The organism is Halovibrio sp. HP20-59, assembly GCF_033052795.2.
Taxonomy (GTDB): domain Bacteria; phylum Pseudomonadota; class Gammaproteobacteria; order Pseudomonadales; family Halomonadaceae; genus Vreelandella.
The window spans coordinates 1-57,671 of the sequence record NZ_JAWJUW020000002.1 but is presented as its reverse complement, the minus strand read 5'-3'; the positions used below and the strand labels follow the sequence as shown (position 1 = coordinate 57,671).

52 protein-coding genes and 2 pseudogenes (1 of these 54 running past the window's edge) are annotated in these 57,671 nt (G+C 54.3%); 22 read left to right on the top strand and 32 right to left on the bottom strand.

The window, feature by feature from the left end; genetic code table 11:
- A protein-coding gene (locus tag RZA33_RS02445) for an AmpG family muropeptide MFS transporter (RefSeq protein ID WP_317506262.1) crosses the window boundary here: on the top strand, positions 1–921 show its 3' portion. The gene continues 441 nt to the left of window position 1, outside the view; 921 of the gene's 1,362 nt are visible here — the last part of the coding sequence; its start codon lies beyond the left edge, outside the window; it ends in the stop codon at positions 919–921.
- A gap of 39 nt (positions 922–960) precedes the next feature.
- Here RZA33_RS02445 and RZA33_RS02440 read toward each other — a convergent pair whose 3' ends face one another.
- Positions 961–2,784 carry an SEC-C metal-binding domain-containing protein gene (locus RZA33_RS02440; RefSeq protein ID WP_317506261.1) on the bottom strand — a complete coding sequence of 608 codons (1,824 nt, stop codon included), beginning with the start codon at positions 2,782–2,784 and terminating at the stop codon, positions 961–963.
- A gap of 156 nt (positions 2,785–2,940) precedes the next feature.
- On the opposite strand from RZA33_RS02440, the gene RZA33_RS02435 reads away from it, so the two are divergent.
- Complete coding sequence (locus tag RZA33_RS02435) at positions 2,941–3,534, top strand: GNAT family N-acetyltransferase (protein WP_317506260.1); 594 nt, start codon at positions 2,941–2,943, stop codon at positions 3,532–3,534.
- Here RZA33_RS02435 and RZA33_RS02430 read toward each other — a convergent pair.
- Entirely contained in the window at positions 3,531–4,778 is a 1,248-nt protein-coding gene (locus RZA33_RS02430) for an AarF/ABC1/UbiB kinase family protein (RefSeq protein WP_317506259.1), read from the bottom strand. The two genes, RZA33_RS02435 and RZA33_RS02430, sit on opposite strands and share 4 nt — an antisense overlap.
- A 228-nt stretch (positions 4,779–5,006) precedes the next feature.
- Here RZA33_RS02430 and RZA33_RS02425 point away from each other — a divergent pair, with 228 nt between their 5' ends.
- On the top strand, positions 5,007–6,932 hold the full coding sequence (locus RZA33_RS02425) for a DNA topoisomerase III (RefSeq protein WP_317506258.1): 1,926 nt from the start codon (positions 5,007–5,009) through the stop codon (positions 6,930–6,932).
- Positions 6,933–7,138: 206 nt separating this feature from the next.
- Here the strand turns inward: RZA33_RS02425 and RZA33_RS02420 are convergent, their stop codons facing one another.
- Positions 7,139–7,561, bottom strand: coding sequence for a cation:proton antiporter (locus RZA33_RS02420; RefSeq protein ID WP_317506257.1), 423 nt, complete (start codon positions 7,559–7,561; stop codon positions 7,139–7,141).
- A 26-nt stretch (positions 7,562–7,587) separates the two neighbouring features.
- Between RZA33_RS02420 and RZA33_RS02415 the strand changes: the two genes are divergently transcribed.
- Positions 7,588–8,121: an invasion associated locus B family protein gene (locus tag RZA33_RS02415; RefSeq protein ID WP_317506256.1), complete on the top strand. Its 534-nt coding sequence runs from the start codon at positions 7,588–7,590 to the stop codon at positions 8,119–8,121.
- Positions 8,122–8,718: 597 nt separating this feature from the next.
- On the opposite strand, the gene RZA33_RS02410 is transcribed toward RZA33_RS02415, so the two are convergent.
- On the bottom strand, positions 8,719–10,983 hold the full coding sequence (locus tag RZA33_RS02410; protein ID WP_317506255.1) for an EAL domain-containing protein: 2,265 nt from the start codon (positions 10,981–10,983) through the stop codon (positions 8,719–8,721).
- Positions 10,984–11,297: 314 nt separating this feature from the next.
- On the opposite strand from RZA33_RS02410, the gene RZA33_RS02405 reads away from it, so the two are divergent.
- Positions 11,298–12,608, top strand: coding sequence for a hypothetical protein (locus RZA33_RS02405; RefSeq protein WP_317506254.1), 1,311 nt, complete (start codon positions 11,298–11,300; stop codon positions 12,606–12,608).
- Between the two features lie 73 nt (positions 12,609–12,681).
- Here the strand turns inward: RZA33_RS02405 and RZA33_RS02400 are convergent, their stop codons facing one another.
- From RZA33_RS02400 to RZA33_RS02360, 9 genes are all read right to left on the bottom strand, one after another.
- Positions 12,682–13,197, bottom strand: coding sequence for an MgtC/SapB family protein (locus RZA33_RS02400; protein WP_317506253.1), 516 nt, complete (start codon positions 13,195–13,197; stop codon positions 12,682–12,684).
- A 28-nt stretch (positions 13,198–13,225) separates the two neighbouring features.
- On the bottom strand, positions 13,226–14,335 hold the full coding sequence (locus RZA33_RS02395) for a GGDEF domain-containing protein (RefSeq protein WP_317506252.1): 1,110 nt from the start codon (positions 14,333–14,335) through the stop codon (positions 13,226–13,228).
- Between the two features lie 195 nt (positions 14,336–14,530).
- Entirely contained in the window at positions 14,531–15,115 is a 585-nt protein-coding gene (locus RZA33_RS02390) for an O-methyltransferase (protein WP_317506251.1), read from the bottom strand.
- A 140-nt stretch (positions 15,116–15,255) separates the two neighbouring features.
- Entirely contained in the window at positions 15,256–15,657 is a 402-nt protein-coding gene (locus RZA33_RS02385) for a DUF2784 domain-containing protein (RefSeq protein ID WP_317506250.1), read from the bottom strand.
- Between the two features lie 726 nt (positions 15,658–16,383).
- A complete protein-coding gene (locus RZA33_RS02380) occupies positions 16,384–17,469 on the bottom strand; it encodes a mechanosensitive ion channel family protein (protein ID WP_317506249.1) in 1,086 nt (361 codons plus the stop codon).
- Between the two features lie 192 nt (positions 17,470–17,661).
- Positions 17,662–18,639, bottom strand: coding sequence for a calcium/sodium antiporter (locus tag RZA33_RS02375; RefSeq protein WP_317506248.1), 978 nt, complete (start codon positions 18,637–18,639; stop codon positions 17,662–17,664).
- A 179-nt stretch (positions 18,640–18,818) separates the two neighbouring features.
- Entirely contained in the window at positions 18,819–19,856 is a 1,038-nt protein-coding gene (locus RZA33_RS02370; protein WP_317506247.1) for a hypothetical protein, read from the bottom strand.
- A 205-nt stretch (positions 19,857–20,061) separates the two neighbouring features.
- Positions 20,062–21,096, bottom strand: a complete 1,035-nt coding sequence (locus RZA33_RS02365; protein ID WP_317506246.1) for a sodium:calcium antiporter — start codon at positions 21,094–21,096, stop codon at positions 20,062–20,064.
- A gap of 454 nt (positions 21,097–21,550) precedes the next feature.
- A complete protein-coding gene (locus RZA33_RS02360; protein WP_317506245.1) occupies positions 21,551–21,688 on the bottom strand; it encodes a hypothetical protein in 138 nt (45 codons plus the stop codon).
- Positions 21,689–21,834: 146 nt separating this feature from the next.
- On the opposite strand from RZA33_RS02360, the gene RZA33_RS02355 reads away from it, so the two are divergent.
- From RZA33_RS02355 to RZA33_RS02345, 3 genes are all read left to right on the top strand, one after another.
- On the top strand, positions 21,835–24,066 hold the full coding sequence (locus RZA33_RS02355) for a glycosyltransferase (RefSeq protein WP_317506244.1): 2,232 nt from the start codon (positions 21,835–21,837) through the stop codon (positions 24,064–24,066).
- A 171-nt stretch (positions 24,067–24,237) separates the two neighbouring features.
- Complete coding sequence (locus RZA33_RS02350) at positions 24,238–25,443, top strand: cation:proton antiporter (RefSeq protein ID WP_317506243.1); 1,206 nt, start codon at positions 24,238–24,240, stop codon at positions 25,441–25,443.
- 131 nt (positions 25,444–25,574) lie between these two features.
- The gene (locus RZA33_RS02345; RefSeq protein ID WP_317506242.1) at positions 25,575–26,009 is read left to right on the top strand and encodes a CBS domain-containing protein; all 435 of its coding nucleotides are present in this window, start codon (positions 25,575–25,577) and stop codon (positions 26,007–26,009) included.
- Between the two features lie 81 nt (positions 26,010–26,090).
- Here RZA33_RS02345 and RZA33_RS02340 read toward each other — a convergent pair whose 3' ends face one another.
- Entirely contained in the window at positions 26,091–27,149 is a 1,059-nt protein-coding gene (locus tag RZA33_RS02340; RefSeq protein ID WP_317506241.1) for an SDR family oxidoreductase, read from the bottom strand.
- Positions 27,150–27,292: 143 nt separating this feature from the next.
- On the opposite strand from RZA33_RS02340, the gene RZA33_RS02335 reads away from it, so the two are divergent.
- Complete coding sequence (locus RZA33_RS02335) at positions 27,293–28,243, top strand: LysR family transcriptional regulator (RefSeq protein ID WP_317506240.1); 951 nt, start codon at positions 27,293–27,295, stop codon at positions 28,241–28,243.
- Positions 28,244–28,423: 180 nt separating this feature from the next.
- On the opposite strand, the gene RZA33_RS02330 is transcribed toward RZA33_RS02335, so the two are convergent.
- From RZA33_RS02330 to RZA33_RS02270, 12 genes are all read right to left on the bottom strand, one after another.
- On the bottom strand, positions 28,424–29,176 hold the full coding sequence (locus RZA33_RS02330) for a Crp/Fnr family transcriptional regulator (RefSeq protein WP_317506239.1): 753 nt from the start codon (positions 29,174–29,176) through the stop codon (positions 28,424–28,426).
- Between the two features lie 397 nt (positions 29,177–29,573).
- Positions 29,574–30,938: an NADH-quinone oxidoreductase subunit N gene (locus RZA33_RS02325; RefSeq protein ID WP_317506238.1), complete on the bottom strand. Its 1,365-nt coding sequence runs from the start codon at positions 30,936–30,938 to the stop codon at positions 29,574–29,576.
- Positions 30,938–32,407, bottom strand: coding sequence for an NADH-quinone oxidoreductase subunit M (locus tag RZA33_RS02320; RefSeq protein ID WP_317506237.1), 1,470 nt, complete (start codon positions 32,405–32,407; stop codon positions 30,938–30,940). The genes RZA33_RS02325 and RZA33_RS02320 overlap by 1 nt, the downstream gene beginning before the upstream one ends.
- A 15-nt stretch (positions 32,408–32,422) precedes the next feature.
- A complete protein-coding gene (locus RZA33_RS02315) occupies positions 32,423–34,324 on the bottom strand; it encodes an NADH-quinone oxidoreductase subunit L (protein ID WP_317506236.1) in 1,902 nt (633 codons plus the stop codon).
- Positions 34,321–34,632, bottom strand: a complete 312-nt coding sequence (nuoK, locus tag RZA33_RS02310; RefSeq protein ID WP_317506235.1) for an NADH-quinone oxidoreductase subunit NuoK — start codon at positions 34,630–34,632, stop codon at positions 34,321–34,323. The genes RZA33_RS02315 and nuoK overlap by 4 nt, the downstream gene beginning before the upstream one ends.
- Entirely contained in the window at positions 34,629–35,165 is a 537-nt protein-coding gene (locus RZA33_RS02305; protein ID WP_317506234.1) for an NADH-quinone oxidoreductase subunit J, read from the bottom strand. Before RZA33_RS02305 ends, nuoK begins: the two co-directional genes overlap by 4 nt.
- Positions 35,165–36,061 carry a complex I subunit 1 family protein gene (locus tag RZA33_RS02300; RefSeq protein ID WP_317506233.1) on the bottom strand — a complete coding sequence of 299 codons (897 nt, stop codon included), beginning with the start codon at positions 36,059–36,061 and terminating at the stop codon, positions 35,165–35,167. Before RZA33_RS02300 ends, RZA33_RS02305 begins: the two co-directional genes overlap by 1 nt.
- Positions 36,058–37,833 (bottom strand): heavy metal-binding domain-containing protein, encoded by a 1,776-nt coding sequence (locus tag RZA33_RS19895; protein WP_416337834.1) that lies wholly within the window; start codon positions 37,831–37,833, stop codon positions 36,058–36,060. The genes RZA33_RS02300 and RZA33_RS19895 overlap by 4 nt, the downstream gene beginning before the upstream one ends.
- A 158-nt stretch (positions 37,834–37,991) precedes the next feature.
- The gene (locus tag RZA33_RS02285; RefSeq protein WP_317506232.1) at positions 37,992–38,354 is read right to left on the bottom strand and encodes an NADH-quinone oxidoreductase subunit A; all 363 of its coding nucleotides are present in this window, start codon (positions 38,352–38,354) and stop codon (positions 37,992–37,994) included.
- A gap of 90 nt (positions 38,355–38,444) precedes the next feature.
- Entirely contained in the window at positions 38,445–38,648 is a 204-nt protein-coding gene (locus tag RZA33_RS02280) for a hypothetical protein (RefSeq protein WP_317506231.1), read from the bottom strand.
- Positions 38,649–38,689: 41 nt separating this feature from the next.
- Positions 38,690–39,241: a Spy/CpxP family protein refolding chaperone gene (locus tag RZA33_RS02275; RefSeq protein ID WP_317506230.1), complete on the bottom strand. Its 552-nt coding sequence runs from the start codon at positions 39,239–39,241 to the stop codon at positions 38,690–38,692.
- A gap of 364 nt (positions 39,242–39,605) precedes the next feature.
- Entirely contained in the window at positions 39,606–39,884 is a 279-nt protein-coding gene (locus tag RZA33_RS02270) for a hypothetical protein (protein WP_317506229.1), read from the bottom strand.
- Between the two features lie 144 nt (positions 39,885–40,028).
- On the opposite strand from RZA33_RS02270, the pseudogene RZA33_RS02265 reads away from it, so the two are divergent.
- From RZA33_RS02265 to RZA33_RS02255, 3 genes and pseudogenes are all read left to right on the top strand, one after another.
- A pseudogene (locus tag RZA33_RS02265) lies at positions 40,029–40,521 on the top strand (transposase); the annotation flags it as partial.
- Between the two features lie 127 nt (positions 40,522–40,648).
- Positions 40,649–40,930 (top strand): PepSY domain-containing protein, encoded by a 282-nt coding sequence (locus RZA33_RS02260; protein WP_317506228.1) that lies wholly within the window; start codon positions 40,649–40,651, stop codon positions 40,928–40,930.
- Positions 40,931–40,943: 13 nt separating this feature from the next.
- A complete protein-coding gene (locus tag RZA33_RS02255; RefSeq protein WP_317506227.1) occupies positions 40,944–41,513 on the top strand; it encodes a cytochrome b/b6 domain-containing protein in 570 nt (189 codons plus the stop codon).
- 103 nt (positions 41,514–41,616) lie between these two features.
- Here RZA33_RS02255 and RZA33_RS02250 read toward each other — a convergent pair whose 3' ends face one another.
- Positions 41,617–42,306, bottom strand: coding sequence for a VIT family protein (locus RZA33_RS02250; protein ID WP_317506226.1), 690 nt, complete (start codon positions 42,304–42,306; stop codon positions 41,617–41,619).
- Between the two features lie 501 nt (positions 42,307–42,807).
- Here RZA33_RS02250 and RZA33_RS02245 point away from each other — a divergent pair.
- Both RZA33_RS02245 and dmeF read left to right on the top strand, forming a co-directional pair.
- The gene (locus RZA33_RS02245; protein WP_317506225.1) at positions 42,808–43,083 is read left to right on the top strand and encodes a metal-sensing transcriptional repressor; all 276 of its coding nucleotides are present in this window, start codon (positions 42,808–42,810) and stop codon (positions 43,081–43,083) included.
- Between the two features lie 42 nt (positions 43,084–43,125).
- The gene (dmeF, locus tag RZA33_RS02240; protein ID WP_317506224.1) at positions 43,126–44,043 is read left to right on the top strand and encodes a CDF family Co(II)/Ni(II) efflux transporter DmeF; all 918 of its coding nucleotides are present in this window, start codon (positions 43,126–43,128) and stop codon (positions 44,041–44,043) included.
- A gap of 25 nt (positions 44,044–44,068) precedes the next feature.
- Here dmeF and RZA33_RS02235 read toward each other — a convergent pair whose 3' ends face one another.
- Together RZA33_RS02235 and RZA33_RS02230 are read right to left on the bottom strand one after the other, a co-directional pair.
- Positions 44,069–45,481, bottom strand: a complete 1,413-nt coding sequence (locus tag RZA33_RS02235) for an ATP-binding protein (protein WP_317506223.1) — start codon at positions 45,479–45,481, stop codon at positions 44,069–44,071.
- Positions 45,478–46,140, bottom strand: a complete 663-nt coding sequence (locus RZA33_RS02230) for a response regulator transcription factor (protein WP_317506222.1) — start codon at positions 46,138–46,140, stop codon at positions 45,478–45,480. The genes RZA33_RS02235 and RZA33_RS02230 overlap by 4 nt, the downstream gene beginning before the upstream one ends.
- A 294-nt stretch (positions 46,141–46,434) precedes the next feature.
- On the opposite strand from RZA33_RS02230, the gene RZA33_RS02225 reads away from it, so the two are divergent.
- From RZA33_RS02225 to RZA33_RS02205, 5 genes are all read left to right on the top strand, one after another.
- Entirely contained in the window at positions 46,435–47,628 is a 1,194-nt protein-coding gene (locus RZA33_RS02225) for a glycosyltransferase family 9 protein (RefSeq protein WP_317506221.1), read from the top strand.
- Between the two features lie 74 nt (positions 47,629–47,702).
- Complete coding sequence (locus tag RZA33_RS02220) at positions 47,703–48,080, top strand: diacylglycerol kinase (RefSeq protein ID WP_317506220.1); 378 nt, start codon at positions 47,703–47,705, stop codon at positions 48,078–48,080.
- A complete protein-coding gene (locus RZA33_RS02215) occupies positions 48,062–48,748 on the top strand; it encodes a phosphatase PAP2 family protein (RefSeq protein ID WP_317506219.1) in 687 nt (228 codons plus the stop codon). Before RZA33_RS02220 ends, RZA33_RS02215 begins: the two co-directional genes overlap by 19 nt.
- Positions 48,749–48,772: 24 nt before the next feature.
- Complete coding sequence (locus RZA33_RS02210) at positions 48,773–50,440, top strand: phosphoethanolamine--lipid A transferase (RefSeq protein WP_317506218.1); 1,668 nt, start codon at positions 48,773–48,775, stop codon at positions 50,438–50,440.
- A gap of 75 nt (positions 50,441–50,515) precedes the next feature.
- On the top strand, positions 50,516–50,884 hold the full coding sequence (locus tag RZA33_RS02205) for a hypothetical protein (protein WP_317506217.1): 369 nt from the start codon (positions 50,516–50,518) through the stop codon (positions 50,882–50,884).
- Positions 50,885–50,987: 103 nt separating this feature from the next.
- Here the strand turns inward: RZA33_RS02205 and RZA33_RS02200 are convergent.
- A pseudogene (locus RZA33_RS02200) lies at positions 50,988–51,200 on the bottom strand (transposase); the annotation flags it as partial.
- A 265-nt stretch (positions 51,201–51,465) separates the two neighbouring features.
- Between RZA33_RS02200 and RZA33_RS02195 the strand changes: the two are divergent.
- Positions 51,466–52,275 (top strand): molybdate ABC transporter substrate-binding protein, encoded by an 810-nt coding sequence (locus tag RZA33_RS02195; protein ID WP_317506216.1) that lies wholly within the window; start codon positions 51,466–51,468, stop codon positions 52,273–52,275.
- Positions 52,276–52,467: 192 nt separating this feature from the next.
- Positions 52,468–52,896 (top strand): TOBE domain-containing protein, encoded by a 429-nt coding sequence (locus RZA33_RS02190; RefSeq protein ID WP_317506215.1) that lies wholly within the window; start codon positions 52,468–52,470, stop codon positions 52,894–52,896.
- Between the two features lie 99 nt (positions 52,897–52,995).
- On the opposite strand, the gene RZA33_RS02185 is transcribed toward RZA33_RS02190, so the two are convergent.
- Both RZA33_RS02185 and RZA33_RS02180 read right to left on the bottom strand, forming a co-directional pair.
- Entirely contained in the window at positions 52,996–54,120 is a 1,125-nt protein-coding gene (locus RZA33_RS02185; protein ID WP_317506214.1) for a putative sulfate/molybdate transporter, read from the bottom strand.
- A gap of 380 nt (positions 54,121–54,500) precedes the next feature.
- The gene (locus RZA33_RS02180) at positions 54,501–55,292 is read right to left on the bottom strand and encodes a 2OG-Fe dioxygenase family protein (RefSeq protein WP_317506213.1); all 792 of its coding nucleotides are present in this window, start codon (positions 55,290–55,292) and stop codon (positions 54,501–54,503) included.
- A gap of 351 nt (positions 55,293–55,643) precedes the next feature.
- Between RZA33_RS02180 and RZA33_RS02175 the strand changes: the two genes are divergently transcribed.
- A complete protein-coding gene (locus RZA33_RS02175; protein ID WP_317506589.1) occupies positions 55,644–57,425 on the top strand; it encodes a putative bifunctional diguanylate cyclase/phosphodiesterase in 1,782 nt (593 codons plus the stop codon).
- Positions 57,426–57,671 lie beyond the last annotated feature (246 nt).

Sequence of the window (57,671 nt, the reverse complement as noted above, 5' to 3'; positions counted from 1 at the left end):
GCCGACGATGACGTACAGGCAGCGATGGCGTCTACGTATATTATCGGTTATCGCGGCGGCTTGCTCGCTGCCGGCGCCGGCGCACTCTACATCGCGGCATCGGCCTCTTGGGACGTAGCGTATCTCAGCATGGCGGCGCTAATGAGCGTTGGCGTTCTCACCGTGTTACTGCGCCCTGAACCTAAGCGCGCCTCGCTCTCTATTCAACTTATCCATGAGCCCAAGGTGCGCGCATTTATTCGCGCCAGTCGTGGCAAACCGAAAATGTTGCGTCGCCTAGGGGCCTGGAGCATTGGCGCGCTCGTCTGTCCGTTCACCGACTTCTTTCACCGTTACGGGGTGAAAGCAGTGTGGATTTTGGTGTTTATTGCGGTTTTTAGAATCAGCGATTTAGCCATGGCCTCAATGGCTAACCCGCTGTATATCGACCTGGGTTTTTCGTTGGCCGAGATTGCCAACGTGACCAATATTTTTGGTATTGCGATGAGCATTACCGGGGGCATATTAGGCGGGCTGTTCGTTGCTCGCTACGGCATCGGCCCGCTGCTGATCTTCGGCGCGGGGTTGGTGATGGTTACCAACTTACTGTTTGCCGTCCTTGCCGTGGTGGGTAACCAGCTCCCTATGCTGGTGGTGACAATCATCGGCGACAACCTCGCCAACGGCTTAGCCAGCGCGGTGTTTATCGCTTTTCTTTCGAGTTTAACCTCGCGCGCTTACACCGCGACGCAGTACGCGTTGTTTTCGTCGTTAATGACGCTGCCAGGAAAATTTTTAAGCGGTTTTGGGGGGCTCGTGGTCACCGCCCAGGGCTACCCAAGCTTTTTTGTCATCGCGACATTGTTGGGTTTGCCAGCGATTATATTGGCGGTCTGGATCAGCCGAGATAAGCAGTTGGTGCCGACACCAGAGCCCGCATAAGCGGGCTTTAAAGCTTGAAATGAAGGATAGCAAGGCTACCTAGCGGTGGGCTTCGAGCCAATCCAGCGCGCCGGGTGTGGTGCGCCACTGGTCGCGCATCAAAGTGCGGTACTGCCACGCCTCGGCCCGTGAACCGGGATCGACCTGGCCATCGGGATGAGGCATGGAGGGGCGCGGGCTCTCGGCGCACAGAAGCTCAAGCGCATAGCGATTATGGCCAAGCACATCCTTCAGCGCGGTTTCCGCAGCTTCATGCTGTTCAAGACGATACAGTGCTAAGGCTTTCCCCATTAGCAGCCCCAATACTAACGAGCCGTCATCATCGCTGTCACTTTCTTCGGCTAGCGCCAGCGCTTCCTCGTTGCGATCATCGCGCAGCAATTGATCCAGCACCAGCTCGCGTAGGCCAAGGCTATCTTCCTGATCAATCAGCAATAATTCTTCAGCCAGTTGGCGAGAGTGCTGACGCGCGCCGCGCTCCATGCCAACGACCAAGGCTAACCCAGTACGCAGCAAGATGGCGTTATTGGCATCATCCCAGCATAGGCTACCATCGCCCTCTGCCTTGGCTTGCTCTAACCAGCGCGATAAACGCTGTGCCAGCGGCTCTAGCAGGGTCGGCGCCATCCAAGGCAAGCTGCCAAAGCGGCTGGTCAGTGCCAAGGTTAAATCTTGAACGACCTCCGGCGCATCTAGCCATTCGGGATGCGAGCATAGCGCCGACATCCACTCAACCGCGTTGCCCCAGGGGTCATCGCGAAAGCCTAGCGCGACGTCTTCATCCACCAGCACCTGAAACTGCTCGTGCCAAGTGGCAAACAGCGTCGCTTCACGAGCACTGGTGTGATAAAGCAGTTTCCCGCTTTGAGGGTCGGCTTGAAGATCGATCTTGGGGGCGGTGGGCAACGCGGCCAGCAATGATTGAAGCGCTACTAGCGGCGTCGCCAAATCCTCTTCTGCGCTAAGCAGTTGATCCGCCAACGTGGCGCCGGGGTTATCGGCTAATGCAGCCAGGAATTCAAGCTGGTCTTCATCCAGCTCGCCTTGACGAACCAGGCGACGGTACCAGAAATTTGCCCGTTCTTTGGCTTCCTGCTCGTGGCCTTCATGCAGCAATAGCATGGCCTCAATGTAGGCCAAGGTGGGCGAATCGGGCAGCGCCTGCTGAGCTTTAACAAAGGCGCCACGAGCGCTATCCAGGTCATCGTTATCCAAATGCATTAAGCACAGGCGCTCAAGCGCTACGCCGCGTAAAAACAGCGGTCCCCGCTCCATAACCTCGTCGAGCAAATCGGTCCGTTTACGGTTAAAGCCACGTTCTTGGTAAATATCCAGCAGAATTTCAAAGGCCGGCTCAGCCTGTTCGGGCAGCCGTGACCAGTCGCTGCCATCAAACAGCGATTCGAGAATTTGCATAGCGCGACCGGTTTGGCCGCTTTCAGCGGCAATCAAACCTGCTTCTAGCAGTGCTTGCGGCGGGGCTTGCTGGCTATCCAGCGCGGCTTTCAAGGTGGCGCCTTTCCATTCGCGCAGCGACAGCATCCACATCATTTGCTCGGGAATTTCAGTGGGAAACTCAACCTGATAGCAGCACTGCTTAAATTTGCGTCCAGAATCGCACCAGCACGGCTCGTTACGCCCTGGCGTGGCGAGAGGCTCGCAGGCAAAGTTTAGCCGCTCCAGCGGCGTTTGCGACCACAGCACAGGGGCAAGCGCCTGGGCCATTGCCAAATCGCCGTCAAAAGCATCCGCGCCTTTGGCACGCACCCATGTCATGAAGTCCGGATAGTGTTCTTGTTGCCTGATTGCCGAGAGTGCCCCGGAGGCAAATCCCAGCAGCTGATCGACCCATACCGCCAGCATTGCCGTCTCCACTTATAAAAAACCATGTTGAAAAGCGCCATAGTCTAACATGACCATTAGCTAACTCGCAGAGAGGATTGGCGACATCGTTAGAGGCTGCTAGGGTGCCAGCTATTCACCCAACCGCGCAGCGTTGAAATCAGCGGGAGCCAACCAATGAAAGCACTGACACTCACCACCTGCCAAGGGTCCGATATAGCACCTCACCTCCAGGCACTCGCCCGGCTGCGTATTCGGGTATTTCGTGATTATCCTTACCTTTACGATGGTGACCTAGCCTACGAGGCGGATTATTTAGGCCGCTACGCGAACAACCCTGCCAGCCTGTTCGTACTAGCGTTTGACGATGAAGAGCTGATAGGCGCCGCGACCGGACAACCGTTGGTGGATGAAGTCGACGAGTTTCGCCATCCGTTTGAAGCGCACGGTATCGCACCCAGGCGGGTCTTTTACTATGGCGAATCGGTGCTGCTTCACGATTACCGCGGCCGTGGCATTGGCAAGCACTTCATGGCAGAGCGAGAAGCCCATGCTAAACGCCAGGGGTTCGATAAAGTGGCCTTCTGCGCCGTGGAACGCCCGCCCGGTCATCCACTGGAGCCTGCCGACTACCGCCCGCTGCATGGCTTCTGGCAGGGCCTGGGCTATCAGCGCCAACCTGAACTGACCACCACCTTCGCCTGGAAAGATATCAATGAGCCTAGCGAAACCTCCAAGCCGATGGTGTTTTGGCTAAAAACGCTCAATTAAGCCGTGCGCGCCCTGGTTAATAGCGGCGCGGTACGTTTATGCATATCTAAACGAGCCCCCAGACGCACCAGATTCCAGTAGTGACCGTTGAGCGCACGGGAGAGTAACAGTGTGTCCGCCGGGGGCTGTAGCCGGTCCATCGCCGCCCACACTTTGGGCGTTAGCTCACGCAAACGGCGATGCACCCGGACGTCGCTAAAATCTTGCTCTCCCGGCGAAAATAACGGCGCCACGCACTCCGCCGCTTCACGATAGAGCGCCAGTGGCGCGCCCTGCCCCTGGCGCCCACCCATGTTCAGAAGCGCCTCGTCCATGGCCATGGCGTCATATTTCAGCGTGGCATCAAGCAACTGCATCATGGCGGTTAGCCGCGCTTCGGGCACGCTAATCACAGCGCCTAAATCGTAAATCACTAGCCGCCCTTGCTCATCAGCGGCAAAATTGCCCGCATGGGGGTCAGCGTGCAGCTCGCCGTAGCTGAACAACTCTTCAGTCAGCCAATCCGCTAATGTCTGAGCAATACCTTGACGCGTGGCGTCATCGGCCGTTGCCAAGTCGCGCAGCGGCGTCCCGCCGACAAACCGCATGGCTAATACGTGTTTGCCGGAGAGCTCAAGCAGCGGCTCGGGAATCACCAATTGCGGGTTATCCTGATAGCGCTCCCTGTAGCGCGCCAGGGCGGCAGCTTCCGCAGGGTAATCCAGCTCCTTGCGCAAGCCCACTGCCAGCTCCTCAAACAGCGCATCAAGCCTGGCCTGGGGCACCTTAAACCAGCGACCCAAGCGCATAATGCGCCGCACCTGAATCAAATCACTCTCTAACACTTCTGCTAGGCCTGGGTACTGTACCTTGAGTACCACAGTGTCGCCCTCAAGGGTGGTCGCCCGGTGCACTTGACCCATGGAAGCACTGGCAAACGGGCGCTCTTCGATGTTGCTAAAATAGTGGTCAATATTGCCGTACTGCAGCACCAACGCTTCGCGAATACGTGGCCAGGGCATGGGTTCTGCCTGACGCTGTAAGCGAGCCAGCTCCTCGGCAAGATCAGGAGGTAACAGATCGTCCCACTGGGACATTACCTGAGCCAACTTCATGGCCGGGCCTTTCAGCTCCGAAAGCCCTTCAAACAGCGCTTCGCCCAAGGCGCGCCAATCCGCTTGCCCCCCTAAGCGGGTCTTTAGCATCGCACCACCGGTACGTGCGCCCAAGCCCATCAAGCGTCGTGTTCTGCCGCGCTCACGCATTGACTCTCTCCTTGTAATTCATCATGTCGCCGTCGCGTCGCTCAGTCTGGCGTTTTGTACATGACATAAAATTAGCTATACAAACTATGTACAAACTAACAGCTTTAACGCTATATAGCATCACTCGATTGTCGGCCCTGGTGCCTTGCGCTAACACCTCAATGGGTCTGATACCGCGTGTCTGCTACCATAGCCGCCATCAAAGGATACGAGTAAGGCCCCGCTGCTATGCGCCTGATCATTGCCGAAAAACCCAGCCTCGCCCAAGCCATTGCCGAGGCGCTTCCCGGCACTAGTAAGCGCCAGGAAGGCGCGATTAACTGCGGTGACACCACTGTCACCTGGTGCCTTGGGCACTTACTTGAGCAGGCACCGCCAGAGGCTTACGACCCCGCCGACAAACAATGGCGGTTGGACCGGTTGCCCATCGTGCCTGCCCAGTGGAAGCTGATGCCCCGCCCGAAAGCGCGCGGCCAACTGGCGGTGATTCGCAAGTTGATCAAGCAGGCCACGGACGTGGTGCACGCGGGCGACCCTGATCGCGAAGGTCAGCTGCTGGTACAGGAAGTGATCGAGCACATGAAGTATCGCGGCCCGGTGCAGCGGCTGCTGATTAGTGACCTTAATAAACCTGCCGTAAGCCGAGCACTCGCCAAGCTGCAATCCAATACCGAGTTCCAACCCCTTTTTCAGGCGGCGCAGGCCCGCTCCCGCGCCGATTGGCTGTATGGTATTAACTTAACCCGCGCTTGGACGCTCACCGGCCGCCAGGCGGGGCATGATGGCGTACTTTCCGTCGGCCGCGTGCAAACACCGGTACTCGGGCTGATCGTGCGCCGCGACAACGCTATCCGTGATTTCAAGCCGCACCCGTTTTACCCACTATGGGTGGATCTCAAGGTCGCTCAGGGCCAACTGCGCGCTTGGTGGGCGCCCAAAGAACACGAACCGCTGGATGAGCAAGGCCGCTTGATTAATCGCGCGCCCGCCGACGCTCTGGCGGCCCGACTTCCTGGCGAATCAGGCCAACTGACCCAACTTGACCAGCAGGAAAAACGTCAGGCGCCGCCGTTGCCCTACTCGCTTTCCGCACTACAGGTAGACGCTGCCCGCCGTCACGGGCTTTCTGCGCAGATGGTCCTGGATATTTGCCAGCGGCTGTACGAGCGCCACAAGCTGATTACCTACCCGCGCTCGGATTGCCGCTACCTACCTGAAGAGCATCTCCAGCTTGCCCAGCGCAGCTTAAGCGGCGCCTGCCAAAACGATGATGCGCTACAACAGTGGCTCAACGGCGCCGACTTCACCCTTCGCTCCAAGGCCTGGAACGATAAGCAGGTCGGCGCGCACCACGCCATTGCGCCCACCGGTAAACCGGCCGATTTCAGCCAGCTTTCCGATACCGAAGGCCATGTGTTTCGGTTGATCGTTCGCAACGTGATGGCACAGTTCTACCGCCCGCTGCGAACCTTTGAAGCAAAAGCTGAATTTACCCTGGTTAACGAGGCCTTCCGCGCCCGTGGCCAAAGTGTTCTCGACCCCGGCTGGAAACCGCTGTTCACCACTCGGGAAGATACCCCACCGCTGCCGCCACTGACCCAAGGCGAAGCCTGCCAAGCGCTCGGTGCAAGCGTCGAGGAGAAAGAAACCCGCCCCCCAGAACCCTTCACCGATGCCAGCCTGATCAAGGCGATGATGAACATCGGCCGCTACGTGGACGACCCCACCGTTCGGCGCACCCTGCGCGACACCGACGGACTGGGCACCGAAGCCACGCGTGCAGGCATTATTGAAACTCTAGTCCAGCGCGGCTATTTGGTACGCCAACAAAAAGCCCTGCGCGCTACCAAACTGGGCAGCGCCTTGATCGCCGCCCTACCTAGCGCCGTAAGCACCCCCGAACGCACCGCGCTTTGGGAGCAGCGCCTGCGCGCCATCGCTGAGCAGCAGGACGGCGCGCAGGCGTTTCAGCAGGCGCTGCTGGAGGATTTACGCGGTCTGCTCACCCATAGCGATGCAGGCAAGTTAAGGCACAGCTTGCAGACCGCCGAGGGCGAAGCCGGTGGCCCAAAGCGGAGCACCAACAAACCACGAAAGCGCTATAGCGCCAAGAAACGAAATAGCGGCGACGGCAACATCCGGTCCAGGCGTTGACAGGATATTCAACCGCCAATAATGCATGGCGCTGGGGGCGTCTTGCGGGTCATCCCGCATTAGAATCATCACAATGACGATCTCACTGACGTCGTTAAATCCTAAAACTCGACGATGATGCTGCCAATCACGTCTATTGTGCTGCTCCATTCGCTGGCTTAAACAATAGGCTCACTGGTAATGATAGACGGTCGCCCTTTCTCGCTCTAAGGCCACCATTTTGACATCATCGGTTTGACGGTGAGCCCGTGGATAATGATCGAAAGCACGATCACCACCAGCGTAATGTGGATGAACTCCACCGCCCGTGCTTCAGGCAGACCGAACACAATGGCGAACATCAGGTAATAGATCGAGCCGATACCACGCACGCCGAACCAGCCCACCAGCATCTGCAGCCGCATCGGCGTACCTGAGCCAAGCAGGCCGATAAAAACGCTGGCTGGGCGCACGATAACAAACAGAAATAGCGCCAGGCCAACCGCCTGGTCACGAAGAGAAAATTGTAGAAAAAGGCGATTCGAAGCTGGACGTTGTGGCCAGGCGGCGGATTCCGTCGAACATTCATGACTCAAGGGGGCTCGACCTGAAGCGAACAAGCAGGCATGGTAGATATTATCATTCACCATGAGCGAACCAACGGGAGGTTACGCCAATGCCGCACGGTCTTACTCAAACCCTACGCATGATAGGGCTATTATCGATTTTGATCTTTTCACCCACCGCCTTAAGCCAACAACAACCGGGGGCCGCTTCCGGTGATGGTGTCACCACCGAGTCGTTCCAGGACTGGGAAGTCCGCTGCCAGCGTAATGCCGAGGGACCGACACCTTGTGCGATGGTGCAAATGATCACTCAACCTGACAGCAACCAGCCCTTGATGCAGGTGATTTTCGACTACCCGCCTCAGATCGATGGCCCGGTGATGAGCTTCTTCGTGCCGCTGGGGGTACGTCTGGCCGCGGGCCTGCAATTGAGAGTGGATAACGGTGAGCCAATCCAGTTCCCTTATCAGGTCTGCCTAGAGCAAGGGTGCCGTGCTGACACTCCCATTGGGCCGTCGATGTTGCAGCAACTGCGCGTTGGCAATACGGCAACCCTCAGCATGATTGGTCCACGCGGTAACCAGATGGATTTAAATATTTCGCTGATCGGCTTTACCGACGCCAGCACCCGCATCGCTCCCTGATCTTAAGGAGCTTCCCCGACAAAGCCGGCCCACAAGGGCCGGCCCTAGCGGGCCCGTTATCATCGACCAACAGAGGGGAAAGCAAGTTTCTCTTGGGTGATTGACTAACGACGAGCTTAATCAGGAAGTTTTGGTGGGGCCGACGTTTACTTTTTAATATGCCCCTCATGATATAACAATGCGCGATGTCACTTTATGCGCTAACATCAAATATTGAAGGCTGTTTTCATACAGTTTGATTGGTCAATTAACAGAGATAAAAAAAATGAGCAAAGGACAAGACAGTAAAAAAAATAGCAAAAAGAAACCCCTTTTAACTGCCAAAGAAAAGAAAGCTGCAAAATCATCTAAGAAAAGCGAAACCAATGTACTAGGGAATTAAACGAGCCTAGCTAGCTAAATACTAAGGTGCCCTGCCAAGGCCAATATCCCAAATGCAATATTGTCTAGGCACCGAAAAAATAAAATAATTAGAAACGTGATTCTTGGCATATGAAGGCCCCTGCCTGCATTGAAACGACGGCGAAGCCCTTTAATGGTTTCCCTTCTACTCCCTTTCGCCCAGATGAACCCCTCATATATTCAGTAAATGGGAGCTTACCTGGTTGTCTGATCTTGAAAAAGTGTCATCATTTTTTCAGCGTTGACTGGGTGGCTTAATAAGTAGCCCTGAATAAATGGGCACTCCATCTCCCTTAAACGCTGCAATTGAGATTGGCTCTCAACACCCTCTGCGATGATATCGATATTCAAAGCCCGACCCAAAGACAAGATACTTCTGACGATAGCGTCGCTGCGCTGGAATGCCATCATTCTGGATACAAATGACTGATCGATTTTGATGGCGTCAATGGGGTAGCGATCAATGTAGCCGAGTGCGCTGTAACCTGTCCCAAAATCATCCAATGCTATACGGACACCAAGCGCTCGAAGGCTCTCCAACACTCGCGCTATGGTATCCGGTTGGTGAAGGAAAACGGATTCAGTGATTTCAACCTGAAGGTCTTGGGCGTCGATACCCGTCAGGGCAAGGATATCTTTTATCTGGTTAACATACCCTGGCCGATTAAGCTCTACCCCCGACACGTTCACGTTCAGGTGCAATTTCAGCTCGGGAAACTCAGCCTTCCAACGTTGCAGTTCAGCACACCCCTCTTGCATGATCCAGTAACCTAATTGGTGTATGACCCCAATATCTTCGGCGACTGCGATGAAGCGGTCTGGCGGTACTTGACCGAGCACTGGATGACGCCATCTCACCAATGCTTCTGCACCGGATATCTCACCTGTAAGAGTGCTGTAAATTGGCTGGTAGACAACAGAAAATTCATTATTCGCTAAGGCCTGCTTCAGAGCATTCTGCATCACTAACGCATCAATAGCCGCCTCACGCATTGATACATCAAATAAAGCCCATCGCCCTCGACCCTGTTTTTTGGCTACATACATGGCGATGTCTGCATCTCGAAGCAGGTCTTCTGCCGTGGTATGCGTAACGTCAGCGGTTACTATGCCTATGCTGCAAGAGGTAAAGATATCATGCCCGTCAATGACAATCGGCAGACTTAATTGATCGACAATGCGCTGAGCAAGTTCGATTGCCAAGGATGATTGATTATCACCAACAAGCAGGATAGCAAACTCATCTCCGCCGACTCTGGCTAATGCCTCTTCTTCTCTAATACAGTTTTCGAGTCGGCGTGCGACCTCTTCGAGAAGAATGTCGCCCGCCCGATGACCCAAGCTGTCATTAACGAATTTAAATCTATCAAGATCCAGAAAAAGTACGGTGGCGGCAGGTTTCTGCTCATAAACACTATTATTATAAGCACTATTATCAAAGACCTCTAATAAAAGCGCCATCAGGTAGGCCCGGTTATGCAACGACGTTAAGTCATCATGGTAGGCGGCATAGGACAACTCTGCTTCAATGCGCTCCCGCTCCTGTAAACGACTTTCCAATGCAACCTTTTCTTCTCGATCTGCAAGCGCCTGTAAGGTCAAATGCTCAAACTTTTTACGCTCACTGATATCCCGCTGCACGGATACCCAATGTGTGAACCAGCCTTTCTCGTTAGCAACGGGAACAATGCTAAGCTCGACCCAAAATTTGCTGTCGTCGCGGCGGGTATTGAGGATCTCGACCTCTATTGGTTGCCAGCTTGAAAGCGCTTCCCGGATCAAATCCAGCGTTTCACGGCTGGTTTCGTCACATTGAAGTATCCTCGGTGTCTTTCCGATGACTTCGCCTAGTGAGTACCCCGTTGTGCTTAAAAAAGCCGGATTGCAATAAACGATCCTGGGTCCAGGCTCGTCAATGGGCTCTGCCTCTGTAATCAGGATCGCGTCTTTCGCATTCACCACCACCGATTCCAACAAGCGAAGGCGTTCCAGGAATGGTTTTTGTTTGGGGAGCAATAACCCTGTTTGCGATTGAAGGGTGTTACCGATAAGCGCAGCATGCGTCTGCAAGGCATACACTTGTGCCGTGCTTAATCGTTGCTGGAGTAAAGGGCTGCTTACGAATAATGCCCCTGTTATTTTTTCTTCTTCGCCCCGGATAGCGACGCCCACGACAAATTCATGCCCTAGGCTGCGTAGCTGGTGAAAATAATCGGGGATAGATTGCCCTAAGGCGTTATTAATGATGATCGGTTGATTATTAGTCAGGCTTGATTTCACCCAGCTTTCAATCGAGGTATCAAACAGAAGTGGGGACTCACCTCCGCAGCTCGCTAAAAGGTTCCAACTAGCCTCTGCACCGCCTACCAGGAACCCGTTTGGGCAATCTGCTGAGTAAGCTGCAGCCTTGACTAGCAAATTCAAAGCATTTTGAAGAGATTCGTCGAGAACAAAAGCCATTTTGGTTGCCTGCAGACATTTTCCTAATAAAAATTAATCATGGGTCGGCAAAATTTTACCACCTGAATTTTCATCGTGCAGAAATAGTATTAGATGAAAAGTACCACATAAAAAAACGGCAATACCAGCAATTAACCGCTGCTCAGTCATCGCGACGTACCCAGCGCTGATGGGACGAAAAAACACCGTGTGATGACCGATTTTGCATCTTTTTCCATTACATTTTTTTATTAAACGGCCTTTCTTGCTACAGTAATATTTACAATAAAAAAACTCAAAAACACAACTGAAGATTTAAAGCAAGGGAGAAAAAAATGTTAAAACGATCATTCAAGACCGCCGTCCTTGCCACGGCCGTTACTGGCGCCATGGTATCCGCTGCACCGGCATTAGCGCAGCAAGACACCGCGGCCATGCAGCGTCAGCTGGATGCTCTGCGTGCTCAGGTCGAGCGCATGGAACAGCAGCTCGAAGCCCAATCGTCCGCCCAAACAGAGGCGCAAAACCTGGAAGTCGCGCGGACGCGTGAGCTCGCCGAGGAAAATCGCTCGCTGCTTGATTCGGTCCAGGACTCTCAGTTCACTGGCACCCTTCAGTTGAAAGGTGTTTATAACGATTGGGATGAAGTCGACAAGGACACCGGCGGCGACTTAAACTTCGGCAAGTTCGTACTGGGTGTTGATGGGCAACACGACAACTTCTTGTACTCGTTAGAGTATCGCTTCTACGACGGCTACCAGTTTCTCAAAAAGGGCTGGATGGGCTATGAAGCCAGCGATAGCGACACCGTCAAGGTGGGCCTGATTCAGACACCGTTTGGCAACATGGATTACGGCTACCTCGGCTGGTACGGCAACCTGCCTTACCTTGCTGGTTTCAACGACAACCAGAACGCGGGTATCACCTGGGATCATTCCCAGGGCGCCTGGGACACCACGCTGGCCTTTTTCAAGAGCGACCAACTGGGTGATGGTAACGAGCACTATGGCGCCAACCCGGTGGGAAGCAGCGCTCAGGGTAACTCCGAAGAAAACCAGGTGGCCGGTCGTGTCGCCTATACTTTTGGGCGAGGCAGCGACTACACGACCGAAGTCAACGTCTCGGCCAAAGGCGGTCAGCTCTACAATCAGCAGACCAACGATAGTGGTAATAGCTGGCAGGCCGCTGTGGGCCTGAACGGCAATTATGGCTCTTGGATTACGCAGCTTCAAGCCACTGCCTACGAGTACGATGCCGAAAACCCGGATGAATCGGTCAGCGGCATTTCCGACAATGTCATGCAGATCGGCGCCTTCAACTTTAACTACCTGATCCCCGCCGAAGGCCAAATGTATTCAGCCAGCCTGGGCTACAGCATGGATGTTGACTGGGGTGCCATCGACAACCTCTACTTCTATAACGATTTCAGCTATATCAGCCCGGAAGACGATTATTCACCGGTCAGTGGTGGTTTCGGCGATGTCGACGATCCGATGCTCAACGACCTGGGCATGAAGGTGACGGCTGGCCCGTATTACGCTTGGTTCAGTGTTGTCGCCAACAAGAATGCGCTCGGTTACTTCGGTTCACCGACGGATGATCAATGGCACACCAGCGTGCAGACCAACTTCGGCTTCAATTTCTAAACTATTTTTTAACTCAGTTACGCATTTTACGCCCCGTTTCTCCCGAAGCGGGGCTTTTTGCTGGCGTCACGGTTCAAGTGTCCGAGTGATCTTTTTTTAGCTTTGAGTGTGCGGCTTTTTTATTGCTGATGGAACTCGAAAAGAAAGGCACCACATAAAGCACCAGCCAGGCAAGAAGCGTACACAGCACCGCTGTCTGCTCGCGGCCCAAGCCAACGGCGATGCCTATGGCAGCGGTAAACCAAATGCCTGCTGCGGTGGTCAGGCCTGTCGCCGCCTGATCATCCTTGCCGGTGATAATGCTGCCAGCACATAGAAATCCAATCCCGGCAATAACGCCTTGAATCACCCGACTCATCTCAGAATCAGAAATACCTGCTTGCTGTGGAATTAAGACAAATAACGCCGCGCCCATGCAAACGAGCATGTGGGTACGAATGCCAGCTGCCTTGCCACTTTGTTGGCGCTCGAGCCCCAACAGGCCACCTAGTAAGATTGCAATTAGTAACCGAACCACCAAAATAATAAATTCACTCAAATCATTAAAATCCGAAAACTCAGAAATAATGACGCTTCGAATCATTTCCATTGCTTCGTTCCTATTCGGCGATATGACATCAGTCTTTGGCCAGCTCGGCGCGGTTGCGCCCTTCTTGCTTGGCACGGTAGAGCGCCTTGTCGGCACGACTAATGACGTCATCAATGCGCTCCGCACGACGATGAAGCGCCACACCCAGGCTCAGCGTAATCGCAAGATTGCCTGCAGAAGTAGCAAAAGCCGGTTCAGCCACAGCACGACGTATTTTTTCGGCGACAGCCAAAGCGCTCTCCTCATTGGCATCCGGAATCAGCATCAAAAATTCCTCGCCACCCCAGCGAGCAACCCGATCACCACTGCGAAGGTTGGCATTAAATCGACTCGCCAGGATGATGAGCACCTCGTCGCCCACCTCATGACCGTGCTGGTCATTGACAGCCTTAAAGCGATCCAGGTCAGCCATAAGAACGGCAAAGCACGGCCCCTTGCGCTCTGCGCGGCTCCATTCTGCTTGCAACTGCGCCTGCATAGCACGGCGGTTAGGCAGGCCGGTGAGCGCATCGGTTAATGCATTGTGTGCAAGCTGCTGGCTAGCAATGAACGAGCGCCGGTGCTCCTTATAAAGCATTGTCGCGATGACAATACCTATGCCCATGGCTAAAGGAATGTAGATCAACGGCGTAACGTTATCAGGTAATCCGTAGCCTGACGCCGCCAAAAAGCTCACGACGGCAAGTAGAGGCAAACCGTAGACAATCGCCAAGTCTCTGGCCCCATAGACGGTAGCCGTCGCCATGGCGACGATGGCCATGGTCAACCCCTGATTGATATAAAGGAAGTGTTCCTCTTGCTGCGAATAGTGGAGAGTGAACATGGAGGCCATCATCCCCACTACCGATAAATTCAGCGCCAATAGCAACGGATAGGTCCAGCAGCCCTTAACTTTATTCAGGTAAAGCACTAAAAAGGTGATGGCCAGAACGGCAGTGGGCAAGCGGAGGCTATTATGTTGCCACACCAGCTCGTCGTTATGGTGGCTCAACAAGGTAGCTTCCAGGGTTGCGAATACGGGCAACAATACCAAGACTACGCAGGACAACAAGAAGCCAAGTCGACGTGAAAGCGCGTATTGGTAAAGCAAAAAATCTTCCCGCCATTCGGCAAGTATTGGCACATGCTTTGTCATCATCACCTGTTTCCGGAACTGAACAGTTTTGCAACCACCCACCACCTAACTGGAAACACCAGTGATATCAGAATTTTCTGGCGTGGCTAACGGGCTTTACAGCACTGCATCATCTTATGGGGTGCTCATCATGCCCGAGTTAAGCCGCTTTGCGAAATGACAGCGGCTTAAACAAAGCCCAAAAAAAGCTTAATAAGGCTATTGGCGCGTGGCCAAGAATTGCCCTTTCCCCACCGGTACGGTGCAGGTCGTGACATCGGGAGCTGCCGTTACCTGCCCCATAAATGCCGCCATTTCATCGGCGTGCGAAGTAGCGTTATCTACCACGAGAAGACCCCCCGCTCGCAAAATGCGTTTGATATTCGGCCACCACTGCAAATACTCAGAGCGTTTAGAGTCCAGGAAAATCAGGTCAAACGAAGAATCGTCCGTGTTTTCAAGCAGCCCGCCCGCCTCTCCCCGAAGCTGGGTAATAAACGCAGAGAGACCAGAACGCTCAAAGTTTTCGACCGCCAGGGCAAGCTTAAACTCGGCCTGTTCAATCGTTGTGACGTGCCCACCAGTCTTTCGCACCGCTTGCGCCAACCACAAGGTGGAATAACCGTTGGACGTGCCAATCTCCAGCACACGTTGTGCGCTTGTTGCCTGGGTAAGCACCGAGAGAAACTCTCCAGTATCGCGGGTAATATTCAGCATTCGCCGTGGACGGTCAGCGATAGCCGCATCGTTTTCCTGACCAAATTGCTCTAACTCAACAAGCAACGCTCGAAATGACTCACTCACATCCTCCCCCTTTCACCCAATGGTTCGGTAATAATCAACTGACTATTTCAGCTTAACGCACCCATTCATCTTCGCCAGATGGGTGTCGCTTAGCGGGCCAAAGGCCGCCGCTGCCTAACGCTTACCCCATCAGAGGTTTATCATCGAAAGCGTTGACGAGGCCGCACCACAAACCAGCTCGCCAGCACTAAGCCGCCAAACACGGTGTAAACCACCATGAAAATCCAGTCAGGAGCGTTGTAATAGAGCAGGCTCTGCAGCCAGTGCTGAATAAACGACCCCGCATAGGTAGCGGCGCCTGCCTTAGCCCTTAGCGCCATTTCCCAGGTAGTTAACGGGCAGATCGCTCCCAACCAAGATTGCACCACCACATAGCCGATGGCGCCTAAATGTATGATGCGAAACACCCGGTTGCGCACCCACTGCCAGTTCAAAAAATAGCCCACATACACGACGAGCAAGCCGAGTACAACGAAGGCGACGAACAGCAAGTGGATGATCAGAAGCGTATCGGCGAGCAGGAGTAGCAACGTGGAAGGCATGAGTCGTTATTTCCGGCTGGTAGCGCATGAACTGCCATTTTCGACAGCATTGCGGGTGGGCTGTTCAGCTAGTCACGCTTCCTAAGCCGGCTGAACTAGAGTCCTACTTTGAACCATCACCATAACCCCAGCTGAACGACCACCTAGCGCCCTGGCAGCAGCGTACCGATATATCGTGACCGCCCATACAGTCAACCAGCATTTACCCTCGGCGCCTCGATCCCTGCTGATCGCGCAATGAATTGCGCTCCTACAAACCCCGGTGCACGCACCCAGCCCTTATAGGAGCTCGATTTGTCGGGCGATCAGGCTATCTGCTGGCGTTCACCTTCGGCGTCTTGATCCTTGCTGATCGCGCAATGAATTGCGCTCCTACAAACCCCGGTGCACGCACCCAGCCCCTGTAGGAGCTCGACTTGTCGGGCGCGATCAGGCCGTCTAGGGGCATTTACCTTCGGCGCCTCGATCCTTGCTGATCGCGCAATGAATTGCGCTCCTACAAACCCCGGTGCACGCACCCAGCCCCTATAGGAGCTCGATTTGTCGGGCGATCAGGCTATCTGCTGGCGTTAACCCTCGGCGCCATGACCCTTGCTGATCGCGTAATGAATTGCGCTCTTACAAATCTCGAGGCGATTCAAAGTACGGTGGCAGCTTTAGGCTTTCCGGTTGCCAGATTGGAATCGGCAACCAAACCCAGATATCTCAGGCAGTTCTCCTTGAAGGTCATTCAGGTTGTTGGGCGTTGTCCTCAAACTCTGGAGAAGTATCCACCAGTCGCGCACGAAGGCGGGGCAGTTGCGATGGATAATGCTGCTGTATATACGTCACCAGACCCTCACGGATAGCGCATCGCAGATCCCAGTTCTGGCTTGAGTTACGTGCACTCATAAGGAAGCGGACCTCTAGCGCCTGATCATTGGAGTCGGTTACCTGAACAGTTGCCACTTTGCCATCCCACTGTTTCATCGTATCCAGCAAGCGCAAAAACTCCTGGCGTAGTGGCTCGATGGGCATAGTGTAGTCAACCCAGATGAAGACCGTGCCCTGCAAATCCGTCGTATTCCGCGACCAGTTCTGGAAAGGGTGCTCGATAAACCACTGCAACGGTACTATAAGCCGACGCTGGTCCCACACTCGCAAGACCACATAGGTTGCCGTCACTTCCTCGACCCAGCACCACTCACCCTGCACGTATAGAACATCATCAATGCGGAACGGCTGGGCGAGCGCAATTTGAATGCCCGCTAACAGGTTACTAAATACTGGCCGTGCCGCAAAACCCAGGATAATACCGCCAATACCTGCGGACGCCAGCAGGCTGGCACCCACTTTCTGGACCGGCTCGAAGGTCATCAGCGCGGCACCAATACCCACGATGAGAATGAGAACATTCAGGCAACGGACCAAGAAGCGTGTCTGCGTCTCTACCCTGCGGGCCCGTTTCCACTGCCCTTCCAATACCGGATTCAGCAGCACGATAACGTCGCCAATGACTGAGGTCAGGCGAACCGCTGCCCACGTCAGGGACAGAATCAGTAGCAATGTGACCACTTGTTTCAACGGTGACAAAAGCAGCAGATCATCCGGAGCGCCATTGAGCGTTGCCCTGAGCGCCAGCAGGCTGGTAACCAAGCCCAGCGCCTTGGCAGCCGCGTCCAGAAACAGGCGAGGAACGGTTCGCCTTTTTGAAAAGTGTCGGATCACCGCTAGCGTCAGCCTATAGAGGGTGTAACTGGCTATAACGGCCAGCAGCGATGAAATGCCCGGCAACATCCAAGCCTGCAAACCCGCTTCCAACGTTTTCAACATTGCCCTTTCCTTCTGGATGGTGGCTCCATCCAGAACAAACTAATATATGCGGATTGGAAAGGCCAGAAAGTCACCCAACGCGTTGATAAATATCTGTTACGTTTGGGTCTTGTTGCCATGCTGCCACCTAATGATGTCTTGGTGCATATTTGCATCTATAACCAGGTGACCAAATTCACTATGCCACTACAATCAAGCCGATAGCACGGTATTGGCCAACCAACCGTTGTAAGCCAACAAGCCCGCCAGTAATACGCTGGCCTCGATGCGATTAATGCGGCCCTGACGGCCGCGAAAGCCGTAGCCCATGACAAACAGCGCCACGATCATGGCCATCATCACCGGCCAATCCCGCAACATGATGTCCGCTGAAAGCGTTTCCATCGGCGCTATGACACCGGCGATGCCGACTACCGCTAGCAAGTTGAACATACAGGAACCCACGACGTTACCGATGGCGATGTCGTGTTCACCCTTGCGTACCGCGGCAATCGATGACGCCAGCTCGGGCAGCGAGGTGCCGAGGGCCACGATGGTTAGCCCTATGATAAGGTCGCTTACGCCCAGGGCACTCGCCACGGAAACAGCGCCCCAGACTAGCATCCGCGAACTCACCAGCAGCAGTGCCAGGCCAACGATAAGCCAGAGGATGGCCCGTCCCAATGTCAGGGCATGCGAGACGAGTTCCTGTTCGGTCTCCGAGGCCAACGGGTCATTCTTGCCCCTCAGCGCCTTCCAGATTGTCCAGCCCATCAAGCCAAAGAAGCCCGCCAGTAGAAGCAGCGATTCGAGTCGACTAAGTACGCCATTCCAGAACAGCATGCCGGCTAACACGCCAAACAGAAAAAGCAGCGGAAGTTCACGACGGATGATTGTCGAATGTACCGCCATCGGCACGATCAGAGCCGAAACCCCGATAATAAGGCCAACGTTGTAGATATTGGATCCCAATGCGTTGCCGAGCGCTAGATCAGGGTTGCCATCCAAGGCCGCCATTATAGAGACGAGTATTTCCGGTGCCGAGGTGCCGAAGCCAACAATCACCATGCCAATGACCAGTGACGGCAGCCCGAGATGCACGGCCACCGCCGCAGCTCCGTCAATGAAGCGGTCGGCGCTCCATAGGAGCAAAACGATCCCCAGGATGATGGCGAGAATAGGTAAGAACAAAGCGTTTCCTCAGTGGTGAAAAATGGTGCTATTAATGGCCCACCAACTGCCAATATCTTCGCACTGGTCATAATTAGAGTATCCGGAAGGAAACAACAACGTTGCTCTCAGCGCAAAACGCTGAGTCGGTTGCGCAGTCCCTTTCCGTTTAGGGTATCACTTCGTGGTTACGAGCCGGGTCAGGAAACGTGAAGCAGAGTATAGGGCGCTTCACAGGCATGTCGTTCATCTCGTTCGTCGACGCTACCTAGCCCAAGATGACGGTCGTTGTCATAAGCAACAAAAAGACGCTCATGGTCGAGTACGGCGAGACCCTCAGCCTTGTGTTCGAACTCAATCGCGTCGCCCTCGGGTGAGGTCACTAGCGTGGGGCCTCTCCCGGCACGCAGATCCTCAAGACTGATCACCCACAAATAACCGCCGATACGTGGAGCGCCCTGCTGCTCAAATTCGAAGCTGGTCACCAGGTAAAGTCGGCCATGATAGGGGTCATACTCCAGGCTCGAAAGGCCGCATTCAAAACGCACGCTCTCATGTTCACCCGGATCGAAGGTGTAGATGTCACGCATCTCGTCGATCAATACCAGGTTGCCCCGATCACTGATCTCGTAGTGGGCACCTACTACGCGGCTAACATAGGCAAAATCATCATGGGCCTGCCCCTGTTCACGGATCCCAAATAGCAACAGGCCATCGCCGCGTTCACCAGGAATCGTCGCCAAGCCTTCGATCTTATAATAGGGAAAACCAATGGCATGATCGAGCTTGTTACGCAGTTCCAAAGACCCCTCAACGCCGTCCCGGGGATCGGGATCAACGACCTTAACCTTGCCAGGCTCCCCCAGCGGCCAAATCAGTAGGTGATTGTAGGCGTTGAGGTCGTGACTAGCATCGTCGATACGGTCAAAGCCCGTGGTGGCCAATACATAGCGTGCATCTGTGGTGAGAGCGAAGTCCTCATACTTGACAGCTTTTTTGATGAGCGGCGCCGTGAAATATTCCAAGGAACTGTCATCGGGGCCCTTTGACGTCATGGGCAGGGCAAAAACCGCCGAACGTTCCTCCCCAGGAATTGGCTTGTCGCTGGCCAAAATGAGCCGCTTGCCGTCATAGAGCACGGCGGACACTTCCGCATTGACCAGTTTGCCTCTTTCATCACGCAAGCCCGCAGGAAAGCAGTGGATGGTGCCCTCATAAAGAATGGTTGCGTGGGTCATGGATGATTCGCTCACTTTGGTGGAGCCGACAATGCACATTGATCAGTGCGCTTAACGGCTGAAATGGATGATTAAATATAGTGCCAACATTTTGTACAGTTTTGGCAGCGTTTCGCAACGGGAATGGGATAGACCTCGACACTCCTGCTTTGGCTAAACATTATGTCATTGAAGCAACTGGTTTTTAACGGTGCAGGTTTCAACATCAGGGGGCTGGTGGCAGGCTAGGCACCCAGTCAAGTACTCCGAACGTCTCAGCGCCAATCCAGACAAGAAAAGCTACATAGATCACCAGCAGAGCGACGCACTCCCGACGCGACAGGATCATTCGCGTTCGCATCATCAGGAATAGCACCACCGTGGCGGCGGTGAGCGCCGCCATCATGGGGGCCGCGATGGAAAAGTTGATAGCGGCGGTGCCCGCTATCAAGACACCGGCGGGAATGCACACCAGTAAATCGAAGGTGTTACTGCCGAGTACGTTGGCAATACTGGTGATTCCTCGCCCATGGCGTGCGGCACGGATCGAGACGAAAGCATCCGGGATTGAGGTGCCTGCCGCCACTACGGTTATCCCCCACAAAAAACTCGGGGTACCGAAGATATCGCCGAAGTTGATGGCGGCTCGCACCAGTCCCTCCACACCGATCACGATCAATACCAACGAAAGTGCCAGTAATCCCCATTCCCGAGCAGGGTGGATATCCCGAGTGTCATCATCGCCCTCGTGGTCGAGAGTATCTTGATACTGAACAAACAGGTAGAGACCGTAGAGAGCCACTGGCAGGAGTGCGAGAGGACGCGTCAACTCGCCGCGAATGGCGCCGTCGGTGCTGGGCAGTGGGTGGTAAATAATCGCGAAAGAAAAAGCGAGCGTAAGCACCGCCACCGCGATCATGTAGAACTGCGCTTCTTTGTAGACGAGGTCACGGTTGGCTTGAAGCGGCTCGCGGCTAACCAATCCTGACAGCGCGGGAATGACTAATATGTTAAACAGCGCTGAACCGACAATCGCGGCCACACCAAGTTCGAACTCACCATGTACCAGGGTTGAGATCACCGTGGTCGAGAGTTCGGGAAAGCTCGACCCCACTGCGACCACAACCGCACCTTGAACGATGTCGGGAAGCCGATAATAGGCCGCCAGCCGCTCACTGGCGCGCTCTAACAAGCTGCTTCCGCGCCACACGATTGCGGTAGACACCACTGCCACCAGCGTCCATGTCAGCACATCAGGCATGGATCACCACCGCGTCGAAATGCTCCGTCAGTAACGAAAAGGCCCATGTCTGACTTACCCAGCGATGTATAAAAAGGGGGAAATTCCTTCACAATCGCTCCTTGGTTCACTTGTCCCACCGTATCAACTGTAGCTACCCTGAACATAACCGGACAGCTGAACTATTCTATAAGGGCTAATACAAAGCTGATTGGAGTGTCAACATGATCATAGGAAATGCAATTTACGCTGTAAGTTACTCAATGGCAGAACAGTCTCAGCAGCCGTTTTGCACAGAATACGATACGGTGCAGCCTGACCCTCCCCCGAACAAGCGCCAACCAAAGCAGCCCCCACGCCCTGAAGATGAGCCTAATAAAAAGCAACCTAATGACGTTCCACCCTTCCCTAAGCCTCCCCTTCCACCAGGCTGAATTTCTTTTGTTGTACCTGATCGCTGGGTATAGGCGGCACGTTAGCTTAGTGCCAGCAGGACATCACGGAGGCCACTCGCGGTGGCAAGCGCGCCAAACTCCATGTCATTGACCGTCAGCCACTGACATAGCCCACCATGTACTGGCAGCACCGCCAAAACACTTAAGGCTATTGTCATGGAAAGCGCCATCTGCCCTGTCTCCTGTTTACGCCAAAATTTGATGAGACAACGTGGCGAATAAAAATAGTGTTATCGACGTTCGTAGCCGTTTGTGGCAGTTTATCGCCCTATTACCCGCTCCCCTTGTCTAGGAGACATGCCGAGTGCCCCGCCAGCGACTCATTTCGTGTTTTTTTTATCTCAACCTTGGCCTCATTGCTGCGCTGCTGGGTTACAAAGCCTACCTGAATTTTTTTGAACAGGATTTTGCCAGTGCCCACGCCGACCAGGTTAACGCCATTGAGACGATGCTGGCCGGGCGTGAGACGTATCGTTTTGCAGTGCTGGGCAACATCAACAATTCGGTGGGCATTTTTGAGCGCAAAATTATCCCGCGCCTCAATCATGAGGGCTATGACTTTATCATCTCGGCAGGCAATGCTGTCGCGAGCGGCGGCGAGGATAAATACCGCGCGCTGTTTGGCACCCTCAGTTACTTGGAAATGCCGTTTCTTTTAACCTTCGGCCCTCACGAGGAAAGCCGCCTCGGTAGCTTTCGCTTTTATGACCACTTCGGCCCTTATCACTTTAGCTTTGCCGCAGGAAAAAGCCGCTTTACCTTTCTAGACAGCACCGGCACCACTGATTTCGGTTGGCAAACGCGCTGGCTTAAGGAAGTGCTCGCTTTAGGGCACGAACCCAATCAGTTCCTATTCAGTGCTCACCCGCTCTACCCGGTGGATCACACAGGGCTATTCGGATTAGAAGATGACGACAACTACCACCTTGAGAATGCCGCACGCCAAGCGTTCACTCGCCAGATCGAGCAGGCCGGTGTGAATGCGGTTTTCTCCTCTCAGGTACCGCTCTTTGATCGCCAGCGCCATGGCGACACCGACTACATCGTCACCGGCGGCGCCGGTGGGCTTGTGCTCAATGACGACGAGAGCTATCACCACTTTGTCTCGGTCACTGTCGACGGCGAGGAGGTTCAGATCAGCGAACAGCGCTTGGATATCGGCCAACACCCGATCTGGCGTACGCTGGAGAGTTTGTGGTTTTTTATCTACTCGTTGTTTTATGTCGGCTACCTGAACTTCATCTTGATCGTTTCCACGTTCATTGCCATCGCGCTCTGGCTACACAACCGCATTTTTACCGAGCAGGATTATTATCCCGATTTCGATATCGATCCGGACGCCGGTACTGGCACACCACTTCGGGTGGCTATGTTCACCAACAACTACCTGCCCTTTATTGGTGGCGTGCCCATTTCCATTGAGCGCTTGAAACGTGGTCTGACCGAGATGGATAACAGCGTAATGATTGTCGCCCCGCGCTACCCCCAGCCATCGACTGACGAGGACGCCGATGTGCTGCGTCTGGCCCCGCTGTTGCCGTTGGGTCGACACAAAGAGTTTCGCCTGGCAAACATTTTCTCTTGGCGCCTGTTAAATCGAGTGCGCGCCTTTGCACCGCAGGTGATTCACGTACATCACCCGTTCTGGGTTGGGCGCGCCGGTCAGTTGTTGGGCCGATTATTACGAGTACCGGTGGTTTACACTTACCACACGCGCCTGGAACACTACGCCCATTATGTACCGTTGCCGGGGCCGCTGTTTCGTAACTTGATCTCCCACGCGCTGGTCAAACGCTTTGCCAACGGCTGCGACGCTGTCATTGTGCCCACCAGTTCTGCCGAAGAGTACCTACGCATCATTGGGGTGAAACAACCGATTTTTGTTCAGCCAACCGGCATTGAGTACGCACGTTTTGCCGCCACTGACAGTGCTGCGCTCGATACCCTACGCCAGCGCTATCGGCTTGAGGGTAAGCGTGTAATGGTATCGATTTCACGTTTAAGCAAAGAGAAAAACATCGATTTTATGCTTGATGGATTGGTGCTGTTGCGTGATAACAGCACGCATAATTTTCATTTATTACTGCTTGGCGAGGGCAACGAATTCGACCGACTACAGGCGCGCATCGAAGCGTTAGGGCTTAGCGAGCATGTCACGCTGGTCGGTGCAGTCCCGCCCGACGAGGTAGCGGTGTACTGCCATCTGGCCGAGCTTTTCGTTTTCGCCTCACGTTCGGAAACCCAAGGCATGGTCGTGCTGGAAGCCATGGCGGCGGGACTTCCGGTAGTGGTGATTCGCTCCAGCGGCATTGAGGATATCGTTCAGCACGGGGTTAACGGCTACAAAACCGCGCCCGACCCCCTATCTTGGAGTCAGCGTATCGACACCCTGCTTAGCGATGACGCGCTTAAGGCACGCATGAGCGGTCAAGCCTCAGGTTCAGCCGCCGAGCATCGCATCGGGAAGTTTGCCGCAAAGGTACTGCGGGTGTACCACTACGTGATCGAGGCACGGCGTAAGAAGCGCGATAAATGATCGTGCCTGTAGCCGCCAAGATCGCAATGCGTAGAGCGCTGCACAAACAACCGCTTCCAATGCCACAGTCATCAACACCACGCTGTAGCCAAATCGTTCTATGACGCAGTAGAAACAGGTTCGTTGATTTTTAAACGTTTTTTTCGGTCGGATATATAAGAAGGAGGAGGCTTGGAAATACTGTTGACTGGCGTATTGTTGCTCTCTGGGCTCGCGCTTGGAGCGCTTGGAAGCCGTCTATTCGGTTTACCGCGAGTCGTGGGTTACATCTTAGTGGGCATGCTCTTTGCCCCTAGCCTGCTGGGTGGTCAACTGGGTATAGACGATACACAGTGGACCCAGCCGCTGGTATCGATAGCTCTAGGGGTCATTGCCTATGTGATTGGCGGGGCGATCAGCCCTAGCAAGTTGCGTCGTCTCGGCTGGAGCATCGCCGGAGCAACTCTAGGCGAAGTCTCTGGGGCTTTTCTGGTAGTGGTGGGGGCAGTCTTGCTTTTGGGTATGACGGTGGCCGACCTGCCGTTGTGGTCATTCGCTCTCGTTCTCGGCGCGCTCGCCCCGGCTACGGCTCCTGCCGCCATCGTGGCGGTGGTACATCAATACAGAGCACGTGGACCATTGACCACCACGCTGCTTGGCATGGTGGCCATTGATGATGCGCTTGGGATCCTCATTTTTGCACTAGTGATGGCAGTCGCCGGTAGCGGTTCGCTAGGGGGAGCGCTGGGCACGGCTTTCTGGGAGGTCGGAGTCGCATTGCTAGTGGGCGGCGGCGGCGGCTTTCTAATCGAGCGCCTGTCGCGCCATTTTCACGAAAAGCGCATGTTGCTCCCACTATTGTTGAGCGGAATTCTACTGACAGTCGGGTTAGCTACTTGGGCTGAGTTCTCGGCGCTGCTAGCGGCGATGGTTCTGGGTTTTTCGGTGCAATTGTTTTGTGGTCCCTATGTCGAGCGATTATTCGAGCCAATCGAAGACCTTGAGGAAACCGTCTTCGTGTTGTTCTTCACTTTCGCAGGGCTGCATTTTACTCCTTCAGTCGTTATCGACTACTGGCCACTGGTGTTGACCTACTTCATTGCACGTGCCGTAGGTCTTTTCATCGGAGGCGGAAGCGGCGCACGACTGGCTGGTGCGCCGCGAGCTATCTGGTCAAACATCGGTTTCGGGCTGTTCCCTCAGGGTGGTGTGGCCATCGGCCTGGCGCTACTCCTAATGAACTATCCGATGTTTTCGCAGGCAGGTGAGGTTATTGTCAACCTTATTGCAACCACCACCTTGCTGACTGAATCGGTGGGTGCGATCTCGGTACGATACGGCCTGCACCGGGCTGGTGAGCTTTATCAAAATACACAGAACGAGAAGACAGTACCGTGATGATGTCGCCATCAAACAGCTCGCTATAAAGACGTCACTGACGCTGACTAAATGGGTCGATACAACCACCGTACGCTATGGCTTGTGTCAAGCCAGAGACTTCCGCTGGCACCGGCTGAAGGAGAAGCTAAATGAAGGTCGCTGATTGGTTAGAAAGGCACACCGTCACTGGGGTAACCATCGAACGTGAGGCCTCGCTTGAAGAGGCAGCGCGTGCGCTGCTAGGCAAGCCAGAATGCCGCGATATCTATGTCACTGACACTGATGGAAGAGTCGTGGGTCACCTTGGCTTCCAGCAGCTGGCAGATGTATTACTTTACCGGTCAACGTACAGCCGCCGCCAGATGCTTGAGCGGGTGGCACCGGGTCCGGTGTATGAATTCATGGATCAACGCTTTATTTCGGTTCGACCTGATGAGCACGTCTATGATGCCCTCTATAAAAACATGGAGCGCTGGGTCGAGGATATTCCTGTGCTTGATGAGAACAGTCGGCTGATGGGAATCATACGGTTAGTTGATCTGGTTCGTTCTGTGATCGAACCACCTGACCAGGGTTGTCATTGACGGTTCCACAAACGACAAGGCTCGGCGCCTGCCAGCGCCGAGCCTTGGTTTAAAAGCTTCCGTCTTACAGAGCTGTTGCTATTAGGGAATGACCTTCTCCGCACGTAGGCGATCAAACAGATCGAAGAACGCACCTCGGGTCTCACTGAAATGGTCGAAACCGAAATCGCGTGACTTAGCGGTGTCGTTGACACACTCCTGGTCGCGGCCCAGATCAGCATCCGTGTGCCACCATGAAGCAAGTTTAGTGACATCGGGCTCGACTAGGTTGTGCTTCTCGGCAATGTCACGCCAGGTCGCGTCAATCCCAGCCATCTGGGTGTCCAGCGGCTGCGGCGTTTCGGGGCAATCCGCCACTTCAAGGCCGAAGTACTCGCCAATCTCACGCCACATGCGGCGCCAGCGAAAAACGTCACCGTTAACCGTATTGAATGCCTGATTCGCCGCTCCCGGCGTCGTCGCAGCCCACTCCATTTGGCGAGCCAAAACCAGCGCGTCGGTCATGTCCGTTAGTGCGTTCCATTGAGTCTGCGAACCGGGGAACACGAATGGCTTACCGGTTGCCTTGCAAATTGAGGCATAAACGGCAAGCGTGGTGCCCATGTTCATGGCATTACCACGCGCGTAGCCAATGACCGTGTGGGGACGATGCACGTTCCAGGCAAAGCCTTGACGCTCGGCGTTTTCGAACAGGACGTCTTCCAACGCGTAGTAAAAGTTGTCGCCAGGAACGCGCGGCTCGGATTCGCGGAACGGCGTTTCGATGCGACCGCTGCCGTAGGCTTCAAATGAACCGAGATACTGCTTGGTTCCCGTGACCAGCGAGGCGTGCTCTAGGTTAACGTCTTCAAGCGCCGCGAACAGGTTGCGCATCATGGCGCTATTGGCCTCGACATTGGCTTTCTCGTTCTCACGACCGACCCAGGTGCAGTAAAACACATGGGTAATGGGCAGACTGGCCAGCGCCTCTTGGGTAGCCGACGCATCAAGCAAGTCAGTGGTCACTGGAATCACACCGTTCTGTTCGCTGGCGTGACGTGAAAGCCCGTAAACCGTCCAACCGCTAGCCACTAGGTAGGAAGCCAAATTACCACCAGTGATGCCAGTGGCACCGACGACAAGTGCAATCCCTTTACGCATAAGCTGTGTCTCCTTTCGTGAATGATGCTTGACCGCCAAGCAGGCAGCCGATGCATGTATTCTGGTAGCGGTCGTTCATTGCTACAATCAAAAGCACTGCAAATAATTATTGCATAGGACGCAACTTGAGGAGTTTCAACACGATGGATCTTAATGCCCTGCGCGTCTTCGAGCGTGTCGCTGCCACAGGGAGCTTCACCGCTGCCGCTCGCCACTTCCACCGAGCGGTTTCCTCCATTTCTCGACAAATCCAAGGCTTGGAAGAGGCCGTAGGTCAGCCGTTGCTTTACCGGCATACACGTGCAGTGACGCTCACCGAGGCGGGTTGGCGCTACTACGAAGAGGTGCGCGATATTCTGGAACAGCTCGACTTCGCAACAGAGGCGTTGGCGCATCCCAGTACTGAGCCCAGCGGCATGCTACGCATTAATGCACCGGTGGCGTTCGGTCAGCGTCAGATCGTACCCCTGCTTCATCACTTTCAGGAGCGGTATCCTTCCATCAAGGCCGAACTGCAGCTTAACGACCACGTAGTCGATCCCGTTCGGGAAGGGCACGACATCACCTTTCGCGTGGGCAATCTTTCAGATTCGTCGCTAGTCGCGCGCCGCCTGGCACCGATGAATTACGTGGTCGCGGCGTCACCGAGCTATCTTCAAACATATGGCGAGCCCCAATCGCCTGAGGCTCTCGCCGATCATAACTGCTTGATCTATCAAGGCGAAATGGGCCGCCAACGCTGGTACTTTCAGGCACCGGGTCAAACGAGCGCCAAAGCCTTCGAGGTCGCCGGTAAACTCTACAGCAACGATGCCATCAGCTTGGTGCATTCAGCCCTATTGGGGCAGGGGTTAGTAATGTTCCCGACGTGGCTGATTGCCGATGAACTCAAAGCCGGGACGCTGGTAACGTTACTTGAATACTGGCGCTGCGAGGTTATGCCCGGGCGACGCGACATCCACGTGCTTACCACCGAACGCCGTCTTCGCTCACGCAAGGTTCGCGTTTTCCTCGATTACTTGTTCGAGTCGTTGACTCCCCTCCCCCCCTGGGATGTATCCACAGTTGTTGCCCCGCACCGGCGTTCGCGCTGACGAATTGCAAGCAAAGCCACCGACGCCAGGGCAAAGGAAAACCAGATTTCAGTAAACATGGAAAGCTAGCTCACAGGTTGTTAATGCGAAGAGAGGATTAGCTATTGGTGAAACCGGCTTCTGATGGAAGTTGGGGGCTTTGGAAGGGGCTGTTATCGGCGAATAGAAGCTATCGGCGCTTTATGGACTAGCTTTTAAAAGTTCAGAAAACGACGGCGATAGGAATTCATCGATATAGCTATCATTGAATTCGACTAACCGTGCCAACGCTTCGGGGTCGGGCAGCGTCACGTGCTGGCGCTTTCGGATCACCAGCCCCTCCTCACGCAGCATCGAAAAAGTCCGGCTCACGTGTACCGGACTCATCCCCAGCGCGTCGCTAATCAGCTCCTGCGTGAGCGGCATGAAGAAGCTATTATCCTCAACGGCATTGATCCGCTTGAGTCGCAGATAGATTTCGTAGAGAAAGTGTGCCAACTGCTCGTGGGCTGCATACTTGCCAAGGTAGATCAGCCGCTCGGAGAGCTGTGCCTGCTGACGCGTGGCTGTGGCCACAATGCCAGCCGCTAGGCTCGAACGCCCAAAGAGTTCAAAAAGTTGCTGATATGAGAACGGACAGATCACACCTTTATTAATCATTGCCACACTTGCCAAGCGACGGGAGAACCCAAAATCGCGAATGCCGATGATATCGCCAGGAAGATAGAACTTGAGAATCTGCTTTGAACCATTTTTCAAGTTCCGATAGGAGTATGCCCAGCCCTCCTTGACCACACAAAACAGATCAGCATTCTCGCTCTCCTGCCAAAGCACCTCGCTAGCTGACATGTACCTAGGGCTGAGCTCAAGGCCCAGCAATAGCGCTTTGTCTTCCGGAGACAGCGCGCCTTGGGTACTCAGGGCCCGCATCACTACTGAATCGATGAGAGACACTCTGTTACCTCTTAGGCAAATGGTTTATTAGCGTTATTCTAAAACATATGCCTCCTTTACTATCTTAACGTAGGTTATGAATGATGCGTGTTATCAATCGGTTGCATGAATCCTTCTGAGGTAATCCGGTTCCCCAATGCCACCTTCAATCCTTGATGCTAAGAAGGCGTCAATGCAGTGAGCACCTGGCGCAAAGCTATAGCGTTAGCCGAGGTAGTTCTCTGTGGTAGTCACTGTACCTAGGCGAATGCCAGGGCCGGTGTTTGTCAACGTCCCTGTCTGTAGAAGCCATTGCGGAAAGAATCGGTTTCCACACGCCAACATCGTTTCGGCAGCATTTCAGGCAGCGCCCGCTGTCTTAGAACGATAAGATACGTCCGTACGTAGCCCTGCGCCACTATGAAAACGCCCTGACCAGGACAAACTGAGCAGCGAAACCAATGATAAGCGTAGCCGCAAACGCTGTGATCACCACGATTCCGTGCCATGGGTCGGTTGCAACGGATGCCGACTCCCCTGACCTGTACATCGGCACGACGATCCGCAGGTACACCGCCAGCGACAGCACACTGTTGATGATCGCCACCACAGCCAGCCAGGTAAACTGGACATCGATGGCTGCAGCAAAAAGCATAAACTTACCGACGAAGCCGGCCAGTGGCGGAATGCCGACCAGCGACAACAGGAAAATCACCATTGCGATTCCTATCAGCGGTCGCGTGCGCCCCAACCCGTCAAAATCACTCAGAGTGCGCCCGGTGGTGGCAGTAACTGAGAATGCGCCCAGGTTCATGGCTGCATACGCGGCAGCGAACAGTATGATTGATGGTAAGGCAAGCTCACTGGAGCCCACCGCCAGGATGCCCAGAAGGAAATAGCCGGACTGGGCAATCGATGAATAGGCCAGCAGCCGGATAACGTTGTCCTGCACCAGCGCCGCAAGATAGCCATAGGTCATGCTCAGCACGGCCAGGCCCGCCATGACTACCGTCCAGCCAGTTTCCAGGGGCAGCTCACGAACCACCTGGGCCAGCGCCAACAGGGCACCAATTTTGGGTACTACCGACAGGTAGGCGGCAATCGACAGGGGTGCACCCTCATAGGCGTCGGGTGCCCAGAAGTGGAACGGAACCAGTGATGCCTTATAGCCCAGACCCACAACCACAGCCACGAACCCAAGAATCACAGCCAGCGGCATCGTATCCCTGCCCGGCAGATCGACGAGTAGCGTAGAGCCGGAGGCACCGAACCAGTAGCTCAGGCCGAAAATCATGATCGATGTGGTGACCGAAGCGAACACGAAGAATTTCATGGCGGCTTCGGTCGCCGGGTCGGTATCCGGGTAGGCAACCAGAGCAAAAGTCGCCAGGCCTGTCAGCAGTGTGCCCAGCACCAGGAACATGGTATCCCCTGCTCCCGCCAGCACCAGGGCACCCAGGGTGGAAAAAATTAGCAGGCTGTAGACCGTACCCTCGCGGGCGCTACCCCGGACATCAACCCTCGCCAGCAGCATCGAAAGCACTGTAGTTGGCAGCAGAATGAGCTTGGCCCAGATACTTAACGTATCAATACGGAAGCTGCCGCCAAATATCGTGGTGTCTGTGCCGAGCAGTCGCAGGGTCAGCCCCGTGGCGACGACCAGCCCAATGACGGCAACGACCAGTGAAATTCGTGGTCGGCGCAGCATCTCCGCGATCAGCGCACCGACAGCCGTCAACAGAACGGCAATTTCCGGAATTAATAGTGCGAGATCATGACCCATTACTGCACCAGTGCTGATGTGGTGCGGTGAATGACGTCCAGCACCCAGGATGGCGCCACGCCAGTGGCAACGGTGAGCAACAGCAAGGGCGCCACCGCGAGAATTTCGCGTGGGCTCAGGTCCGGCATTCTATCCCAGCGATCCCGGGGCTCACCCAGGAATATTTCACGCAGGGCCTTGAGAAAGGTTCCGGCGATAATGGCAATGCCCAAAATCACGATAACCGCAATGGGAGCGGTGCCGAGAGTCGCGAGGAATATCTGGAACTCGGCCGGGAAGTGCGCCAAGCCCGGAAGACCCAGCGACGCGAAGGCCGCCAGCACAAAGAACCAGCCAAGTAACGGAACCGTTTTGAGCAGGCCGCCAAACTCCCCCATTTCGCGGGTATGGGCGCGCTCCTGAATCATGCCCACCAGCAGGAACAAGGCACCGGTGACCAGGCCGTGACTGAACATCTGCAGCACGGCGCCATCCAGAGCGGTGGCGCGGATCGCTGGATCCAGCGTCAATGCGGCCGCAGCGACGCCGACAATGACGTAGCCCATGTGGTTGACTGAGGTATAGGCTACCAGGCGCTTGAGATCGGTCTGTGCCAGGGCGGCAAAGGCGCCGTAAATCGCGCTAACTACGCCAAAGAATAGAACAATGATTCCGGCCTCGCGGAAAGCGTCAGGGGTCATTTGCAGGGCGAACCGCACCAGCCCGTAAGTGCCGAACTTCAGCATAATGCCCGCCAGGATAACGCTACCAACGGTCGGTGCCTGCACGTGGGCCGCAGGTAACCAGGTATGCAACGGTATCGCCGGAATCTTGACCGCGAAGGTAATCAGCATGGCAATCAGCGCCCACATGGCCGCCGCTCCCTCCAGGGGAGGATTGGCAATCCAGGCCCGCATATCGAAGGTAGGATCAGGGCTGCCGAGGTAAAGCCCCAGAATCGCGAGCAATAATGGCAAGCTGCCCAGCAGGGTGTAGATAAAGAACATCAGCGCGGCACGCTGCCTGTCCTCGTGCCCCCAGCCGACAATCATGAAGTACATCGACACCAGGGAAACTTCGAAGAAGACATAGAACAGAATGCCGTCCAGGGCGGTAAAGGTGCCGATTGCCGTGGTCTCAAGAAGCAGGATCAGAGCCACATAGGCACGCGGGCGATCGCGAAGCGACGACGCATAGATGAGAGAAACCAGGAAAAGCACGGCACTCAGCAGCACCAGCGGCAGGCTGATGCCATCTACCCCGACCCGGTAGGCGGCACCGATGGCCGGCATCCACTCCAGCTCTTCGACCTGGGAAAAGCCGTCACCACTTACCCCCTGCAGCCACATGGCCAGAGCGCCAACCAGCGTCAGGGCGGCACTGACGATCGCGATGCCATGCACCGTGCGCGCCGTCGGTTTCGGCAGACACAGAATCAGCACAGCGCCGACGAGAGGCAGAAAGAGGGTCAGGGATACGAGTGGTAACATGAGTACAGGGTTCCTTTAGAAACTCAGTGAAGCTGAAAACAGGATGACAACAAAAAGCACAGCGGTGGCTACCGCGCTGATCGCCAGACTGTGGTGGATCATGCCGCTTTGCAGGGATCTTGCCCGGGCGCCCAGGGCCTGCACAGCGGCCACCAGGGCGAAGATCAGGCCGTCGATTCCGCGCTCATCACCGCCCCGAACCCAGCGACTCACCGCCAGATTTGCTCGGCCGACGCCAAGCACGGCCTGATACAGGCGCTTTTCCAGGCGCTCGCCCCCACGGGCGATGCTGAGAGCAGCATCGCCAATGCCAAGTGCGGCCGCGTACAGATGGTTTTCCAGACGGTTACACCCCCCGGCAACCGCCATTGCGGGCCGACCTACCCAGGCAGTAAGCCCGCCTGCCACCACCAGCCCCGACTCTGCCCATTGATGGGCAGGGCCAAGCAGGCGTTGGGCCGGCACCAACCAACCCAAGGCCAGTCCGACCAATGCGGCGACCAGCCCAAGCAATATGACGACGATGCCCGCAGTTTCCGGAGCCGCCAGATCAAGCATTGTTTCCAGGGGATCAAAGGCCAGACCCAGGACAGCGGCAGGGATCGCCAGGCCCCAGATGCCAGCGCGCATCCAGCCAGTACCTTCGACCGGCCGGGTATCGCCCGAGCCCTGCCATAGCACCCCTAGAGCCCGGGCCATGTAGGCGCCGGTCAGCAGAGTGCCGACCAGTGCCAGAGCGCCGAGCAAGACGGCGCCCGGCGCAGACAGAGCGGCGGCGATCATCGCATCCTTGGAGAAGAACCCACTCAGTGGTGGGATGCCCGCCAGTGCCATCGCTGCCAGTGCAAAGCCGCCAAAGGACCAGGGCCTGGCGCGGCCAACGCCCTTCAACTGATCGAAACCGGTACCCTCGCGAGCATGTTGAAAGTCACCGGCGGCAAGAAACAGGGTGCTTTTAATAGCGGCATGGGCGAGCAGATGCAACAGCGCGGCCAGCGGAACCCCCGCGCCCACTGCGATGAGCATCAGGCCGTATTGGCTGGCCGTGGAAGCCGCCAGCAGGCGTTTGAGATCACGTTCAGCCAGCGCAATCACCCCGGCAGCCACCGTGGTGATACCACCCACAAGACCGACAGCGAACAGTGCCTCAGGCGTCAGCAGTGGCGCCGAGCGTATCAGCAGAATGGCGCCCGCCGCCACCAGTGTGGCCGAGTGCAGCAACGCCGAGACCGGTGTCGGGCCAGCCATGGCGCGCATAAGCCAGTCCTGCAGGGGAACCTGGGCCGACTTGCCCATGGCGGCCAGCAGCAACAGAAGCCCGGCAATGGTGGGCGCTCCAGCGTCAGCTTCCAGGGAAGCGGCAATCTCACTGGTACCTGCTGACCCTATGAGTATGAATATCGCAACGTAAAGCCCGAGATCCGCGCTGCGGGTATAGAGGAAAGCGCGTGTGGCTGCGTTCGCGGCTTCGGGGCGTTGGAACCAGAAGCCGATCAGCAGGTAGCTGCACAGACCGATCAGTTCCCAGCTCGCCAGCAGCAGAATCCAGTCGCCCGCCAGCACCAGTGCCTGCATGGCCGCCAGGAACAGCGACATTACGGCATAGAAGCGCGCTTGGCCGGACTCCCGCTTCATATAACCGACGGCATAAATCAGAACGAACGTAGCCACCGTGGCCACTGCCACGGTCAATAGCGAGGTCATCGGCCCGGCGACCAGGCGCAGTGGCATGCCCGGCAGCCCAGGCAGAAGTAGGGTTTCGGGCTGACCGTCAACCACCCGGGCTATCAGCCAGAGACTGCCTGCCAGGCTGAGCGTCGCACCAGCCAGGGCCAACACAGCGCTCCCACGGCGCAGTAACAACACAGCCAGGGCGGCGATCAGCGGCGGTAGTATTGGCAGGAGCACTGCATTCATCCTTTCAGGTCCTCCGCTTCTTCCATCTCAACCGAGCCCTTAACCCGGAAGCGCGCAATGGCGACGCCAAATCCGACTGCCATCTCCAGTGCCATAACCGTCATCACCACCAGCACGAACATCTGGCCGGAATAGGCTTCCGGGTGTAGAAAGCGCCAGAAAGCCACCAGATTCACCATGGCCCCCGCCAGCATCAGCTCCACGCCCATCATGATCATCACCAGATTGGTCTGGGACAGTGCGCCATAGACGCCGATACCGAACAGGATGGCGCCGGTCAGAAGCGCTACTATCAGAACTGCGGTCATTCCGATGCCTCCTTGGCTCTTTTACTCGCCAGGTTCTGCACCGGAATCGCCACCGCGGTGGCCGCAATCATTGCGGTCAGGATGGTGATACCAGCGGTTTCGAAGATCATCATCGAGCGCCCAAGCAGCTCCATGCCCAACGCCCGTGTCTGCGCTTCCGCATCCACCACCTGCTTTGCTGCGGGGCCCCAGTCGGACAGCAGCGCAACGGCAATAGCAACAACGGCCGCACTCACCCCAGCACCGATAGAGAAACGCTTCTGGTGACTCATGTCCATACCGCCAAGCCCACCGGGATCCATCATGAACATCACCATGAAGATGGCCATGATACTCATCTCCGTGGCCATCATCATGATTTGCAGTACACCCAGAAATTCGGTCTGCATCGCCAGAAACATGCAGCCGACGGCGGTCTGCGAAAACAACAGCGCCAGCGCGGAACGGACCATGGACGATGTGCGAAACACCACCACGCCAAAGCCGATGGCAGCCAACCCGAAAACGACAACGAAAAAAGCCTGTGCGTACATTAGGGAACCACCAGAATCAGTAAGCCGACGACAATGATATTCACCAGTGCCAGGGGGATGCCTATAATCCAGCACCACCGCATCAGATCCGCCTCGCGAATACGTGGCAGATAGTGACCGACCATCAACATCGACACGGCCACGGCCAGGGTCTTCACCAGACTCCAGGCCCAGAGTGGCAGTAGCGGCCCATGCCAGCCGCCGAGGTAGAAGACCGTGGTTGCGGAAGCCAGGGTAACCACCAGGGTCAGTCGGGCCAGGCGAAGCACTGCCAGGCGCACCCCGGTGTACTCGGCGTCCACGCCCCCGCCAAGCTCTCCCTCTGCGGTTGGCAGATCAAACGGGGCCCGGAACGCCAGTGCCATGGCCGCAATGAAAAACAGCACGAAGCCCAGGGGCTGGTAGACGATGTTCCACAGCCCCGCCTGGGAGCCAACGATCGCGGTATTCAACAGGGATTCGGCGCGCATGGCCACGGCCGTGATCGGCATGACAATAAGCATGGAATAGGCAATAAGCTGGCCTAGAAAGCGCCAGCCACCGATCATCGCGTAGGCGCCGTCCGGCCCCCAGCCCGCCATGATCACCGCGACCAGCACATAGGCCAGGGCCGCGTTGATGAACAGCGCACCAGCACCAAGGTCCGCAATGATCAGGTCCGGCGCCAGCGGCAGGACCGCCATACCAAGTACCGCCACAACCAGGAGAAGCACCGGCGCTGCCTCGAAAAACACCCGGTCTGGCGAGCGTGGGAGAATGGATTCACGACCGAGGTGCGCCAGCCCGCTAAAAAGTGGCGCCGCCGGACTCAGGCGGCCAGTGGTCATCCAGCCCTCGATCACGGCCAGCAGCCAAGCGCTGCCAAGCAATGCGAGAAGAACGCTAGCGACGGTCACGAGATCACCTCCCAGGGCGAAAGATCCAGTGATCCGACTGCCAGCAGCGCATCGCCCAGCTCCTGGCCCCCAACAAGCTTCGGGACCAGGTCGATATGGTGACTGCACGCGGTGTCCAGCTTGTAGGATTTCACCTTTCCATGCTCCAGTTTCAGACTTAACCGGGCTTCGCCGCGGGGCGTATCAACGGTTGCCTCACCGGTGCCTGATACCTCGCCAATGTCGCGCAGAGATGGCAGCGCCGGTTCGCTGCTCGCCTTTATCAGGTCGAGACTGGCGGTTATTTCGGCCAGACGTTGCCACAGGCGAGCCCAGGCGTTTCCGCCTTCGCTGGCAGCACGTGCTACGGGGCCGCGCAGATCAGAAAATTCTGATGAGAGTTCGCCGATATCCTTCAGCCGCGATTTGAGCAAAGGCGTCCGTCTAAGACGGGTTCCTAATGCGCGCAACGCTGGTTCCAGCTCAGCAAGCCTGTCCCGGTTAGCCTCTCTGACTTGCAGTTGCAGAGTCGAAGCCCGCTGCGTCAGCCAAGCGAATCCGAGCTGGCGCCCCAGTTGCGCCAGCCAACCAAGATGACTGGCGATGCGCTCACGCTCAAGTCCGCCGTTCCGGGCTTGAGTGGTCGCCTGATCGTCATTAAGCCCAGCCGCTTGCTCAATCGCAAGACATGCCAATAGACGGTAGGTCACCGGCGCCAGCGGCATTGTCGAGGACAAGTGCTCGATGAATGTATCGGCATCCATCTCTTCGCTTTCCTGACTCCCTTCATTCTCTTCATTCTCTTCACTCCCTTCACCTTCGGTGGTCATACCCACCAGGGAGGTCGCCTGCCCTTCGGTTACGCCGTCGCCGTCCAGCGTCAGCGTCAACTTCAGGCCACCGGGCAAGCCAGGAAAAACCGGACCGAACGGCACCTCAAGCCAGTCCATCTGCAGGCCGTCGGCGCTGCGCTGCAGATCCTTGGTGACTTCAATCATGGACATGAATCCCGAGGCGCCGTGATCGTGCCCTCCATGATCGTGTTCTCCATGATCATGGCCTGAATGTTCATGTTGATGATCGTGGCCGTGCCCGGAGCCCTCTTCTGAGGCGCCCTCATCTTCCGCGTCCTCACGGGCTACCAGATCCATACCGCACTTGGGGCAGCTTCCAGGCTCGTCCCGAACGATTTCCGGGTGCATTGGGCAGGTATATTCGGCCGCTGCATTTTCGTGCGCGTATTCCTGTTGGTGCTCGTTACTGTGCTCGTGATCATGGCCATGATGATGTTCATGGTGGCCCTTATGCTCTTGATCATGGCAATGCTCGTGCTCATGGTCATGCTTGTGGCCATGGTGCTGGTATTCGTGATCATGCTGGTGTTCATGATCGTGGTCGGGCGTGGACTCCCCCGCCTCTCGGGCTACCAGGTCCATGCCGCATTTGGGGCAGCTACCCGGTTCATCCTCGACAATTTCTGGATGCATGGGGCAGACATACTCAATCCTGGCGTGCAGGACATCGGCGTCGAACGCCTCCGGCGAGGCTGCAAAGGCCCCGTCAGCGAATGCACGTTGTAGTCGAACTACGGCTTCGGTCAGTCCCTTTTGCGAGAGACCTGCAGAAACATCGGCACCAGGTAAAGTTGACGGTGTCTGCCCGCCTACCATGAGAATGGCACGCGGCCGGGGCATCTGTGCGTAGAGCACGGCCACGGCGTCGCCCATTTTCTCCGACAGCTCTCCAACAATCATGAGCACGCTGGCATCGCGAGGCGTAGTACTGGTTCGCATGCCTGCCGCGGTCACGTCCAGACCATGCGCCAGGGCAATCTCGGGCCCGGGAACGATCAGACAGCCCAGATTACGCGCCAGGGCCCGAGAAACCAGCTTCTGCAACACTGAGGGCCGTTTCTGTCGTGCGCCCGTTATGTTTAATGCTGGAACAGAACTCATTGCCGCCTGAAAGCCCCCTGACTCCATCCGTAAAGCAGGCCAAGAAAGAGAATCGCCAGAAACACACCCATATCAAGCAAGGCAACCAGCCCTACTTCCTTGTAAACCACTGCCCACGGGTACATGAACGCCATCTCCATATCAAAGGCCAGAAACAGCAACGCGTATCCGTAGTAGCGGGCGTGATAGCGCCCCCATACCGGATCCCGCGACAGAACTCCGGAACTCGCTGGCACATCCTTGCCCGGCTCCTGACATGTCGGGCCTATCGCGCGAGCAAGCCCGTACAGACAGAAAACCGTACCGGCGATGCCGATCGCCAAGGCTAGTAACAGGCCGTATTGTTCCAAAAGACTCATTATCTAATTTCCTGATTAATCAACCAAGCATGTCCCGCACCTAAGTCGATGATTACCGAGAGTCGAAAAAATAGTATAACTGCCGCAAGCTTATGCGCCGTGCCTGGGAGAATAGCCCGACCCCACTGATAGCATTATAGAGGGTTTATGTCCCTGATCCGTAAACGCGAATACCTCGTAAGGCTCATCTTGCGGCCTCGGTGTACACGGTGTATCAATCGCAATACCGGCTAAACCAATACCGTCGATATTCGGTTGTTGGTCAAACAGTGCCATCACAGCTTCCATCGACACATTGCATCACTCCTAATTCACAAAGTGGTACTCACCAAGACTTATTGCTGGCCATGGTGGCTTGGCATGCTCCCCTTCATCTGTTGTCGCTGCTCGTCGGTCAACAGGTCCTGCATCTGATTATGCATGCTCACTTTATCGGCCATCATGTCGCCATGTAGGTTAGCCATTTGACCGTGCAGCGCTTTTACCTCCTCCGGATCAGGCCGCTCGGCCTGCATAATGATCATCATGTCATCACGCAGGTTCATCATTTCGCCCATCCGCTCCAATTGAGTAGAGCGATGTTCCTGGCGCATCTCGCGCATCGAGCTCATTTGTTCGTCGTCGAGCATGCCGGACATGCCGGACACCGGACCCATACCACCCATCATGGGGCAAGGCATCATGCCACCTTGGCCTCCCATCATCATGTCAGGACCCATGCCGCTTTGGCCGCCCATCATCATGCCAGGGCCCATGCCACTTTGGCCGCCCATCATACCGCCCTGACCTTGCGCGCCTTGGTTCATGCCTTGAGCGAAGGTGACGCTGCTTGCGGCACCAAGGCTTGCAGCCAGCGCAATAGCAATGATCTTCTTATAATTAACCATGTCAATTTCCTCTCATCGTGTTGCGGGTCGAGACGTCGCCTTACTCCAATAAAAATGGAAGAAGGCAGAGTTAGTTTCCGTTATAAGCCTACAACCTATAGGTAGCCCACAGGTCAAAGAGAAACCAAACCCGATACCTCAATATTGTCACAAGTCAATTTTTGTCGACTATTTTGTAATCTGTTTCAGGTTGATATGTTATAAAAAAACTAGGCGACTTCAGATGACGACGGCGTGTAATTTCAGTTTAAATTCAGGTTAACGGGCTAATTTTGGGGTAACGAGGGCATATAACCATCGACAAACAACCGTTACCTATTTGATTTAGATAACACCGACCGAAAACACATTGGTGACTCGGAATTTAAAAATCCAACGCCATGAGCGTGAGCACATCGACGACGCAATAGCGGATATCGATCAGCTTTACGGGATGGATAAGGTAGTCTACGACGAAAAACACAGGCATATCTGTCTCGCTTACGATGCGCTGCGGCTGTGCATAGATGATGTCGAAAATATCCTTATACGCCATAGTGTCGAAGTCAGCGCTGACCGATGGAATCGCTTCAAGGAAGAGTATTACCGCTTCGTCGACCAGAACGTTAAAGACAACGCTAAGAAAGAGCCTTGGAGCTGTCATTAAAACGCAGTCTTTCGTTAATCGGTACTGTAGTAGGGACTAGGAAAAAGGGGCAACGTGGTAACCATCGCCGTCGGAGATAAGACTCTAGGTCAGGTAGCCGTGGCTGATACCCTCAAGCAGGAGTTGGTAGCAGCCATTCGCGGCATGTATGTTCGCCTGGATGACCGGCTCTGCCTGCTGGTGATCGTCGGGGTCACCGAGCACGGCGACAAGGAATTGCTCGCGGTTGAAGATGGCCACCGGGAGTCCGAAGCTAGCTGGCGAGAGCTGCTCACCGGCTTGCGGGAACGTGGCCTGGATCATGCGCCCAAGCTGGCCGTAGGCGATGGACAACCTTGAGAAAGACCGGGATGAACTACTCGCCTTTTACGACTTCCCAGCAGCACACTGGATTCACTTACGAACCACCAATCCGATTGAATCGACCTTCGCCACAGTGCGGTTGAGGACCAAGCGGAGCCGGTCCTGTGGCAACCGCGACACCACGTTATCGATGGTGTTCAAATTACTCCAGTCCGCCCAGAAACGCTGGAAGCGGATCAAGGGGTTTGACCAACTGAAGCTGGTCGTGAACAACGTCCAGTTTCGGGATCGAGAACGGGTGGATGATCAATCCGGCAGAGACGCCGCCTGATGGTCATACACCAGATTTGACAATAACTCTTCTTTAAGCCTGCCATAAGTTACCTCATTTAAGATGATCCTTGTCCCAGACAAGTTTGTCTGGCAGATACACCCACCATCGAAAAGAGGTATCACTTATGCAAGCTCACATCACTAAGATTATAACATCGGCATTGTTACTGACGGCTAGCACGGCTGTGCTGGCCGAGACCCGTTGTACTGATGCCCCCAGTGACGAATGGATCAGCCAAGCTGATATGCAAGAACGTATCCGCGAAATGGGTTACAAGATCAAAGAATTTAAGGTCACCGAGGGAAACTGCTACGAGATATACGGCTGGGACGAGCAGGAACGCCGGGTAGAGATCTATTTCAACCCAGTAGATGCCAGCATCGTGAAGCAGGAAGTCGACGACTGATCAGGAGGTTTCCATGGCCGATAATACCCGTATCCGTGTTTGGGATCCGTTGGTCAGGTTGGTACATTGGGCTTTGGTCGCTGGCGTAGCCGTCAACCTATGGCTGACCGAAGAAGGGAGCGATATACACCAATGGGTCGGTTATGTCTTGGTGGCATTAATCGTCGTACGCATCCTTTGGGGGTTTATCGGTCCCTGGAGTGCACGCTGGCGGAGCTTTTGGCCTACTGTGAGCCGACTTCAATGTGCGCTGCGCGGTCGCGACAGCAAGACAGAGAAAACCGGCATTACCCATACACCGCTGGGCGCCATCATGATGCTGGTGCTGCTTGGGCTAATACTCGGCCTGGGACTTACTGGCTACATGATGGAAGAAACTGATCGTTTCTGGGGGGTTGACTGGGTTGAAGAAACCCACGAACTCATGGCCAACGCGATTCTTTTTCTAGTACCGCTGCATGTATTAGGTGCTGTGGTAGAAAGCATCAAGCAAGACGATAATTTGATCGCTAGCATGTTGCATGGCTATCGCCGCCGCCCTACCTCTAACTCCAACGCTAAGGCTCATGATGTTCAGCCTTAAGATGCGGTTAAGACAATACCATGATAGTGGCCACTCCTTAATTTTGCACGAGTGGCCTTTTCAGGCCTGCCTGACACAGCGAGATGACTGCGCTATCCCTTATTTATGCCACGACGCCGAACAGGCGGCCTATGCCGAAGGTCAAGGCCATCGCCAATGCGCCCCAGAACATTACGCGCACCGAGGCTTTGAGTATCGGCGCGCCACCCACACGGGCAGCGGCCGCCCCCAGAAAAGCCAAAAACAATAACGAGAAGAGCGCCACCAAAAGAATAAGCAAGGACGGCGGCGCCCACCAAGCGATAAGCAACGGCAACAGGGCGCCAGCCGTGAAGGTCACAGCCGAGGAAAAGGCCGCCTGGAGTGGGCGCGCTTGGCTTGTCTCGGTGATGCCAATCTCATCCCTGGCGTGAGCGCCTAGGGCATCGCTTGCCATCAGCTGTTCAGCGACTTGAGTGGCTAGCGCCGGTGTTAACCCACGCGCTTCATAAATCGCTGCCAGCTCTTCCAATTCAGCATCAAAATGCTCCATCAACGCTTGGCTTTCAAGCGCAAGATCCGCATGCTCTGTGTCAGACTGTGAGCTAACGGAGACGTATTCCCCGGCGGCCATCGACATAGCCCCGGCCACCAGCCCTGCAATACCTGCCAACATAATGTCGCTATGCGCGGTGCTCGCTGCCGCCACGCCGAGGATCAGGCTGCTCGTAGAGACAAGGCCATCATTCGCGCCCATGACGGCTGCGCGCAGCCAACCTGAGCGGTTAGATCGATGGTGTTCTGTATGTTGCATAGCTTCACCTCGTGATTGATCTTCCCTTTCTTTCCTGTGGGAGAGCGGCAGATACCTTTGAACGCTAACATGGATTAGAGCCGTGACATTACATCATGGCGCTATGGAGCCGCTTCTTCCGCACGCGTCGCCTGGGAAGCGACCTCCTCGAATCAGTGCTCCCGCCAGAGCCAAACTGGCGTCGATCCACACCCTCTCAGAATTAGATTGCGAAAAAGCGACCTGAACACTCATTGACGATGAATTGGGTGCCAGGGAGTCATTCCAATGCTAGTCACGACAAGCCCCTACATCACCATCAGCAGTAACACTAAATAACCTAGATGTTGACATAAATTTCGATGGACAAGCGTTCACAGCGACTCTTATAGCAACAACATCGGGTGCATAATCTATTGCAATGCACCACCAGCGATGCCCGTCATTCACAGGCATAGTAAAAAAACTCTGAACAACTTAATATCCCCTCCAGGGGGATAGGAATATAAAAGGAGACTCATTATGACATCGCATTCACATCAAACACATCCAGAGATCATTAAGCGGCTTAACCGGGCACGCGGCCACCTTCAAAGCGTGACCAACATGATAGAAGAAGAGCGACCCTGCCTAGAAATTGCCCAGCAGCTCCATGCTGTTGAGAAAGCCATTCAACAAGCAAAAAAAACCTTGGTGCAGGATCACATCGACCACTGTATGGAAGCGGCAGTCGGGCCTTTAACAGCGTTACAACGTGAGCACGTCATGGATTTCAAGGCTATTGCTCGTTACCTTTAATGGCTATCTCATTTAATAGCTATCTCAATGGAGAATATTCCAATGCACCATAATCTTAGTGCTTGGCAGCATGATCACGTTTTCGATCAGGATAAACGACGCAGCGGCGAGACCAGAACGCTGTTGGTGGTTGGCCTCACCCTTGTGATGATGATGTGGGAAATTACCGCCGGTATTGCCTATGGCTCAATGGCCTTACTTGCCGATGGTCTCCACATGGGGTCGCACGCGGTGGCGTTAGGCATTGCAGCGTTCGCCTATATTTATGCACGTCGTCATGCCACTAGCGCACACTTCTCTTTCGGCACCGGCAAGGTTAACGCCCTAGGTGGCTTCACCGGGGCTATTTTGCTAGCCGTATTCGCGCTGTACATGGTCATTGAGAGTATTGATCGTTTTATCAATCCCGTGGCGATTTCTTTTAACGGGGCGATTTTTGTGGCGATTATAGGGCTTGCAGTCAATGGTCTTTCGGCTTGGATATTAGGTGGAGAGGGGCATGGACACGATCATGATGGTCATGACCATCACAGCCACGACCACAACCGCCGGGCGGCCTATTTTCACGTACTTGCCGATGCCTTGACGTCAGTGCTGGCTATTGCCGCCCTACTGTCAGGTAAATACATGGGCTGGAACTGGATGGATCCGGCCATGGGCATTGTTGGCGCCGTGCTGATCACTCGATGGTCATGGCTTTTGCTTAAGGATACCGCCAACGTATTACTTGATCAGCAGCGCAGTGAACTAGAAGCACAGGTTAAAAAGGCTATCGAAGACGAGCAAACGCACATCACCGACTTACACATTTGGACGATTGGCCCCAATATCCATGCAGCGATTGTCGCGCTGGTCTCGGGCACCCCAGAATCACCTGACATTTACCGGCAGCGCATTCAGCAACAGTGCGATTCTCTGGTGCATATATCGGTGGAAACGCAGTTAGATTCAAGGGCTTGATACGAAGGCAAGCCCAGCAAGAAAATCAACGATTTTGATGTTGGTTTTGCTCCCACGTCACACTGACTGCCAGCCCATTGGGTGTGAGATTACTAAGCGTAAGGTGTGCGTTTTGGCGCTGAGCCAACTCCGAGACAATCGATAAACCCAATCCGCTGCCAGTGGTGCCCTGGCCAGACGCGCGCCTAAAGCGCTCAGTGACTTTATCCAACAGTGCCTCGGGGAGCCCGGGGCCAGTGTCGCTCACCGTGAGTTGAGGCAACCCCTCCCAAAGCGCCAACTCTACCTCTACTTGACCGCCTTCTGGCGTATAGCGCAAGGCGTTATCGAGTAGATTACGGAAGAGAATCCCCACCTCGACTTCGTCGGCGCGCACCTCCAGCCGGGTTAAGCCTATTAGCCGCAAGTACTGATCTCGCTCTTCAGCAAGTGGCCACAGCTCGGCGACCAGTTCAGCAATAATCGGATAAAGATCGATAGTGGCCGGTGAGGTTGTGGCCACTTGATCCAAACGCGCCAAAATAAGCAGTTGCTCTACCACCCGCTGTAGCCGCTCAACCCCGACATAAGCCTTTTGTAATGATTGCTCGCCCCCTGCCTGCGCATTATCTAAGTGGATTCTCAGCGCTGCCAAGGGCGTGCGTAATTCATGCGCCGCATCTGCGGTAAAGCGCCGCTCACGTTCTAACGTGGCTTTTAAGCGGGCGATAAAGTCGTTTAGCGATTGACGTAATCCATTAAGCTCTTGAGGAACTGGATTATCGATTTTACGCAGGTCGCGGGCGGAGCGACCTTGTACCTGGCTGGAAAGCGCATGGATGGGTGCAATGCCCCGCCGGATAATTCGACTCATCAGCCAAAGAAGGAGTGGCAGCAACAAGAGCATCGGCAATAAATTGTTCCAAGTGATGCGCTCCACCACTTCATCATGAAACGACCCGCGTAGCCCCATGCTGATCCAGGTATCGCTGGCAACATCGAACATGCTGAAAACCCGCCAGCGATGACCATCGTAGCTTTCCCAGCGAAACCCCTCCTCTAAAGGCGCGGGGAAAGGCCCTGCATCACTCCATTTGCCCCCTAATAACCTGGGTGAGCCATCGGGATTCCAAAAACCCAGTACTAATTTAAGCTCTTCCTCGTGGTAAAGCTTGGGACCTGATTCAGAGCGGCTTACGGGCACTGCTTTACCGTCGCGATATAGCTGAGCCGGATGGTCTGGAAGGCCCATGCGTGAAGCCAAGCGAGCATAGTCATCAATGGTCGCGTTGGGATCGAGCTGGCCAGCCACAATCCGGCTGTGCAGACTGAGCTGTGTATCGAGAATTTCTTCTAGCTCGTGATCGGTAATTAAATAAGCCGCGGTAACCGCCACGCCCCCGGCGACAACCAAGGTCATGGCTAGCGTGCGAAGTAGATAATGCCGTATCGATCTCATTGCGCCTGGCTATCCAGTCGGTAGCCAATCCCCCGCACGTTAATAATCAGATGTTTTTCAAGCTTTTTACGCAGATGATGAATGTGAACTTCCACCGCATTGGACGCTACCTCTTCACCCCAGCCATAAAGCAAATTTTCTAAACGAGGGCGAGATAGCACCCTGTCCGGGTGCCTAGCGAGCTCTAGCAATAAGGCATACTCGCGTCGGCCCAACTTTACGTCTTTGCCCCGCCAACTCACCGCATGGCGAGCCTCATCAATACTCAGTGCACCCAGCGTCAATATCTGCGAAGCGCGCCCCTCTGCGCGCCGCATAACGACACGCAAACGGGCCAGCAACTCCTTCAAATTAAAAGGTTTTAAAACATAGTCATCCGCTCCCGCATCTAAACCGCCAATACGGTCTTCCATCGCATCGCGGGCCGTCAAAATCAGAATAGGCAGAGTAGATTGCTGTCGGAGTAAATGCAGTACCTGCATACCGTCCATATCGGGCAGTCCAAGATCCAAAATAATCACGCTGAAGGCCTCGCTGCCGATAGCGCTGATTGCCTCGCGGCCAAGCATGAACCAATCGACCGCGTAGCCCTCGCGCTCTAGCGCCGTCTTAATGCCATCCCCAAGCAAAGGGTCATCTTCTATTAGTAGTGCACGCATGCTGATCCCCTCAATCGACAAGCCGCTATCTTGGCTACCAAAACTTAAGCTTTTCTTAAATGTGGCAACTTGCTTCCCAAAAAGCGACCTCATCTGAATTCAATCAACAAGCCTAACACTCTATTTTTGCGAATCTCTTGCGCAGTTTAACTCTTCTTTAAGTTATTTAGGCTCAAGCTGCCTCTTTCGCCATGGGCAAAGCCAAAGCAGCGCCTTCAATGGCGGTCATTTTGAATCTGCCCTATCGCTACCGTGGGCAGGTCATTTTCAATTAATTGAACAGAGCGCCAGAGTATGCACTTACTAACCCTCATTAGAACAAACTATTATTTAAAAATAATGGCCCGTTTTTTAGAAAAAAAAATGAAGCGATATTTACTGGGAAGCATAAAGTATATCGTCAAAGCGCCTGCACCAGAAACCATTGACAGCCTTGTGGGCATAGAAAAAATCCTCATTATTCGCCCCAACTTTCGGCTGGGCAACGCGCTAATCAGTACCCCTGTCATCGATGCTTTTCGTGACCGTTTTCCTTCCGCGCGCATCGACTATTTAGCAACTGATAAAACATGGCCACTGTTGCAACAACGGCCTGTTGATCATTTTCATTTACTGTCGAGAGCCGCCATTCTTCGACCTTGGCAGTGTGTGACACTATTACGACGTTTACGAGCACAACGCTATGACCTGGCGGTACAAGTGAGTGGAGGATCAACGAGCGGCTTTATAGTGACCCGGTTAATAGGGGCACGGTACAGCATGGGTTCAGGTAAAGGTCACCAGCGCTGGTACAACATTGAGGCGGAAGGTAAGTCATCACATGCCTACGATGCCATCGTTAATTTGACACGTCCGCTCGGTGTTGCTTGCCGTAACCGGCCATTGCTCCAGTTAACAGAGCAGGAACGCTATCAGGCAATAACGAAAATACAACAGCTAGTCAGTCTTCATAGCCATCATCCATCAGATACAAATTTTATTGCGATCTTCGTTGGCGGGCATCAAAACAAGCGTTGGCCGTTGGAATTTTGGTTAATGCTTATCGATGCCATGGAAGCTCGCAAAATACGCTATGTCGTATTTCTTGGACCGGAGGAGTTTAGACTTCTACCACCTATTGAGCAGCGTTTGATGTCATCACTGTATGGCAGCTTATGCCCGCCGCTTTCTATCCGTCACTTTGCCGCTGTTCTAGGGCGTGCGCGGTTACTCGTGACGCCAGACTCAGGGCCTATGCACTTAGCGGCAGCACTCGATGTCGCCACCATTTCCCTAATACGCCAGAAAAAATCACTCGCCTTCGTACCACGAGAAGCCTATGACACTATTCTGTGGCGCCCAGAGGTCAGCACGGTAATAGAAGCCATACGCGCTACTCTTGACGGACAAAACGCAACGGCTCCCGTTCAATCGGCCTCCGCAACAAACCAACTAACACAGTGGGTAACACCACCACCCAGTGCTGACCCTTTGCATTCTAGCTACTGAATTAAAGCGCATAACTGTTCGTTAAGTTTTGCGCTTTATAGTGACCCTACTGTTACGTTATCGAGAGTACTGTCTTGCCTATTTCAACGACGTCAAAACCCAATGGCACGGGCGTTAAACGCATCCTCCGCGCCTCTAAAAATGCAGTATCGGGTTTAAAAGCTTGCTGGATAAATGAATCTGCCTTCAGACAAGAGGTGATACTCTGTCTCATTCTCTACCCTTTTGTATTTTTTGTTAATGTCACTCCTGTGGAAAAAGCATTGCTGTTTTCTTCACTCACCCTTTTAGTGATAGTGGAACTCATTAACTCCGCCATCGAAAGCACCATTGACCGTATCGGACTAGAACATAACGAACTTAGCGGGCGTGCTAAAGACATGGGGGCTGCCGCCGTCATGATGACCCTTTTTATGATGATGGGTGTGTGGCTATGCGTGCTGCTCCACTAAATGTTCTCAAACCCGTAGCATCCGCATGGATTTTATTTCTAATCGCCATGTCAGTCTTCAGCATTTTAAACATAGATTTCACGATAACTGACTTTATATATCGCCTTCAGGGTAATGCCTGGGCATGGAAAGATACCTTAATTACCCAAGACATTCTTCACAAAGGCGGTAAATGGCTAAGCTTGGCGATGGGTTTAGCCTCACTCCTCCTATTGATACTAAGCACCGTGGTGACGCGTCTTAAAGCGTATCGCACGCCGCTTTTATATCTTTTTTCCGCAACGCTGCTTTCAGCGCTACTTGTAGCAACGATTAAACACCTGGTGAGCATGGAATGCCCTTGGGATTTAGTTCGCTATGGCGGGGCACGAGACTTTATTGGCTTGCTCAACATGCGGCCTTCCTCAATGCCAGCGTCCGCCTGCTTTCCCGCCGGGCATGCCAGCGCAGGCTATACATGGATAGCCCTGTACTTCTTTTTTGCCGCCATACGGCCCGACTGGCGATGGGCAGGGCTTGCGCTGGGTTTAGGGCTTGGCCTTACGTTTGGGATCACTCAACAGTTCCGCGGAGCGCACTTTCTCTCCCACGACCTCTGGACCGTCATGTTTTGTTGGACCGTAAGCTTTGTTCTTTCAAGATTCTTATTACACCCCAGCGTTCATTAATCTTTTCATACAGAGAGCCTTTCGATGCCCCCTTTACTATCATTGCCTTCAAAAATTGTTGGCACCGCTTGGCATTATCGCCCCACATTAAGCACGGAGCAGCTTGTCTTATGGGTCGTTGTCATATTCAGTGTTTTTTACAATGTTCCTTTTTGGCAACAAGCCTTTGCTGGCTATGACCTTCTTGCCGTCCAGACATGGCTAACCTTTGCCAATATGTTTTTGGTGATGACCTGCCTGAACTTTTTGGTCTTCATTAGCCTTGCTTTTCGAACGCTGGTAAAACCCTTATTAACCTTACTGTTTCTGATTGCCGCCTTTGTTAGTTACTTTACCAGTTACTACGGCACCTATTTTGACACCTCCATGCTAGACAATGTGCTTCAAACTGACACTAACGAAGTAAAAGAACTTCTCACAGCTGGCTTATTGATTCATTTAGCAATTTTTTTTGGCTTGCCTACCGTTTTTATTTGGCGCGTTAAAATCACACCTTCAACCTGGAAGAAGGCAATGTTGCGTCGCTTTGCTTATTGCCTTGCCAGCACTATTATATTGCTGTTAGCGATCTTCTTATCTTATCAAGAAGTGTCGTCACTCATGCGCAACAATAAAGAGCTTCGCTACTTGGTGACTCCAGGTAATTATATTGTTTCGATGGCACAGGCTCTTTCCAGCCAACACGCTGCCGCGAATACGGTGCGCTCCCCAGTGGGTGAGGACGCCCGTATCAGTTCACGAGTGGGTGACAAACCTACACTGCTCGTCATCGTGGTGGGCGAAACGGTGCGGGCGGCGAATTGGGGGCTAAATGGTTATGAACGCCAAACCACACCCAAACTTGCCCAGCAGCCTGACGTTATCAATTTTTCGGATGTTTCCTCATGCGGTACAAGCACAGCGGTCTCATTACCCTGCATGTTTTCATTACCAGGGCGTGCCGATTATTCTAAATCGTATGCTCAGCAACATGAATCCTTGCTGGACGTATTAGCCCACGCCGGGTTAGAGGTCACCTGGTTTGATAACCAGTCAGGGTGTAAAGGTGTCTGCGACGGAGTAACGACAAAAACGCTCTCACCAGAGGACGATGCGTCTTTGTGTCAAGATGGGCGATGCTTGGATGAAGCACTGGTTCAAGCCTTAACCAAGCAAATTAGCGGTACCGCAGCTAATCAGGTGGTCGTGCTGCATCAGCTAGGCAACCATGGCCCCAGCTATTACCAACGCTACCCTGATGACTACGAACGTTTTGTTCCCGCTTGCACCACCGCGGATTTAGCCAAGTGCTCAAGAGACGCCATTACCAACAGCTACGACAATGCCATTCTGTACACCGACACTGTGTTGAATCAGGTGATTGACACGTTAAAGCGTCAGGATGACCACGCAACTGCGATGATCTATCTCTCTGATCATGGTGAATCACTGGGCGAAAAGGGGCTTTATTTACACGGCATTCCCTACGCCATTGCCCCCGACGAACAAACGCATGTGCCTATGGTTTGGTGGCTATCCAGCTCATTTTCACAGCAGCAAGGGCTTGATACGGACTGCTTACGCCAAGTCTCTGATCAAGCCGCCTCACACGATAACTTATTTCACAGCGTGTTGGGTTTGCTTGACGTAGCAACGGACGTTTACCAGCAGGCAAAAGATATTAGCCAAACGTGCCGGAGCCTCGCCAATTAATGAATGCTTAAGTGATCGTTAAGTATTCCATGGCAAGCTGATATCCACTCTGCTCAACTATTCTGGTGTATGCACATGGTTTTATCGCATTTATTGGACTCCAGCCAAGGTTTTTGGAGACGGCTGCTACCCAAAAAAATGGCAACCGCGGAGGACTTGGTAGGCGGTGTCAATACCTCTATTCATTCTGCTAAATGGCTTTCCTTTAGAGCCAGCGTTGTTTTAATTACTTTACTAGCGACTCTGCTGTGGTTAACAGGAATAGAAAGAATCGAAATCACCATCGCCATATTAAGTGTAACGTCAAATGGTATATCACAGTTACTTGGACGCTATTATTCTGTCAGTGCATTGAAAATGGTTGAAAATGATTTGATCGAAACGCTAGACGCATTGGGAGCTGCAGGAGTTGGAACCTTAATAATTTTATATTTATTAGGGTAGCGCACCTAATAATTGACTTAACGTAAATGTTTTTATAGGAGGTCTGAATAAATGCCGATATTCATCAACTCTCACTCCTGAACTCAGGCAATAAGAGCTTCTTTCAAAACTGACTTATGAGCCGTTTAAAGCAAATCAGTGAGCAGCCCAGCAAGGTGAACGCATAGTGGATATCAATACGCAGCTCATATCGTGTTGCGAGTCGACGCATCTGTTCCAGCCAGGCGAAGGTTCTTTCAGCCACCCAGCGATGGCATCCCAGTCGCTGAGTATCTTCCACGCCACGTCTGGCAATACGCGCCTGAATATGGCGTCTACGCCATATTAGCTAAGCTAGGCACGTAGGCGAGCTATTTCAAGGTTTTTGAAAGGAGCTCTAAATCCTGGCGTTGAACAGTTTTTTAGCTCTCCGTAAAGGAGCACGATTTTTACATATTGCTACGATTGATATTTATACTAATGTTATAAGGTCAACTGATTCTATAGCAATAGCTTATAACGTGTGGCGATCAGGAAGGCCAATGCTTAAGCGATAAAATCGGTAAAACTGAACCAAATAATATTTATACGGAGATGAACCAATGAAATTAACTTACTGGGTAGGAGCCGCAGCAATTACTGCAGCACCGTTGGCGGTTAATGCAGAGCCGGTATCGCTTTACGCAGCAGGTAGCCTACGGGCGGCACTCGGGGAGGTTGCCGAAAATTTCTCGAACACCTTCGATGTCGAGGTTTCAACAACCTTTGGTCCCTCGGGTCTAATGCGCGAGCGGATTGAGGCGGGCGAAACAGCTCACGTATTCGCTTCGGCTAACATGACCCACCCTCAAAGACTCGAAAAGGCAGAGCGCGGCGGACCTGTGGCACTTTTCGCAAGGAACCGTCTCTGTGCACTTGCGCAACCAGAGCTTGAGGTAACGAGTGCGACACTCCTTGAGACGCTGCTGGCAGACGAGAACCGGCTTGGCACGTCAACCCCCGGCGCAGATCCTTCCGGTGATTACGCATGGGAATTATTTGATCGTGCCGAAAAATTGCACCCAGGCGCTGCCGAGACGTTGAAAGCTAAAGCAAACCAGCTTACGGGTGGTCCCAGTAGCTCCAAGCCGCCTGAGGATCGCAACACTTACGGTTGGGTAATGGAGAAAGATCAAGCCGACCTATTTCTGACCTACTGCACTAATGCAGTCCTGGCTCAAAGCGAAGTGCCCGATCTTCAGATCGTGACAGTGCCCTCCGAGTTAGCTGTTGGAGCTGATTACGGGCTGATCGTGCTTAACGATGCCCCTAGCGACGCGTGGAAGCTCGCGCTCCATATTCTTTCGCCAGAGGGCCAGGCAGTACTTGCTCGCTATGGTTTTGAGGTCAGCGCCCTGCCCGTATCAGAATGAAGCTTTGTTCATTGCTTGATTGACCTTTTGTTATCAGCCCACGTCGTGGTGCTCATAACGTTGTGCTAACGAAAAATTAAGATATTCATCGTGCCGAGGATCCAGTTTGGGTAAAAATGACCACCGCTTGGACTCATCAATGCACTTCGTTTACGCTGAGGCTGAATTAATGAATCATGAAGGAAGACATAAATGAAAATCAGTGCACGCAATGTATTGAAAGGCAGAGTTCTCTTCGTCAACGATGGTGCCGTAAACTCTGAAGTCACTATGGAGCTGCCCGGTGGCGAGCAACTGGTTGCTGTGGTGACCTGCGAAAGCGCTAAAAATCTTGATCTTAAGTCAGGAAGTGAAGCCATTGCGCTTATTAAAGCCCCCTGGGTAATGCTAATGACCGAATCCGATGACATTCGTCTCTCCGCGCGAAACTGCCTAAGCGGCAACGTCATCAGCGTGAGCGATGGTGCCGTCAACTCCGAGGTCATACTCGAACTCTCAGGCGGCAGTCGAGTATGCTCCATCGTCACCCGTGATGCCGTTGAAGAGCTAGGCCTAAAGCCCGGGATTAGCGCTTCAGCTGTCATCAAGGCGTCGCATATTATTTTGGCCGCGCCGGTTTGAGCGCTCCCAGTTAATTCATCAGCCTATCGCCACGCAATTTATGATGTCGTGATGATAGCGCTTCGTTCGTTTTACTTCGAAGTGGCGTCTCTAACAACTTCAAGCTACCCGTTGCCGACGCAACCAAGCAGCTCGCATAGTTTCAGCCGCCACTCCTGCTAGTAACCCTAAGAAAGGATTTGCACAAACAGTTACCAGAGCCGTTATCCCGATGACGGGCCAGCAAGAAAATTTGGCCGACCTAAGGCGCTTGTTGAAGGCGAGCTCAACGGCCGCAACCAACAGTAACGCCCCAAGACCTGCCGTTGGAATAATTGCTATTAACGAAAGCCCACCCGGCACCACCGCTACCATGAGCAATCCAACCCCCAGCAAGACAGGAGCAAGGCCTGTGCGTGCCCCAAAGCGATAGTGCGCCGCCAAACCACCTGCCCCATGGCACATGGGTAATGCGCCGAGCGGTACCATAAAGAAGTTGGCGAGCCCCGTACTCATCGACAAACGGGCAGGCGTCACCCGACGTGCTTGTTCACCAAAATAATCCTCTGCCATTAACGCGGTCAGAAGAATGGCATTGGTAAATGTTAACGCTAACTGGGGTAACACCAACATGGAAAACCCTTCCTGCAAGGCCTTGATACTCGGCAGCTCAGGGAGCGAGATGATCGATGAATCCGCTGTATGAAGCGCTATCCCCGGCGCCCCCAGCAACGTGCCTAGCACTACAGACACACAAATCCCCAACAGCGCGGCAGGTAAATGCGGCAACATCCTCAGGATGGTCACTAGCACAACTAAAGTGACACTCCCTACCAGCAGTGACGAGGCCATCAAACCAAGGCTTATGTCGGCGAGTAACAGTCCCAAGCCTAACTGGATACCGCTTAGGACCGACCTAGGCACGAGACGTGCCAGCCCATTAATCCATCCCGTTGAGCCCAACAACAACAAAATAGCGCCGATCAGTACGCCACTCGCGGCTAAACTTTCAGCACTCACCTGAGTTGTGAGCAGCACCGCGGACACGGCCTTCATGGGCTGCACCGGTATCGGCAGACGATAATAAAGCCCCGTTGCGATGTAGAACGCGGCAAATCCTAGCAGAAGGGGTATGGGGGCTAAGCCTGCCACCCCAATAGCCCCTAGACTGAGTGGCAACAGTGTTCCTAAATCCCCTAGCGCGCCACTGGCATTTTTCAATAGATGATTTTGCAATGAAGGCATGCGGGTTTACTCGGTTTTCACCCATCCATTAAAGAGTGAGGGTTCAGTATCGGCTGCGTCAAGCGCGTGCTATGCCTATGAACGAAAGCTTACAACCCTGGACTTTGGAGAGACAGATAGCCGGAGCAGCGATTTTCGGCCAGGAGCGGTCTTTTAGGCAACACTGATATAATGCGGAGCGCTGCGGTGGCCGGACCCAGCCAAGCAGGACCGGAACCAGTTCTTCGGCACTCGTCGGATGTTGCGCCCTCTGCCACGCTTGAGGATCTCGCGGACACGCTGCATCAGGCGCTGCGCGCCATACCTGGCGCACAACCAAAACGCCCCCGGAGTTCCGGGGGCGTTGATGTTGCTAGGTTCTCAGTTTACCGAGAGTGTCATTAGCTCTCATTGAGGACCGCTTCTGGGAAGTGGCGACGCAACATCCGGTTCTGGAAGACATCCACGAAGCGGCTGTTGATGATGATGATGAACCGCTCGAAGGGTGCCTTGCTGTCGAGCTGTTCGATCCCGTCGACACTGTGGAATAGCCGGTCATCGCTCAGATGAAGGATATCACCTGGATTTAGGGTGATATCGACCAAGGGTTGCGTGCCAGCCTTGTCTGCGTAGAGGTGGTTTTCACCCCCCGCTACGTTTTCCCGATTGATGACCAGAATGCTTAGGGCCTTGCAGCCATCGGCATGAATTCCCTGTCCCTGAAGGGGGTCGATGTTGCCTTCTCCGCGAACCCCGGTGATCTGCATCAGAATGGGTTCGTGCGCACCGATACTCCACAGCCTTGCCCAGGCGCGAACGAAGGCCTTCACATCGGGGCGTGCCATGAATTCCCGAGTCAGCGGATCATAGTACCGCAGGCGATCCGCCATGCTTTCCGCGTCGTTGAAGTTCCCCCCCTGGGCCATGGGGCATTGGCCCATATCCTCGACATCTCCCTGATCATTCAGGGCGAGCCATGACATCCGCTTCCATCGCTGGTTAACGTAGGGATCGCGCGGCAGGTCAGCGGTAAACCCCTGCCAGGCGGTCAGATCGATTTTCTCCCGAATATCGGTTTTCGCCCAATCCTTATGCCTCAGCGCCTCGGTCACTCCCGGATTCCAATAATCGGCGAGTGAATCGGTAGGCATGGAGGTGAGGTCGAAACCATGCTTGAGAGTATCGAGTTTCATGTTGGTATTCTCCTGTTAACTGGGCGGAATTGCCCGGTGTTGCCGGTGTAAACACTGCGGTCAACAGGAGTAAATGAAAAGATTTGTAAGTATATGTCAAAGAAATGTACTAAAAAAGAGTGATTTTTTTTGAAAACAGGATCAAACCGTTGATGATGTATGTGTAGGTTATCACCCACAAATAAGTGTAGGATAATCACAACAAATGCTTATTGTTGCCATTATGATGGCTCTTAAAAGTGTTTTTTTCTTTAAGTGAATCCCATGACTGCCAGCGATTCCCGAAATCACAGAGATCCAGAACGCCTACAGGAAAACCGCAGGAAGTTTTCAGGTGCGCTCGTGTTGAAGATGTCAAAGACACCTTCAACTGATGGCATCGATTCGCATGATGCCGGCAGGGAAGAAATTGAATTAGTACGCCACCAATATCTGGAGAGTGAGCAGCGATTCCGCGCCCTGCTGGAGAGTCTGCCGAAGGTGGCGGTTCAGGGGTATGATCGCGATCGGCGAGTGATTTACTGGAATGAGGGTAGCACTCGTCTCTATGGCTATACCGCTGAGGAAGCCCAGGGGCAGTTACTGGAAGATTTGATCATTCCTGACTTCATGCGTGACGAGGTGATCCAGGCACATGGTGCCTGGATCAAAAAAGGGGTCGAAATACCCGCCGAAGAACTCGAGCTCAAGCACAAAAGCGGCGAACTGGTATCGGTCTTTTCGCAGCATCTGATGCTCAATGAGCATACCGACTCACCCTTGATGTTCTGCGTAGATGTCGACCTTTCCGACCAAAAGCGCGCCCACCGTGATCTGGAATTCGCCACCCGTTTCGACAGGCTCACTCATCTCCCTAATCGCCAGACCTTCGAGGTCGACCTGGACAGTCTGTTGGATTCCTGTCGACGCCAGGGCAATGGCCTGGCAACCATCTACCTGGACATCGATCACTTCGTCGAGATCAATGATGCCCTTGGCTATGATCAGGGCGATCGCCTGCTCATTGAGCTGACTCGGCGACTGAGAGAGTGCCAGCGAGCCACTGACCTAGTGTCCCGTGTCTCTAGCGATGAATTCGTGCTGGCCTTTCCCGGCGTCCAGTTGGACCCTGATGTCAGACGGGTCGTTCGTCATGTCCAGAATGTCTTTCGGGAGCCTTTCGTCCTGGATGGTCGGGAGTGTCAGATCACGGCCTGCCTGGGTGTGGCGCTCTTTCCCGAGAATGGTGAATCGTCACGCGAATTGATCCGAAATGCCGATGTTGCCAAGAATCGTGCCAAAATGGATGGTCGGGGTGCTGTACGTTTCTTCCAACAGAAGCTCCATGATGAGCTGGTTCGCCAGCACTATCTCTCGGCGCGACTCGAGGAAGCCCTGGATAACGGTGAATTCTCGCTCCACTACCAGCCCCAGGTCTCGGCGGCCAGTGGGCGAATAGAGAATCTCGAGGCCTTGTTACGCTGGGAGCCTGCCGAGGGCCCGCCGATCTCGCCTACCGAGTTTATCCCGCTAGCCGAGCGTTCCGGTGTGATCCATCGTCTGGGCGACTGGGTCATCGAAGAGGCTTGCCGCCAGCAGGTGGAATGGCGTGCCAAGGGATTTCATGAGCACCGCATCGACATCAATGTCTCGGGGCGTCAACTGTTGCGTCCCGATGCCATTAAGAGCTTCGAGGACGCGCTGCAGCGTCACGGCTTAGGCCCGCGAGATATCGGCATCGAATTGACCGAGAATGTCCTGATCGAAGCCGAAGAGACCATCCTTGAGGACCTGCGGCGTCTCTATCATCGCGGTATTCGCATTGCTATCGACGACTTCGGGACCGGTTATTCCTCCCTGAGCTATCTCAAGCACTTTCCAGTCACCTCCCTGAAGATTGATCGCTCCTTCATCCACGACGCGACCACACAGCCGAAGGATAGGGCCATCATGGAGGGTGCCATCTTCATCGGCCATCGGTTGGGATTGGAAGTAGTGGCCGAGGGCGTCGAGAACGCCGAACAGTTGTCATTGCTTCGCGAAATGCATTGCGACCTCATCCAGGGGTTCTTCTTCTACCGTCCGATGCCTGCTAAGGAAATCGACCGCCTGCTGGGCGGTTTCGTGCCTGGTCCCGAAGGGCTGTCGAGCTGAGCCTCGTCGTGATTTGACCTACAATCCTCGGGGTTGCCATATCCTGGAGACCTTGTGAACGACCCCGATGCCCCTCGATCGCTGGGACTGACAGAAGTAACACTTGCTTATCTAACGTAAGCGATCCAATAACTACATCTAGGCAGTCATTGTTCAGACCGGTAATGTCTCTTTCCACTGCCAGGGCAGCAGTGTGCTGAGTTCATCATCATTGAGGGTGGGCAGTGTCTCGAAGACATACTGCAA

Bases quoted from the DNA above. Each gene is read 5' to 3' on its own strand.
- RZA33_RS02440 (WP_317506261.1), bottom strand. From the start codon at position 2,784: ATGCTGGCGGTATGGGTCGATCAGCTGCTGGGATTTGCCTCCGGGGCA.
- RZA33_RS02435 (WP_317506260.1), top strand. From the start codon at position 2,941: ATGAAAGCACTGACACTCACCACCTGCCAAGGGTCCGATATAGCACCT.
- RZA33_RS02430 (WP_317506259.1), bottom strand. From the start codon at position 4,778: ATGCGTGAGCGCGGCAGAACACGACGCTTGATGGGCTTGGGCGCACGT.
- RZA33_RS02425 (WP_317506258.1), top strand. From the start codon at position 5,007: ATGCGCCTGATCATTGCCGAAAAACCCAGCCTCGCCCAAGCCATTGCC.
- RZA33_RS02420 (WP_317506257.1), bottom strand. From the start codon at position 7,561: ATGGTGAATGATAATATCTACCATGCCTGCTTGTTCGCTTCAGGTCGA.
- RZA33_RS02415 (WP_317506256.1), top strand. From the start codon at position 7,588: ATGCCGCACGGTCTTACTCAAACCCTACGCATGATAGGGCTATTATCG.
- RZA33_RS02410 (WP_317506255.1), bottom strand. From the start codon at position 10,983: ATGGCTTTTGTTCTCGACGAATCTCTTCAAAATGCTTTGAATTTGCTA.
- RZA33_RS02405 (WP_317506254.1), top strand. From the start codon at position 11,298: ATGTTAAAACGATCATTCAAGACCGCCGTCCTTGCCACGGCCGTTACT.
- RZA33_RS02400 (WP_317506253.1), bottom strand. From the start codon at position 13,197: ATGGAAATGATTCGAAGCGTCATTATTTCTGAGTTTTCGGATTTTAAT.
- RZA33_RS02395 (WP_317506252.1), bottom strand. From the start codon at position 14,335: ATGATGACAAAGCATGTGCCAATACTTGCCGAATGGCGGGAAGATTTT.
- RZA33_RS02385 (WP_317506250.1), bottom strand. From the start codon at position 15,657: ATGCCTTCCACGTTGCTACTCCTGCTCGCCGATACGCTTCTGATCATC.
- RZA33_RS02380 (WP_317506249.1), bottom strand. From the start codon at position 17,469: ATGTTGAAAACGTTGGAAGCGGGTTTGCAGGCTTGGATGTTGCCGGGC.
- RZA33_RS02370 (WP_317506247.1), bottom strand. From the start codon at position 19,856: ATGACCCACGCAACCATTCTTTATGAGGGCACCATCCACTGCTTTCCT.
- RZA33_RS02365 (WP_317506246.1), bottom strand. From the start codon at position 21,096: ATGCCTGATGTGCTGACATGGACGCTGGTGGCAGTGGTGTCTACCGCA.
- RZA33_RS02360 (WP_317506245.1), bottom strand. From the start codon at position 21,688: ATGACAATAGCCTTAAGTGTTTTGGCGGTGCTGCCAGTACATGGTGGG.
- RZA33_RS02345 (WP_317506242.1), top strand. From the start codon at position 25,575: ATGAAGGTCGCTGATTGGTTAGAAAGGCACACCGTCACTGGGGTAACC.
- RZA33_RS02340 (WP_317506241.1), bottom strand. From the start codon at position 27,149: ATGCGTAAAGGGATTGCACTTGTCGTCGGTGCCACTGGCATCACTGGT.
- RZA33_RS02335 (WP_317506240.1), top strand. From the start codon at position 27,293: ATGGATCTTAATGCCCTGCGCGTCTTCGAGCGTGTCGCTGCCACAGGG.
- RZA33_RS02325 (WP_317506238.1), bottom strand. From the start codon at position 30,938: ATGGGTCATGATCTCGCACTATTAATTCCGGAAATTGCCGTTCTGTTG.
- RZA33_RS02320 (WP_317506237.1), bottom strand. From the start codon at position 32,407: ATGTTACCACTCGTATCCCTGACCCTCTTTCTGCCTCTCGTCGGCGCT.
- RZA33_RS02315 (WP_317506236.1), bottom strand. From the start codon at position 34,324: ATGAATGCAGTGCTCCTGCCAATACTACCGCCGCTGATCGCCGCCCTG.
- nuoK (WP_317506235.1), bottom strand. From the start codon at position 34,632: ATGACCGCAGTTCTGATAGTAGCGCTTCTGACCGGCGCCATCCTGTTC.
- RZA33_RS02305 (WP_317506234.1), bottom strand. From the start codon at position 35,165: ATGTACGCACAGGCTTTTTTCGTTGTCGTTTTCGGGTTGGCTGCCATC.
- RZA33_RS19895 (WP_416337834.1), bottom strand. From the start codon at position 37,833: ATGCGAACCAGTACTACGCCTCGCGATGCCAGCGTGCTCATGATTGTT.
- RZA33_RS02285 (WP_317506232.1), bottom strand. From the start codon at position 38,354: ATGAGTCTTTTGGAACAATACGGCCTGTTACTAGCCTTGGCGATCGGC.
- RZA33_RS02275 (WP_317506230.1), bottom strand. From the start codon at position 39,241: ATGGTTAATTATAAGAAGATCATTGCTATTGCGCTGGCTGCAAGCCTT.
- RZA33_RS02270 (WP_317506229.1), bottom strand. From the start codon at position 39,884: ATGACAGCTCCAAGGCTCTTTCTTAGCGTTGTCTTTAACGTTCTGGTC.
- RZA33_RS02260 (WP_317506228.1), top strand. From the start codon at position 40,649: ATGCAAGCTCACATCACTAAGATTATAACATCGGCATTGTTACTGACG.
- RZA33_RS02255 (WP_317506227.1), top strand. From the start codon at position 40,944: ATGGCCGATAATACCCGTATCCGTGTTTGGGATCCGTTGGTCAGGTTG.
- RZA33_RS02250 (WP_317506226.1), bottom strand. From the start codon at position 42,306: ATGCAACATACAGAACACCATCGATCTAACCGCTCAGGTTGGCTGCGC.
- RZA33_RS02245 (WP_317506225.1), top strand. From the start codon at position 42,808: ATGACATCGCATTCACATCAAACACATCCAGAGATCATTAAGCGGCTT.
- dmeF (WP_317506224.1), top strand. From the start codon at position 43,126: ATGCACCATAATCTTAGTGCTTGGCAGCATGATCACGTTTTCGATCAG.
- RZA33_RS02235 (WP_317506223.1), bottom strand. From the start codon at position 45,481: ATGAGATCGATACGGCATTATCTACTTCGCACGCTAGCCATGACCTTG.
- RZA33_RS02230 (WP_317506222.1), bottom strand. From the start codon at position 46,140: ATGCGTGCACTACTAATAGAAGATGACCCTTTGCTTGGGGATGGCATT.
- RZA33_RS02225 (WP_317506221.1), top strand. From the start codon at position 46,435: ATGCACTTACTAACCCTCATTAGAACAAACTATTATTTAAAAATAATG.
- RZA33_RS02215 (WP_317506219.1), top strand. From the start codon at position 48,062: ATGCGTGCTGCTCCACTAAATGTTCTCAAACCCGTAGCATCCGCATGG.
- RZA33_RS02210 (WP_317506218.1), top strand. From the start codon at position 48,773: ATGCCCCCTTTACTATCATTGCCTTCAAAAATTGTTGGCACCGCTTGG.
- RZA33_RS02205 (WP_317506217.1), top strand. From the start codon at position 50,516: ATGGTTTTATCGCATTTATTGGACTCCAGCCAAGGTTTTTGGAGACGG.
- RZA33_RS02195 (WP_317506216.1), top strand. From the start codon at position 51,466: ATGAAATTAACTTACTGGGTAGGAGCCGCAGCAATTACTGCAGCACCG.
- RZA33_RS02190 (WP_317506215.1), top strand. From the start codon at position 52,468: ATGAAAATCAGTGCACGCAATGTATTGAAAGGCAGAGTTCTCTTCGTC.
- RZA33_RS02185 (WP_317506214.1), bottom strand. From the start codon at position 54,120: ATGCCTTCATTGCAAAATCATCTATTGAAAAATGCCAGTGGCGCGCTA.
- RZA33_RS02180 (WP_317506213.1), bottom strand. From the start codon at position 55,292: ATGAAACTCGATACTCTCAAGCATGGTTTCGACCTCACCTCCATGCCT.
- RZA33_RS02175 (WP_317506589.1), top strand. From the start codon at position 55,644: ATGTCAAAGACACCTTCAACTGATGGCATCGATTCGCATGATGCCGGC.